Genomic DNA, 57,671 nt, shown 5'->3' with positions numbered 1-57,671 from the left:
ATGACGTTGGTGCGCAGAAACGGTTCGGGGTCGGCGAGGGAATTGTCGTTGTGGCTTTCGGCCGCGAAGTGCACGACTGCGTCGGAGCGCGAGACAAGATCGTCGACCAGCGGCTCGTCGGCCACGTCGCCGTGGACAAACGTGATCCGGTCCTCGACGGACGCCAGGGACTGGCGATTTCCGGCGTAGGTCAGAGCGTCGAGAACCGTGACTTCCACGTCGGGACGCGTCGCCACCGTCTGATGAACGAAATTGGCACCGATGAAGCCGGCACCCCCGGTGACCAGTAGTCGCACGTCATCTCCTCAGGCTCATCGGACGAACCCCACTTTAGCGGCCGGGCGTGTCATGTCCGTTTGCGTCGGCAGGCAGGAGTGCAGGACACTGCACGCATGCGCGGAATCATTCTGGCCGGTGGCACCGGGTCGCGGTTGCACCCGATCACCCTCGGAGTGAGCAAGCAACTCTTGCCTGTCTACGACAAGCCGATGATCTACTACCCGCTCTCCACTCTCATGCTCGCCGACATTCGCGACATCTTGATCATCACGACCCCACACGACGCCGAACAATTCCGCCGGGTTCTCGGCGACGGCTCACAATTCGGCGTCAACCTCACCTATGCAGTGCAACACGAACCGAACGGCCTCGCAACGGCATTCACCCTCGGCGCAGAGCACATCGGATCCGACTCCGTGGCGCTCGTCCTCGGCGACAACATCTTCTACGGCCCCGGCCTCGGAACCCAACTCAGGCGTTTCTCCGACATCGACGGCGGAGCCGTATTCGCTTACTGGGTCTCGAATCCGACCGCCTACGGCGTCGTCGAATTCGACGACTCGGGTCGCGCCGTGTCCATCGAGGAAAAGCCGACGTCGCCGAAATCCAATTACGCAGTCCCCGGCCTCTATTTCTACGACAGCGACGTCGTGGACATCGCACGCACTCTGAAGCCCTCTGCGCGTGGCGAATACGAAATCAGCGACATCAATCAGCACTATCTCGAAGCTGGCAAACTTTCTGTCGATGTCCTCCCCCGCGGAACCGCGTGGCTCGATACCGGCACACCCGATTCCCTGCTCGAGGCAGCGAACTACGTGCGGACCATCGAACACCGCCAAGGCCTCAAGATCGGTTCCCCTGAAGAGGTTGCGTGGCGTCAAGGATTCATCAGCTCCGACCAATTACGCACTCAGGCAGAAGCATTGGGAAAATCCGGGTACGGCAACTACCTACTCGAGCTGCTCGAGCACGGCAAGGAATGGTGACGTGGAAATCCGTCCACTGAAGATCGCCGGAGCTTGGGAAATTACACCGAAGCAGTTCGGCGACAACCGCGGTGTCTTTCTCGAATGGTTCAAAAGCTCCGCCTTCACCGCCGCGACCGGCCGCACTCTCGACCTCGCGCAGGCCAACTGCTCGGTTTCCGAAGCCGGTAGCCTCCGCGGGATCCACTTCACCGACAATCCGCCCGGACAGGCGAAGTACATCACCTGCGTGAAAGGTGCCTTCCTCGACGTTGTCGTAGACCTGCGCGTCGGATCACCGACCTTCGGCGAGTGGGATGCGGTGGTGATCGACGACGTCGATCGACGAGCGGTGTTCCTGGAGGAAGGCCTCGGCCACGCGATCCTTTCACTCGAAGACGGATCGACAGTGATGTACCTGTGCAGCATCGAATACTCGCCCCACCTGGACCGCGACCTCGATCCCTTCGATCCGGAACTCGCGATCGAATGGCCGAGAACAGACCGTAAGGGCAACCCTCTGACCTACGAGCTCTCCGCAAAGGACGCTGCCGCGCCGTCCCTGGCAACGCTCCGCGCGGACGGCATGTTGCCCGGTTTTGTGGCCGAAGATTCGCCGAATCGGTAATCTTCACCTTTCACGACTCGATGGCATGACACCGGCGGGACGGACGGCTGGATGACCAAACGTGCGAGCAGACGCGGCCTGTGGACGGCCGTCGTTCTCGCAGCCGGCCTCGGTGGTCTCGCACTGGTCGCACCGCCCCTGACTCCGGGAACGATCGAGTCCGCACCGGTCACCGTCATCACGACCACCCCACCATCGCCGGTTGTTCCGCTCACCCCGGAGGAGCTCTCGGCCCGGGTGGTCCCCACCATCGTCACCATCACGGCGCCGGCCGGATTCACCACCACTGCTGGGACCGGGATCGTGCTCTCCCCTGACGGAGTGGTGCTCACGAATCACCACGTCATCAGCGGAGCCTCGGACGTCACCGCCGTCAGCATGTCCAACGGGCTGATCTACGACGCCGAGATCCTCGGGTACGACAGCGTCAGCGATCTTGCCGTCCTTCGACTCGCGGGCGCTGACGATCTGCCGGTGGCTGTGGTCGGCAAATCAGCAGAAGCCGCTCGCGGGGACTCCGTCACCGCAATCGGAAATGCGGAAGGCGGCGGAGTACCCGTCCCGGCTCCCGGCGTCATCACCAACCTCGGTGTCACCGTCAACACCCGCAACGTGTCCGACGGATCGCGAAACCAGTTGAAGGGCCTCATCGAGGTGGACGCGGACATCCGGCCTGGCGATTCCGGTGGCCCCCTGGTCAACGCCGTTGGCGAGCTGATCGGCGTCAGCAGCGCGGGCAACGCCGTCACCGACCGCACCGAAACCTCACCGGCGCCTCAGTCCTACGCGATACCGATCGACACCGCACTACCGATCGTCGAGCAGGTACTCGGTGGCCGCTCCTCCGAGACCGTGCGTGTGGGACCGACACCCGTACTCGGTGTCGCGGTGAAGGATCACGCGGACATGCCGGCCGGCGCCGAAGTTGTTGCCGTGAGCTTCGATTCGCCGGCCGAGCGGGTGGGGCTGACCAAAGGTGCGGTCATCACCGAGTTCGGTGGCAGCCGGATCGCGTCGTCCGCTGATCTCAACGCGGCGATGAGCTCGCGCCGCCCCGGCGACACCGTCGCGGTGACGTGGGTGGACGCAAGCGGGCAACCCGGGACCGGTTCGCTGGTCCTCGACGAGGGGCCACCTCGCTAGTCTTACAAGGCGCCAGCCGTGAAAGCATCGTGGCATGACCACGGTTCTCCTGCTCACCTGTGACGGCGCCGCCCGCGAGGCGGATGTCGAAAGCAAACTCGTCATGGAAGCTCTCACCTCCTACGGCATCGCGTCGACGATGGCGCCGTGGTCGAGCCCGTCCCTCCTCGATATCGACGCCGACCTGGTTCTGATCCGGTCGACCTGGGACTACACCCAGCGCCTCGACGAATTTCTTGCCGTTCTCGATCAGCTGACCGCTCCGATCGCCAATCCACTCTCGATCGTGAAGTGGAACGCACACAAGGGATACCTCACCGAACTTGCCGCGGCCGGCGTACCTATCGTCCCAACCGCTGTGATCGCTGCCGGAAAGAGCGAAACACTCACCCTCCCTTCGTTCGAGGGTGCCGACGTCATCGTCAAGCCTGCAGTCTCCGCCGGCGCTGTCGGAGTGGGAAAGTTTGCCGCGGGGTCCGCGCAGGCCCACGCTCACCTCAGCTCGATCCTCGACGGCGGTAACGACGCGTTGGTCCAGCCATTCGCCTCGGACGTCGTCGACGGTGAGCGCTCGATCATCCACATCGGCGGACGCTACTCACACGCTGTCCGGAAGATCCCGGCCGCCCACGACTTCCGCGTGCAGGAATTTCACGGCGGAACCAACCACCTCCACGAACCGTCCGCCGCCGAACTCGCGGTGGCCGACGCAGCACTGGCCGCGACCCCATGCGGCCCCGGCGAATTGCTTTATGCGCGTGTGGACGTCGTGGGTCCGGTGGATCAGCCACTGCTCATGGAAGTGGAACTGATCGAGCCCGAACTCTTTCTGCCATTCGCCCCTGGATCTGCCGACGCCCTCGCACGGGCAGTTGTCGCGTCACTAGGTCGGTGACGCGCCACGGAGTGCCTTCTTGTCGATCTTCCCCAAAGCAGTGAGCGGCAGCGCTTCCAGAATCGAAATCTCCTTGGGCGCCCAGATCGGACCCTTGTGCGATCTCACGTGCGCGATGAGTTGATCGGGTGTGACCGACCATCCCGTCTTCAGTACGACTGCGGCGGTAACAGCTTCTCCCCATTGAGAATCGGGGACACCGAATACCGCACATGCTGCCACCGCGGGATGATGTCCGAGTGAGTCCTCGACTTCGCGCGGGTAGACGTTGAATCCACCACTGATGATCGTGTCTTTGATGCGGTCGACGATCGAGATGAGCCCACTTTCGTCGATTCGAGCAACGTCGCCGGTGTGCAACCACCCATTCGCGAGCGCTGCAGCGGTTTGTTCAGGTTTGTTCCAATAGCCGTCCATCACGAGCGGACCTCGCACACAAAGCTCGCCGGGTACGCCCGTCGCCGTCTCGTTTCCCTGCTCGTCAAGCAACACCACTTCGACACCTGGCATCGCGCGCCCACAACTCCCCAAAACTGCGGGATCGTCCGTGTGCTCACGTGTATCGAGTACCGTCAACGCATTCGGGGCTTCGGCCTGACCGTAATGCTGGCTCAGGATCGGCCCGAACACCGCCCCTGCCTGCTCGAGCCTGGTGGGGTCGATGGGTGCAGCACCGTAAAGCATCCAGTTCAGCCCAGACAGATTCGCATCCGACAGGCGTGGATGGTCGAGTAAGGCATAGAGCATCGTGGGAACCACGAATGTAGCTGTGACTCCGCCATTTTCGATGGCGTCGACAACTCTGTCCGGGTCGAACGACCTGTGCAACTCGAAGCTTGCACCTCGCAGCAGACCGGGTGCGACGAGCAGACCGGCAGCATGAGACATCGGCGTAGTGAGCAGCATGGTGGTTTCAGCCGGCCACTCCCACGTGGTGCAGGCCCAGGCATTGGCGACCAAGGATCGGTCCTTGAGCATGACGCCTTTCGGCTCACCGGTGGTTCCACCGGTGTAGAAGAGATACAAAGCTCGACCCTGACCGCCTAAGCCTGAACCTATTCCCGCCGTACCCAATTCACACGCTGATTCGAGGGCTGACAGTGACATCACTCGAGTCTGTGCCGCTTCGGCGCGTACCTGGAACTGTCCGTCGGCAACCAACAGGAGATCGGTACCACTGTCTTTCAGCACCATCCTGTCGTTCTCTTCGGTCGCGAGCGGATGGAGTGCCGTGTAGCGCACGCCCGCCAGACACGCCGCGGCCATGACCGTGAATGCTTCAGGACACGGCCCCGCAAGCAGGGCGACCCCGGCTCCGTCCGGCAGAGCGAAGCTACTGAGGACACCTGCAATCCGCTCGATCTGTTCCGCAGTCTGCCAATATGTCAGCTCGGCCCGATCACCGTTCCGATCCGTGAATCGAAACGCGATGTGGTCTGGTCGGCGTCGCAGCGCCGACAGAATCAGATCCGCATATCCCGCTTGCACCTGCAAGCCTGGCGCCATCGGTTCATCGTTCATGATGTCCGCGTTCATCGTGGCCCTCCCAAGATCGTGACCGCGGCGACGGCTTCCTCGATGCCGTAGAGACCTCCGCCGTTCTCTGCGACCGCGATTCGAGCACCCGGAACTTGTCGCCGCCCTGCTTGTCCACGCAACTGCGTGACAAGTTCGAAGACCTGCGCCAGTCCCGTTGCCGAGACCGGATGACCACGGGACTCGAGCCCACCTGACGGATTGACCGGACGCACGCCTCCCAACGAACTCGCACCGGACGCCGACCACGCGCCGCCCTCACCGATCGGGCAGAACCCCAGATTCTCGACCTGCTGCACTTCACCGAAGGCCGTGGCGTCGTGGACCTCTGCCACATCCACATCGCCTGGCCCGACTCCGGATTCCTCGTATGCGCTCATTGCTGCACGGCGACCGATGTGACTCTCCACGTCATCTGCGGTCCGATCCGTGCCTGACACCAAGCTGCAACCGAGTACCTGCGCCGCCCGCCGAGAGGAATCGTGCCTTCGAGCAAAGTCCGCACTGGTCACAATGACCGCCGCTGCACCGTCACTGACGGGCGAGCACATCGGAACTGTCAGAGGCCACGCGACTCGCCTTGCGGCAAGCACCTCTTCGACGCTGAAGAGTTTGCGAAAGTGCGACCGCGGATTGTGCACGGAATGCGCATGATTTTTGGCTGCTACGGACGCGAGCTCGAACTCGGTGGTTCCGAATCTCTCCATGTGCGCCCGGGCAAGAGAAGCGTAGATCTCCATGAACACCGACCGCTCACCCTGCGATCCGAGTGCATCCGGCAGCGGAGCGGACAGCGAAGCAAGGCCCGCGAGCGTCTCGTCGCGATGCGCAACGTCGAGTGCACCGTCGAACACCTCCAGACTTCGAGCCGGATCCGAGCACACCAGCTTGTCCACCCCGACCGCCAACGCGACCTCGGACAGACCGGCGCGAACGTGGGCGATCGCCAGCCAGAGTGCAGTCGCGCCGCCGGCGCAGGCATTTTCGACATTGACGACCGGGACTCCCCCGAAACCGTATGGCCTCAAGGCAATCTGGCCTGGGATCATGTGCTGCCGGTCGATCGCCTTCTGGCTGACTGTCGCGTAGAAGACCGCACCGACGTCACCGCGGGTCAGGCCCGCGTCTTCGACGGCATCGATCGCCGCACGCCCCGCCAATTCCGAGGCCGCGGTATCCGCGTGCCGCCCGAAGAGAGTCGCGCCGACACCGAGAACCATGACTTCGCCGCTCACGCCACCACTCGATTCCTCAATACACCGAGGCCGGTGACCTCGAGTTCGACTACGTCTCCCGGTTCCAGGAACCGCCCGTGCTCCAAGCCGCATCCACTCGGCACGGTGCCGGAACAGAAGACTTCACCCGGGTACAGCCGCGTGGAAGTCGAAGCGAACGAAATCACGTCCTCGAAACGATGGTCCATGTCGGCGCTGGTTCCTCGGCTCACCTCGTCTCCGTTGATTCTCGCGGTCATCTCGAGTTGGTAGGGGTCACCGACTTCGTCGGCCGTCACGATCCAGGGCCCGAGGACATTCGCGTTCGAAAAGTCCTTGCTCTTACTGAGACCGAGTCCGGTGGAGATCTCCTCGAGCTGAGTATCGCGGGCGCTGAAATCGTTGAAGATGGTGTAACCGAAGATATGCGCAGGGGCATCCGCGCGTGAGATGTCGGTTCCACCGCGCCCCAGCACACAGGCGAATTCGAGTTCGTAATCGCGCAGGCTCGAGTACTCGGGCCACACGACGTCAGATTTGTGTCCGGTCACCGCCAATCGGTTCGCTATGTAATACAGCGGGCGCTCCAACTGGATCTTCGGCAGTTCGACGTCCTCGAGTGCGACCCCTTGAATTCGGGCGCGAGCGTTGCGGAAGTGATCCATGAAGCAGCCGAAGTCTCGGATCTGGACCGGCTGAGGAAGCGGCGACATCCAGCGCACATCACCTGCGTCGACGATTGCACTTGCCGGCGGCTCGTCTGCGAGCCGATCCAGGGTCTCCCGTGCCGCCGGACCACCTTCGATGATGGTTTGCATGGTTTCCAGTTCTGGAGCCGGTTTTCCCGTCACATCATGATGAGCTCGCTCGAGTAACAACAGTTGCTCGCCGCTGCCCGTCACCAGAGCCGTCTGCTGAGTCTTTTCGTATTCGACGGTCGCAAGTTTCACTGTGAGTCAATACCTTTCACTGAATTGTTCGTTAGGTGAGGCAGGAATTTTGCTCAGACGAACGCGACCACACGAGCCGGGGCAGCGCTGGCTCGCGCAAGCTTGATCGGGAAAAACGCCACGTGAAATCCCGAGGGCGGAAGCGCGGCGAGGTTCGCCAGTTGCTGAACGATGAATACTTCACGTTCGCGTCCGGCCCGGTGCCCGTCCCAGAGAACCGAGTTGTCCCCGGTGTCACGAAATTTCTGCGCCATGACTGCAAAGCTCAAGTCCCAGCCGGCAGCGTCGGTGCCCAGCACCTTCGCGCCTTGCTCGGCGAGAAACAGCGTGCCTTCGCGACTCATCCCTGGATACTGAAAGAACCCTGGATCAGCCAAGGTGAAGCTCTCTTGTCCGGTACGGAGCAACACGGCACCACCCTGGGGAACGGACGCACCGTTTTCCGCCAGGGCAGCTTTCAGCGCGTCCACCGAGATCGGCTGATTCGCCTCGCACCGGCCGCGCAGGTCGAGCACCACTGTCTCGCAGAACAATTCATCCAACGCGATGTCTGTGATCGTGCGAGAAGGCTTACCCTCCGAGGTTGATCCGTAGTGCAACGGCGCGTCGACGTGTGTGCCCAGATGGCTGTTGAACTCACTCAACATCTCCGATCCCCACCCCTCACCGTCCGGAAGATCATGAACTCCGCACTGCAGTGCTGCCGCGAACTCGTCGCGTCCGGCACCTGCGGGGTGCGAGTAGGTCACCGAGGGGGCAACGACGGAAGCCAGTGCCTTCAAACCCTCGGGGAGCAATTCCCGATCGGCCGGATCGAGAGTTCTAGTCAGATCGATGAGTTCCATGTCCGCCCATTCCGTTAAGTTATTGGACGCTCAGCATAGAACTGGACGATCAACATAGGCAAGAGGGTGTCGCGAGAGGAATACGGCCGGCCGATGGCCGGCCTCGTAGCATGAGTGCGGTGCGCAGGTCTCGGCCCCGACGGGCGCGTCGACGTCACCGCGTGCCGGAATTGGCTGCACTCGAGAACGAAAGAAGGCAGGAACATCGAATGGCGTCGACACGCAAGCAGGAGATTTCCGAGGAAACCAGACGGCGACTGGTGAAAGCCGCGGCCGAACTGGCTGCCGAAGGCGGGTCGACCGCGATGTCCGTACAAGCCGTGGCAGAAAGATCCGGTATCAGCAGAGGGTCCGTGGCCTGGCACTTCGGATCGAAGGACGGGCTTCTACGAGCCGTCGTCGAGGACGCATTCCGGTGGGGCATGGAAAAGCTACGCGCAGAGTTGGCATCATCCTCGGCGACTGGAATCGAAGCATTGATCGAAGCCAACTTCGTACTGATGTCATACCCCGAGGCACGAATTTTCTCGACCATCTTGATCGAAGCCGTGATTCCCGGGTCCACCATCCGCGAGACCTACGCAGAGCAGTACGTCGCAATGCGAACGCTGTACGCGGACTACCTGCGTTCGATCGACACCCCGGTCACCAATCCGGAGTTGGTTGCCGTCACCCTTCTGGCCGGCACTCTCGGGATCAACCTCCAACATCGCCTCGATCCCGACAACGTCGATCGACGTTCAGCAGTAACCGAGCTCGAATCGATCTATGCCCGCGCGATGGCACCTACCACAACGTCAGGACACGAGAATCCCTAACCGGACCGGAAGTTCAACTTCCCGAACAACTTTCGCCCGCGACCTGGGGCGGGACCGCATCCAGCCTGGTGCGAATGAACCTGGCAACGTCACGTAGCGCTGCCCGGCTCTCCGGCAGGCCAGGCCAGACGGCGGGAAACGCGTGAACCTGGCCGTTCCAGATCTGCAGCGAGCACGGCACCCCCGCGGCGGCGAGCCGTTGCGCCATCACCTCCGAATCGACTCTGAGCACCTCGGATTCGGCGGCGATCAGCAACGACGGCGGCAGCGCGGCCAGATCGCCGTCGACGGGTGAGTTCGTCTGTCCGCCAAGCTTTCCGATCGCCATCAATGCCGACACCGGGGCGATCACGTCGCGTCGAGCGTTGGCATGGACCGATTTGGTGGTGCAATCGAGATCGAGGAGCGGTGAGAGCCCGACCAGACCGGCCGGAACCTCGATCCCCGCGGAAACAGCTGCAAGTGCCGTCGCGAAAACCAGGAAGCCTCCGGCCGAATCGCCAACGAAGACAACCTTTTCCGGCAAGGCTCCCTGTTCGAGGAGCCACCGGTATGCATCGAGACAGTCGTCGACCGACCCGCTGATGCTCGTGCTCGGCAACTGTCGATATGCGATGTGCAGGACCGGAAGGCCGGTTCGCTTGGCGATGCTTGCAACGACCGGCCGATGCGTGTTGAGCCCGCAGCACATGAACCCGCCGCCGTGCAGGTAGAGAACAACACCGTCGCGCAGATCAGCCGTCGAGCCTGCCGTCCGCACGAGTTCACCGTCGAAACCTGGAAAGCGAATCGCTTCCCGATCGATCCCGGACGGAATGCGTACACCCGCGGCCGAGTCCAGCACTGCGGCGCGGCGCATGGCGCCAGGCGTCAGCGGCGCGATCCCGACCACGGGCCGAAGCATCCATCGGCACGCGTTGTAGAGGACCTGCGATTCGATACTCGGCCTGCCGTATCGAGTTCCGGTCCTACGACTGACTGTCGGCAACAGAGACATCTGTCCAGATTAGAAGCGATCAGGCACCGAAGAGGTCGACTTCGTCGAGATCGTCGACGATCGTGACCTTTCGTTTCCGCCCGCCGATGACCTTGCCCAGACCGCGCAGTCCACCGGACTGAGCTTTCGGGGCGGGTTCGATGCGCTGCGGCGCAACTCTCGTCCGCGCTGCGCGCTGAACAGGCTTGGGGGCGGGGGCTGCTGCAGGTGCCGCGGGTTCGGGAACCTCGGCTGGAACCACCGCTTCCGGCTCCACGAAGCCCTGAGCAACCGGGGCCTCGGGCGCGACCTCAGCGGCTTCCTCGACCTCCGCCACCTGCTCCACCTGCACCGGTCCGTCGATCACCGGGATGTCCGACGCCCAGCGGACCCGATACTCCAGACCGCGCGACGCCAGTTCACGCGCGAGATCGCCGTGCCAGACCCCGTCTTCGCCGTCGCCGTATGCCCGTGCGTCGGAGCTCACCCAGATGACGTCGACGCCCGGGTTGCGGTCGGCGAGATCGAGCACGGTCAGCCAGTTCAGCGTCGCCGGATATCCGTCTCGCTTCTTCTTGTCGGTATAGGGCCGACGCAGCGAGATCGCCCTCTCGGCCACCTCGACATGCGACACGTCGACTGGATCGACCACTTCGACGCCGATCGCCACGAGGTCTTCGATCACGTCGTCGACGTAGCCGTCGGCCTTGTCGTGAGCAGCGTCGACGAACCTCGTAAGGTCGCGCCGCAATCCCAGTCGGTCGTACATGCGCGCCTGGACGCTCAGGGCCGCGATCATCTCCGCCGATTCCTCGCGGTAGCGACTCGCAACCTCGAGGACGACCAATCGCGGCACGACGACGCGGTGTCCGAGTGCGCGAGCATCGGCGATGGCAGTGTCGAACCGTACACCCCTGGTCAGGGCCGAAGAATCGAGAACGATGATCATGCGCTCGATTCTCTCTCGAGAAACCGGACGAATGCGCTAATCCACCCCGAACCGTTACTTGATCTTGAAGATCACTGCCCGCTGAACGATGAAGTTGATGACCGTCGCGGTGCCCTGCGCGATGACGAAGGCCAGCGGCATGCGCCACCACTCGTCGGCGAGCACATGCACCATCAGCGCGTTGAGCCCGACCTGAACCGCAAAAGTGACCGCGTACAGCACGACAACAGCGATGAAGCGGGCGCGAGAAGGCTCGGCCTTGAACGTCCACCGCCGGTTGATCAGATACGCCGTCGTAGTGCCGGCGATAAAGCTGATCGACTTGGCCACGCTCAGATCGAGGCCGACGACCTTGAACAGGAATGCGTACAGCCCGTAGTCCACGACCGCCGACAGCCCACCCGTCGCGACGAACCGGACGATCTGCGTTTTCAGGTCCAACGCGTCGTCGGCGATGTCCGTCGTGACAGGAATCTCGACGGGCAGCGGGACGTGGGGTTCGTGCTGGTGACTTGCAGGTGTTTCGGGCACGACGACGAGAGTAACCACTCGAGTCGGAGCCGTCGGCACTACTCCCAGGTAACCTCTACCTTGATGTCCACGACAGCAGAAGAGACGCCGCAGCCGGCTCTCCACACCCAAGCCCGCACCCTCACCGGTTGGGGACGCACCGCCGCCACCACCGCACAGGTGCTGTCCACCCCCGACGTGGAAGTGATCGCCAACGCGGTCGCCCAGGTTGCGGAACAGAACGATTCCAAGCCATCGCATCTGCGACGCGGCGTCATCGCGCGCGGCCTCGGCCGCTCGTACGGTGACCCGGCGCAGAACGCCGGCGGGCTGGTCATCGACATGAATGCACTCGACCGCATTCACCGCATCGATCGCGACACCGCTCTGGTGGACGTCGACGCCGGCGTGAATCTGGATCAGCTGATGAAGGCTGCTCTGCCGTTCGGCCTGTGGGTTCCGGTCCTGCCGGGTACTCGTCAGGTCACGATCGGCGGCGCCATCGGCTCGGATATCCACGGCAAGAACCACCACAGCGCGGGCAGCTTCGGCAACCACGTCGTGTCGTTGGATCTGCTGACGGCCGACGGCAAGGTTCGCACGCTCACCCCCAAGGGCGGGCGCAACGACCCGAAGGCCGCACTGTTCTGGGCCACGATCGGCGGCATGGGCCTGACGGGCATCATCTTGCGGGCAACCATCAAGATGACACCGACCGAGACGGCGTACTTCATCGCCGACGGCGACGTCACCAACAGCCTCGACGAGACCATCGCGCTGCACAGCGACGGCAGTGAGGCCAACTACGAGTATTCGAGCGCGTGGTTCGACGCGATTTCCGCGCCCCCGAAGCTCGGTCGTGCGGCAGTCTCGCGCGGATCTCTGGCGAAGCTCGACCAGCTTCCGGCCAAGCTGCAGAAGAACCCGCTCGCCTTCGACGCACCGCAGTTGCTGACGTTCCCCGACGTCTTCCCCAACGGGCTGGCCAACAAGTTCAACTTCACCGCGATCGGCGAGGTCTGGTTCCGCAAGTCCGGCAAGTACCGCGGCAAGGTCCAGAATCTGACGCAGTTCTACCACCCGCTCGACATGTTCGGTGAGTGGAACCGGGCGTACGGATCCAACGGATTCCTGCAGTACCAGTTCGTGGTTCCGCCGGAGGCCGTCGACGAGTTCAAGAAGATCATCGTCGACATCCAGCGCAGCGGGCACTACTCGTTCCTCAACGTGTTCAAGCTCTTCGGCGAAGGCAATCAGGCGCCGCTGAGCTTCCCGATCCCGGGCTGGAACATCTGCGTCGACTTCCGCATCAAGCCGGGCCTGAACGAGTTCGTCACCGAACTCGACAAGCGTGTCCTCGAATTCGGCGGACGCCTGTACACGGCCAAGGACTCGCGGACGTCCGCAGAAACCTTCCACGCCATGTACCCGCGTATCGACGAGTGGATCGCGACGCGCCGCAAGTACGACCCCACAGGCGTTTTCGCCTCCGATATGTCCAGAAGGCTGGAACTGTGATCAACGCTGTAGGTAACCCGCAAACCGTTTTGCTTCTCGGTGGAACCTCCGAGATCGGCCTCGCCATCTGTGAGGAGTACCTGAAGAAGGCGCCGCTCCGCGTCGTTCTGGCGGCACTCCCCGGCGATCCGGGACGCGAAGCTGCGGTCAAGCAGCTCGAAGCGAAGGGTGCCACCTCGGTGGAGCTCATCGACTTCGACGCCGTTGATTTCGAGTCGCATCCGAAGGTGATCGACCAGGCGTTCTCGAACGGTGACGTCGATGTCGCGATCGTCGCCTTCGCACTGGACGGTGACTCCGAAGAGCTGTGGCAGAACCAGCGCAAGGCCGTTCTGGTGGCAAACGTCAACTACACCGCTTCCGTCTCGGTCGGTGTTCTTCTCGGCGAGAAGATGAAGGCTCAGGGCTTCGGCAAGATCATCGCGATGTCGTCGGTTGCCGGCGAGCGCGTCAAGCGTGCCAACTTCGTCTACGGCTCCACCAAGGCGGGCCTCGACGGTTTCTACCTCGGACTCGGCGAGGCTCTCGCGGAATTCGGACCGCAGGTCACCGTCGTTCGCCCCGGCATGGTGCGCACGCAGTTCAGTGCCCACGTCAAGGAAGCTCCGCTGACGGTCAACAAGGACATCGTCGCGAAGCTCGCTGTTGCCGCCTCGGACAAGGGCAAGGAAATCGTCTGGACTCCCGGCCCGTGGCGCTTCGTCATGATGGGTCTTCGCCACGTGCCGCGCCCGATCTTCCGGAAGTTGCCGGTTTAAGCTCCTCCCGTGCCAGAAACAACAACTGCTCCGAGTACAGACCTTTCGACCCCGTCGCCGTGGCGTAATGCCGCGGCGACGGTGGTGGAAATGGCCCTCGGAGCGCTGGTCGCCGCTGTTGTAGCCGCTGTCGGGCTCTTTGCTTTCGGCCGAGTGCAGTGGCCGGCGTTCACCTCTTCCAATGTCACGCAGGCAGTCACGACGGTGCTGCAGGTGCTCTGCATCGCAGTGGTCGGTGTTGCGGTTCTGATGTTCCGCGCCCGCAAGGCCGAGCGGGTCGCAAAACTCCTCTCGTGGGCCGGGCTCTCCGGCTTCGTCACCACGACGCTCGGACTTCCCCTGGCCGCGACGAGTCTGTATCTGCACGGCGTCTCGGTCGATCAGCAGTTCCGGACCGAGTACCTGACCCGGCTGACGGATTCTGCTGCGCTGCAGGACATGACGTACGTGGATCTGCCGCCGTTCTACCCGGCCGGCTGGTTCTGGATCGGTGGACGCGTCGCGAACCTGCTGGGAATGGACGGCTGGGAAGCCTTCAAGCCCTACGCGATCGGCTCGTTGGCTGTCGTCGCCGTCGTTGCACTCGTGTTGTGGACCAAGCTGATTCGACGCGATTGGGCCGTCGTCGCGGCATTGGCCGTCACTGCCGTCGTGTTGGCGTACAACTCCCCCGAGGCGTACGGCGCCGTCATCAACCTCCTGATCCCGCCGGTGCTGATCCTCGCGTGGGGCGCATTGGACCGGCCGGGGGCATCTCGATTTGCCGGAGCCGGCGCAATACTCGGGACGGGCCTGTTCCTCGGTCTCGCCGCAACGGTCTACACGCTCTATCTCGGATTCGCCGCGTTCGCAGTGACTCTGATGGCCTTGGTTGCCGCAGTACTTGCCGCACGCGCCCAGAACACGTGGAAAGCCGCACTGGGACCCCTCGTCAGGCTCGCCGTGATCGCGGTGATCTCCGGCCTGGTGGCTCTGACCGTCTGGACGCCGTACCTGCTGAAGGCACTCTCCGGTGCCACCGCAGAGTCCGGCACCGCAATGCACTACCTCCCCGATTCCGGTGCGGTACTGCCCTTCCCGATGCTGAGCTTCACCCTTGTCGGTGGACTGTGCCTACTCGGCACGATCTGGCTGATTTCGCGGTTCCTGTTCTCCCGCCGCGCCCGAGCACTCGGTATCGGTGTCATTGCCGTGTACCTGTGGGCACTGCTGTCCATGACGTTCACCGTTGCCGGCAGTACGCTCCTCGGCTTCCGACTGGAGCCGGTCCTGATCGGACTCCTTGCCGCCGCCGGTGTGTTCGGTTTCTTCGAGTTCGCCGGTTGGATCGTGCTGGCCACCAGCGAAAATCCTCGCGTCAAAGCGGTACTGGTTGCACTCGGCGTCATCGGAGCCATCGCTTTCGCGCAGAACATCCCGCAGGTGCTGGCGCCGGATATCGCTGTGGCATACAGCGATACCGACGGTAACGGCGAGCGCGGCGACAAGCGGCCCCCGGGTGCCGAAGCCAATTACGCCGACATCGACCGGATCATTCGCGAGCAGTTGGGACGCGAACCCCATGACACGGTGGTCCTCACTGCCGACATCGGCTTCCTGAGCTTCTACCCGTACTTCGGCTTTCAAGGACTGACGTCGCACTACGCGAACCCGCTCGCCGATTTCCGTGCGCGCGCTGCGCTGATCGAGCAGTGGTCGGAACTGAAGACGCCTGACGAACTGATAGCTGCGCTGGACTCGGCGCCGTGGCGCAGCCCCGACGCCTTCGTCTTCCGCCAGGGCGCCGACGGGTACACGCTGCGGTTGGCAGAGGACGTCTACCCCAACGACCCGAACGTCCGCCGCTACACGGTCACGTTCCCCAAGGAACTGTTCGACGATCCTCGTTTCACCGTGACCGAGCAGGGGCCGTTTGTGGTCGTTACCCGCTCTGACGCAATCTAACCAGGAGATACGTCACAAAAGGCTTACCGTCGGGGTCGTTGACGCGACCCCGACGCACCCCTAACTTCATACCGTGCCCCGAACCGATGCCCGAGCGGCGATGATCGATGCAGCCGAGCGTCTGGTTGCCGAGCGAGGTCTGGCCGCTCTGACTCTTCGTGATGTTCAGACCGAAGCCGGGCAGGCCAACAAATCGGCTGCGCAGTATCACTTCGGGTCACGTGAAGGTTTGCTGGCGGCCGTCGTCGAGTCCAGAATGCGACCTGCCGGTGAGCGTCGTCGTGAGTTGCTCGACACGATCGATCTCGACGCGAAACCACCGACGATGCGTGCCCTCGTCGAGGCTCTCGTCCTGCCGTTGGCGGAACAGACCATCTACCGCGAGGGCACGTTGTACGCGCGGTTCCTGGTGCAGTCGATCTTCGACCCGGCGATGTCGTCGACTATCCGTGACCACATGCAGGCCGAGAGTTTCCGCGAAGTTCAGCGGCGGATAGTCGCTGCGTCCTCGTTACCGGCAGAGATCGCCGAACTTCGGGCGGGAACTCTGACCGTGCTCACCGTCGTCACTTTTGCCACGTGGGAAGGCCGCGTCGACAGCCGCGAACGTGCTCACGTGATCGTTGCCGACCTGATCGAAAGTTGCCTCGGAGCACTCTCGGCCCCGGCTGCGCAAATCTGACACGCTGTCCGGCGAGTTTGTTTCCGAAACTGCCGGGGTACTCAGCCCCTCCAAGCGCAGTCGAGCAAACGGCCGCATCAACCACCGGCGGGGTAGGTGATGACAGTGAGCGAACTCGTTGCGCAAAGCCGCGAGCTTGTACCGCATCGTGCAGTTCTCGATTCCGCAGAGCATGTTCTGGTCATTGCGCGCGGCAAACCGTTCGGGCGCGAACAGGCTTTCCATGAAGTGTTGAGCGTCGCGATTCGCAATCGCATCGAAGTACTCACTCTGGCAAGGGCTCTCATCGACGTGTCCGAGTCCCGCGACTACCGCGCGATCCCGACCGACACCGCGCACACCGTTGCGGTGCTCGAATGGGGCGAGCTACTCGAGATCCCGACCGAACACCACGAGAAGTCCAGGGCCGAATCATCCGAGGACGTCGATGAATCGAGTGAACCCGACGATCCGATCGAACCCGAGTATCTGGTCGAGACCGACGTGGGTGGACGGGTCGTCTTCGTCGCCCTCGCGTTCACGATCGGCGGGATTGTCGGATTCTTCGCGCACGACTGGGCACTTCTGCTTCTGATCACCGCCGTGTACCTCGTGTGGATCGCGGCACGGTTGGTCGCGAAACTCGTCAGTGTTTCCCGTAGTGCCCACTGGGCGGACGCTTCGCCGATTCGTGGCGCCGATTCGACCACACGGAACGCGGAAAACTCCCACCATCACGCTGTTGCAGCGTGACGGCGGGAGCATCCGCTTTCGCTAAAGCCTCTGCGGTACACCGTAAGTGACGACGGTATCGCCATTCGACGTGACAGCCTTCGCGTACGGCCTGATGGTCACCGGACCGATTGCTCCCTGTACGTAACCGTGAACTCCGGACAGACGGACAGCGGCTTCGGGACCGTCGAACTCCTGATCTTCGAGCAGCGCGACGTCGGTGATACCGCCCGGCGCCAGGTCGACGTCCAGTTCCTGCGACGGAATGATGTCGCCGCCGATGACGAACCCATTGGAAATATCCAGGCCCAGTTCGAAATCCGGAACCAGACCGATCCCGAGGTTCGTTCCGCTCTCGACTGCCCAGTCGAGACCAGGACTGTTGAGAACGACCGTCGCGCCGGTCAGCGCGATCGGGTAACCGATCTGATAGCCGATCGTCAGCTTCGTTCCGGTGAAACTTGCTGCATCCGGGCCGTCGATCTTCACGCCGGCAACCCCGTCGTGGAAGAACTCGACACTCAGCGGTGAGCTGTCGAGAGGTGGAAAGACGTGGATAGCGGTATCAGCCTGGAAGACTTCTATCCGATTTCCTTTGACGTCGGTGATCGAACTGGTGTTGTCGACGCCTGCCGACGCCGTCCCACCCCCCAGGACAACGGCCAACAGGGCCACTGCCCCCACTGCGCTACTGCGAACTGCTGTCTTCGACATGCACAAGCACCATCCCATCCGGTATAGGCCCCGGACGTAGGTTCCAACTCTTCGTCGAGGATGGGATTCGTCGGGGCTGCCTGAACAAACGCGAGCAAGATCCTTGTTGCGATACCCCGGTCACGAACCCGTCAAACGGTGCACGAAAACATTACTTTCCGGACAAGTCGGGCGGACCGGTTTGTCCCGCTGAGTGCGCCCGCTCGCGGACGCGAACCGTTTTGTTCGTTACTCTGACAGAGGAAGTTATCGAATCGAGACCTAAATAGGCCACCCCGAACTTCTGAGAACTGCCACTTCAGGGATGGGCGCCAGAACCGAAAGGCACCGACTGCATGACCGAGACCTTGCCCGACGTCCAACTGCTCGAAGAAGCACGTCCAGGGCGAGTCCGTTCAGCAGTGCGGCGCTCGGTCGTCCAGCGCGGGCGTCTTGTCGACCTCGCGATCATGGCGACGTTCACCGTCGCGGCGATCTACGTGATGTCCAACCTGTGGAGCGATCTGCAGTCCGGCTATCTGTTCAACGCGGGCCGCGACCAGGCCATGTGGGAATGGTTCTTCGCCGATACCGCTCACGCCCTCGCCCAGTTCCGCAGCCCACTGTTCAGTGACCTGCAGAATTATCCACTCGGCGTGAACCTGATGGCCAATACCGCGATGTTCGGCATCAGCATCCCGTTGGCCCCGATCACGCTGATCTTCGGACCGACCGCCACGTATGCGATCGGGCTGACCGCCGGCCTCGGCGGCACCGCCATCGCTTGGTACTGGGCATTCTCGCGGCACGTACTGACCGGAGTCTCCGTCCGCTCCAAGGTCGCCGCCGCCGTCGGAGCGGGGTTCTGCGGATTTGCGCCCGCCATGATCTCGCATGCCAACGGCCACCCGAACTTCGTCGCGTTCTTCGTACTTCCGTTCATATTCTTGCAGGTAGTGCGCATTTCGAACGGCAAGCGTCCGGTTCGCGACGGTGTCGTCCTCGGCCTACTCGTCGCCTGGCAGATCTTCCTCGGCGAAGAACCGCTCCTCATCTTCACGATGTCAGCCATGGTGTTCGGCGCCGCCTATGCACTGCCCGACCTGGCCAAGTCGCGCCAGGCGATCAAGCGCGCGATGCCCGGCCTCGTGATCGGCGGCGCGGTCACACTCCTGATCACCGCGGTGCCGCTGTGGTCGCAGTTCTTCGGCCCAGCGAGCTACGACGGCGTCTCACACGGTCAGGCCGGCAACGACACCGCTGCACTCACCACGTTCCCGACCGAATCGGTTGCGGGCGACCCCGAGGGCGCGGAGTTCCGAATGAACCCGACCGAGGAGAACGCGTACTTCGGATGGCCGCTGGTGCTCCTGCTTCTCGGTGCAACAGTGTGGTTGTGGCGCATCCGCCTGACCCGCGCGGCTGCCGCGGTGATCGTGGTCATGGGTGTGCTCTCACTCGGTTCCGAACTGACCATCGACGGTGACAAGACCGGCATCACCCTGCCGTGGAAACTCCTCGCCGACCTGCCGTTGTTCGAATCGGTGCTCGAATCCCGATTCGCGATGGGCGCGATTCCGGCGATCGGGCTGCTGCTCACCCTCGGCACGTACCGCGCTTTTGTCGAACTTCGTGGACCGCGCCGCACGGCAGCCGGTGTCTGGCTGGTGGCTCTCGCCGTCGCGATGATTCCCCTGATCCCGACCCCCATCGACGCCGATCAGCGATCTGCGACGCCCGAATTCATCACCAGCGGCTCGTGGGAGAACTACGTCAGCGACGGCACCCTGGTGACGGTCCCTGTCGCGAGCGCCGAAGACGCCCGCGCACTGAGCTGGCAGGTCGACGCCGAATTCGGCTTCCCCATCGCCGGCGGGTACTTCGTCGGCCCGGATTCGAAGACCCGCGCCGGAATCTACGGCGCCGAGTCCCGGCCCACCTCGACCCTGCTGGTCAATGCCAAACAAACCGGCAAGGTCCCGTTGATCGACGTGGGCACCAGAGCGAACGCACTGACCGACCTGCGGTACTGGCACGCCGACGTACTGGTGCTTCCCCGATTCTCCGGCGACGACGCCCTGCGCCACACGGTCGACGAGCTGGTCGGCTTCGACGCCAAGCGCGTCGACGACGTGTGGGTGTGGGACGTACGAGACCTCGTGAGCGGCAAGACCTCCAACCAGAGCTGAGCGGGTTGATCAGCGGGTCATGATCACCGGACCGTCTTCGGTGATCGCGACCGTGTGCTCACTGTGCGCAGCCCGGGCGCCCGAAACGGTACGAAGGGTCCACCCGTCGGCGTCGTGCCGGTAGTCGTCGGTTCCGTCGGCGATGAGCATCGGTTCGATGGCGATGGCCAGGCCGGGACGCAGCCGGAAGCCTTTGCCTGCTCGACCTTCGTTGGGCACGTCCGGGCCTTCGTGCATCTCGCGACCGATGCCGTGCCCACCGTGATCGGCCAGCATGCCGTACCCGCGGCCACGCGCGTACTGTCCGATCGCGGCACCGATGTCGCCCAATCGGTTTCCGGGCTGGGCAGCGGCAATGCCACGGGCAAGTGCCTCATCGGTCGCGTCGATCAGTGCCTGATCCTCACTACTCCCCCGCCCGACAGTGAAGCTGATGGCGGAGTCACCACACCAACCGTCGAGTCTCGCGCCGCAGTCGATGCTGACCAAGTCACCGTCGCGAAGCCGGTACTCATTCGGGATACCGTGCACCACAGCATCGTTCACACTCGCACAGATGGCGCCTGGGAACGGCGTCGGTGCCGTTGCCGGCCGGTAGTTCAAGAACAGCGCCGAGGCGCCGGCCGCCGAAATAACCTCCGCGGCAACGGCGTCCAATTCGAGCAACGTCACTCCGACGCTGGCCGCCTCACGCGCCGCAGCCAGAGCCTGCGCCGTGATTCTCCCCGCCGCCGCCATCGCGTCGATTTCCCCTGCGGTCTTGATTTCGACCATTTCGAACACCTTCCTTGTCGAATAACTATACCGGTATTACTATAAGCACATGGTGCGCGTGCCGCTGACGGCGGAAGAACTCGAACGAGGACTACGACTGGGTGAACTCCTGCGATCGGCGCGGGGGGACCGAAGCATGGTTCAGGTAGCGCTCGACGCCGGCATCTCCGTCGAAACGCTGCGCAAGATCGAAACCGGACGCATCGCGACACCCGCCTTCTTCACCATCAGCGCGGTCGCGGAAGTGTTGGGTATTTCACTCGACACCATCGCCCGAACACTTGAAACACCACAATCCGAACAGGAAGTTGCATCCTGAGTAGTTCTCTCAGGATGTGCGGGCCCGCACTCGCCTAACATCGTTCCTTGTGCCGTCTGAAGTAGTAGTGCCCCCGAAACCCGTGCCCACTGGCCCCGAAGCTCCCCGAGAATCGGATTCCCAGCGAGTCCGGACGGCACGACTCATCGCGATAGTCACCGGACTTCTTGGCCTGCTTCTTGCACTCGCGACGCCGTTCCTGCCCGTCAAGCAGGAAGCCGCGAGCATCGACTGGCCGCAGGGTGGGACCGTCAACAGCGTCTCGTCGCCGCTGATCTCCTACTCGCCCACATCGCTCGACATCAGCATCCCCTGTTCCACCCTCGGCCAGTTGGGCGGCAGCGGCGGCACACTGCTCTCGACCATGCCGAACGGGGCGCCGGACCGAAACGCCCGCGGCCTCACCGTCCGCACCACTGCCGACCGCCTCGAAGCACTCACCCGCGATTCGGTACTGATCTCGACCCCGCTCGATCAACTGAGCGGGTGCACGGCGATCACCATCACGACCAACTCCGAGCAGACCGTCGCGGCGGTCACCGGAATCGACGGCGTCGGCACCACCCTGACCGGTGACTACCGCCCACAGGTTGTCGGCATCTTCACCGACCTGCAGGGCGCAGCGCCCGCCGGACTGTCCGCCCACATGGACGTCGACTCCCGGTTCTCGTCCAGCCCCACACTTCTCAAACTGTTCGCGATGATCGTGGCGGCACTCTCGACCATCGTCTCGCTGTACGCACTGCACCGGATCGACGGCGTCGACGGCCGTCGTGCGCGGCGGTTCCTTCCGGCACGGTGGTGGAAGTTCACCGGCATCGACGCCCTGGTGATCGGCACGCTGGCGCTCTGGCATGTGTTCGGCGCCAACACTTCCGACGACGGTTATCTGCTCGGCATGGCCAGAGTCTCGGAGCACTCCGGGTACATGGCCAATTACTTCCGCTGGTTCGGAGTCCCCGAAGCGCCGTTCGGTTGGTACTACGACGTGCTGGCATTGTTCGCGAAGGTCAGCACCGCGAGCATGTGGATGCGCCTGCCCGCGCTGATCGCCGGCATTCTGTGTTGGATGGTGATCAGCCGCGAGGTGATCCCGCGACTCGGTGTTGCGGTGCGCCGCAACAAGGTTGCCATCTGGACCGGCGGGCTCGTGTTCCTCGCCTTCTGGTTGCCGTACAACAACGGCCTGCGCCCCGAGCCCATCATCGCCCTCGGCGCTCTGCTCACGTGGTGCTCCATCGAACGCGCCATCGCTACCGGACGTCTGTTGCCCGCCGCGATGGCCGTGCTGATCGCCGCATTCTCGCTGGCCGCCGGACCTTCCGGGTTGATCGCGATCGGCGCGTTGATCGCCGGCGCCCGGCCGATCCTGCAGATCCTGATCGCCCGCGGCAAACGCGTCGGCTTCCTGTCCCAGATCATGCCGATTCTCGCCGCCGGAACCGTGGTGCTCGTCGCGGTCTTCGCAGATCAAACCCTCGCGACAGTTCTCGAATCGACCAGAGTGCGAACGGCCGTCGGGCCGAACGTTCCGTGGTTCGAGGAACGGTTGCGTTGGGACGCACTGATGACCATCTCCCCCGACGGCTCACTGGCCCGCCGCTTCGGCATGTTCGTCATGATCGTCGGACTCGTCTTCTGCGTCATGATGATCCTGCGCAAGGGCCGGATCCCGGGCACAGCTATCGGGCCCTCGCGCCGAATCCTCGGCATCGTGTTCGCGTCGCTGCTCCTGATGCAGTTCACCCCCACCAAGTGGACTCACCACTTCGGTGTGTACGCCGGTCTGGCCGCCACGGTGGCCGTCCTTGCCGCCGTCGGTGTGAGTGCGTCGAGCATGCGTTCCAAACGAAACCGCGCGCTGTTCGCCGCGGGCATCCTGTTCATCCTCGCTGTGGCGTTCACGAGCTCCAACGGCTGGTGGTACGTCTCGAGTTACGGCGTCCCGTGGTGGGACAAGCCGCCGTCAATCGCCGGCAAGGGATTCTCGACGGCCTTCCTCGGCCTCACGATTCTCGCGCTGCTGCTGGCCGCGTGGTACCACGTCATGGAGCCGCGCCGGCGAAACGGCACAGAGGACAGCGTCAAGAAGACCAGGCGACTTCGCCTTCTCGCCCCGTCACCGTTGACCATCGCGGCCGGAGCGGTCGTGCTGTTCGAGGTGCTGTCCCTGCTCAAGGGCGCGGTCGCGCAGTACCCCGCGTATTCGATCGGCAAGTCCAACATCGAATCCGTCTTCGGCGGAAGCTGCGGTCTCGCGGGTGAGGTACTCGTCGAGTCCGATCCGAACGCCGGCGTTCTGCAATTGACGGATCGGCCCACCGATCTCGCCGGCGCAGGTGCATTCGGTGCGAGCGAATCAACCGGGTTCTCGCCGGACGGGGTTGCAGGCGACCTCACGGCCGACGCAGAAGACTCGACAGCAGGCAGTGCAAACAGCCTCGACACCTCGACCTCGCAGTCCGGCACCACCACGCCGGGAACCGGATCCGGCACCGCCGGCGGCTCGCAGTCGACGGCCGGCGTCAACGGCAGCAACGTCGCGCTCCCGTTCGGGCTCGACCCCGCAAAAACCCCGGTGCTCGGTAGTTACGGAGCACCTCAGAACGCGTCACTGACCACCGGTTGGTATTCACTCCCCGAGCGCAACGACGCCGCACCGCTCCTGACCGTCGCGGCCGCCGGACGCATCCGCTACGTCAACTCCGACGGCATCGTCACCCCCGGCGCAGTGCTGCAGGTCGAGTACGGCAAGAAGCAGGCCGACGGAAGCGTCGACGCGCTGGGACGTGTCGATCCGATCGACATCGGCCCGTCGCCGTCGTGGCGCAACCTGCGCGTTCCGATGGATCAGCTGCCCGCCGACGCCGACACCGTGCGTCTGGTGGCCAGTGACACCGACATCAGCGCCGACCAGTGGCTGGCGGTCACACCGCCACGAGTGCCGACCATGCGCACGCTGCAGGACGTCGTCGGATCCACCGATCCCGTGCTGATGGACTGGGCTGTCGGTCTGGCCTTCCCGTGCCAACGTCCGGTGGATCACCTGTACGGCGTCGCCGAGATCCCGGAGTGGCGCATCCTGCCCGACCGCATCGGCGCGGAGTCCACCAACGCCTGGCAGGACCACTACGGCGGCGGACCGCTCGGCTGGACTACCGAACTGCTCTCGGCCAGGGCATTGCCGACCTATCTGGACAACGACTGGGATCGTGACTGGGGATCGCTCGAGCAGTACACACCGCTCGATTCGGACGCGGTTCCCGCGCAAATGAACGTCACCACCGAGACCCGATCGGGCACCTGGACACCGGGCCCGATTCGTTACCAGTCGTAACTGTTACGCGTGGACCTACCAACCACCCAGGCACGGTAGGTCCACGCTCAGCCCTGACATACCATCGGTAGCCGTGCCCGACGCCGTGACAGCTTCACCTCAGACTTCGAGTTCGCCGCCTCCTGCTGGTCAGGATGCCCGCGAGCGTTTCCATCGCACGCGATGGGTCGCGATCATCGCCGGCTTGCTCGGCTTCGTGCTCGCACTGGCAACTCCGCTGCTTCCCGTCGTGCAGACGACGGCTTCGGTCAACTGGCCGCAGAACGGCGTGATCGGCGACGTCGAGGCACCGCTGATGGCGCAGGTTCCCATCGACGTCAACGCATCGATCCCCTGTTCCGCGGTCAGCTCGTTGCCCGAGGGCGGCGGCATCTTGCTGTCGACGGCACCTGCTCAGGGCGACGGCGCCGCGCTCTCGTCGATGTTCGTCCGCGTGTCCGCTACCAGCGTCGACGTGCTCGATCGCAACGTCGTCGTCGCTTCGGCGGCACGCGAGGACGTCGAGTCCAGTCGCTGTGGCGCCATCGCGTTCAGCTCTGACGTCAACCGAACCACGGCAGAGTTCGTCGGACTGACCTATCCCGACGGCAACCCGATTCGTGGCCAGCTCGACGGTGACTTCCGCCCGCAGGTGGTCGGCGTCTTCAGCGACCTGCCCGACGGCGCTGCCCCCGAGGGCCTCGGCTTCTCGATGACGATCGACTCACGTTTCTCCTCGAGCCCCAGCGTCTTGAAGCTGGTCGCGATGATCGTGGCCGTCCTCTCGACCATCGTCGCGCTGGTCGCCCTGGCTCGCCTCGACGGCACCGACGGCCGCAAGCACCGACGCTTCCTGCCCGCACGCTGGTGGAAGTTCTCCGGTATCGACGGAGTGGTGGTCGGCACGCTCGTCGTGTGGCACTTCATCGGCGCGAACACCGCCGACGACGGTTACCTCCTCACCATGGCCCGAGTCTCACCGGACGCGGGATACATGGCCAACTACTTCCGTTGGTTCGGCGTTCCCGAGGCCCCGTTCGGTTGGTATTACGAAGTGCTGGCCGTGATGGCGAAGATCTCGACGGCGAGCCCGTTCATGCGTCTGCCCGCTCTGCTCGCCGGAATCCTCTGCTGGATGGTCATCAGCCGCGAGGTCGTCCCGCGTCTCGGCCGGGCGGTTCGCCGGAGCAACGTCGCCCTCTGGACCGGCGGGCTGGTGTTCCTGTCCTTCTGGCTGGCGTACAACAACGGTCTTCGCCCCGAGCCCATCGTGGCTCTCGGCGCACTGCTCACCTGGTGCTCCATCGAGCGCGCCATCGCCACCGGACGTCTGCTGCCCGCGGCCACGGCAATCTTGATCGGCGCCTTCACTCTTGCCGCCGCACCCACCGGATTGATGTGTATCGCAGCCCTTCTCGCCGGTGTGCGCCCGTTGGTGCGCATCGTCGTCAAGCGTCACCGACTGGTCGGCACACTGCCGCTTCTCGCTCCGATCGCCGCTGCGGGAACCATCGTGCTGGTCGTCATCTTCGCCGACCAGACCTTTGCCGGTGTCATGGAGGCCACGCGCGTCCGAACGATCATCGGCCCCAATCTCGAGTGGTACCAGGACTTCCTGCGCTACTACTACCTCTTCGTCCAGACGGTCGACGGCTCGGTTGCCCGACGCTTCGCGTTCTTGACGATGATCCTGTGCCTCTTCACGACGCTCTTCGTGTTGCTGCGCCGCGGCCGCGTCCCCGGCGCCGCAACCGGTCCGTCGTGGCGCCTGGTCGGCGTCGTCTTCGGCACGATGTTCCTGATGATGTTCAACCCCACCAAGTGGACTCACCACTTCGGTGCGTACGCGGGCATCGCCGGTTCTCTCGCCGCGCTGACCGCCGTCGCCGTGTCCGCGTCGGCCCTACGCTCGCGTCGTAACCGTTCGGTGTTCGTGGCCGGACTGCTCCTGATGCTGGCGTTGACGTTCGCCGGCATCAACGGCTACTGGTACGTCTCGAGTTACGGCGTGCCGTGGTTCGACAAGACCATCTCCTACGACGGCCGTGAATCCAACACCCTGTTCCTCGCGCTCTTTGCTCTCGCCTTGGCCTTTGCCGCCTGGCAGTACCTTCGTGAGGGATTTGCCGCCCCGCCCGAGAAGCCGAACACGGCCAAGGGCAGACGAATTCGCAAGTTCGCGGCCGCTCCCCTCACCGTGATTGCCGGTCTGATGGTCCTGTTCGAGGTGCTCTCGCTACTCAAGGGTGCAGTGTCGCAGTACCCGGCGTACTCGCTGGGCCGAAGCAACATCGAGGCACTCGCGGGCAAGACCTGCGGCATGGCCGAGGACGTTCTGGTCGAGACCGACGTCAATTCCGGGAATCTGCGGCCTCTGACCGCTCCCGGATTCAACGCCGAGGATCCGTTGTCCGGAGTTGATTCGAAGGGCTTCTCCCCCAATGGGGTTCCCAGCGATCTGACTGCGGATTACATCGAAGTCAAGCAGGGCATGGGCAATACCGACAGCCAGAGCGTCGGTCCCACCTTCGCCACCGGTTCCGGCGCCGGAACCAGCGGCGGCACCGGCAACGTCGGCGTCAACGGCAGCACGGCCAAGCTCCCCTTCGGCCTCGATCCGTCGAAAACGCCGGTCATGGGCAGCTACCAGCCCGGCGTGCAGGAACCTGCTTCCCTCATCTCGAGTTGGTACGGATTGCCCACTCGCAGTGAAGAATCACCGCTGGTGGTCATGTCCGTCGCCGGGCGTGTGTGGTCCGTCGACAACACCGGTGCGATCACGTACGGCCAGTCACTGCTGGTCGAGTACGGCAAGACTCAGCCCGACGGAACCGTGCAGGTTCAGGGTTCGTACATGCCGCGAGACATCGGACCCGCGCCGTCGTGGCGCAACGTCCGTATCCCGATCGACGAACTCGCGCCGGACGCCGACGCCGTTCGGGTGGTCGCGTTCGATCCCAACCTCACGGGCGATCAGTGGATGGCATTCACGCCGCCGCGCGTGCCCAAGCTCGAGTCCCTGAACTCGTACATCGGCAACGAGCAGCCGGTCCTCCTGGACTGGGCTGTCGGCCTTCAGTTCCCGTGCCAACGTCCGTTCACACATCAGAACGGCGTGGCCGAGATGCCGAACTTCCGCATCCTCCCGGACCGTCCTCTTGCGGTCAGTTCCACCGACACCTGGCAGTCCGCGGACAACGGTGGCCCGCTCGGATTCACCGAGGTTCTTGCCGGTGCGACGACGGTTCCTACATATCTGAAGGACGACTGGGCGCGGGACTGGGGATCACTCGAGCGGTACGACCGGTACTTCCCCAATGCGGTTCCGGCAGAGGTGGAGACGGGCACCGCAACCCGCTCGGGCATGTGGATGCCCGGCGAGATGCGAGTGCACTAGCCTGCGCTACCTACTCGGGTGACTGCTCGGGTGCGACGTACGGAGACGGCCGAGACCGCTCCGACAACGACGACGCACCCGAGTAGTTGCCCAACGCCTGGCCGTTCGCCGAGCAGCACAACCGCCAGCAGTACGGCGAGTACCGGTTGCATGAGCAGGAGCGTCGCGCCCACCTCGGCGGGAAGCCGAGGGAGCGAGTGCCCCATCAGCATCCAGCCGAACACCTGGCCGACCAGCGCCAGTGCCGCGAGCCAGCCGAAGGCTTCCCAGCCCGGGACGAAATCGATCCGGCCCCACAGTGATCCGATGACGGACCCGGCGATGCCCGCGGACGTCGTCGAGATCAACACCTGGCTCGCGGCCCGATCCGCCTCGCCCGTCCGGCCGACCACGAAGATGTAGCCGCCGTAGGCGATTCCGGAGACGAGCGAGAGCGCCGTTCCCCACAGCAAGTCGTCGCCGGTTCCCCCACCTCCGAACACGCCGCCCGCCAAGGCGATTCCCGTGAACATGAACGGCAGGGCGAAGACGAACCGCATCGGCACCCGATTGCCGAACACCAACCAGGACAGTGCGGGCACCACGACCACCTGCACGTTCACGACGACGCTCGCCATCCCCGCGCCGATCATCAGAATCGACTGCGACCACAACGCGAAATCCAGTCCGAGCAACAGACCGCCGAGCACCTGCAGAACGACTGCCCGCCGGCTCGGCTTGCCCACCCGGCGGTACTCCCGCCACGCCAACCACAACAGCGGCGGCAGGGCCAGGAAGCAACGGAAGAAGACGGCCGTCGAGGGCCCGACATCAGCCAACTTGATGAGGAGCGAACTGATCGAGATCGCAGCTGCGCCTCCGACGACGAGCAATCGAGGGTCGATGCGCCCCCGAGGAGTTCGGGTGGGTGTCGGTGTCTGCGCGGTCGCGGAGGTCAGTGTGGTCACTCGACAATGTTCCTGCCGCTAACTATTCAGCACAAGCAAATGTTCAGACCGTATATTCGGTAGCATTGCTACTGTGTTGAATCTCGAAAGACTCCGCGCCCTGCACGCCGTCGCCGAGAACGGATCAGTGGCGGCTGCCGCCCGCACCTTGCATGTCACACCGTCCGGGATTTCGCAGCAGTTGAACAAACTCGAGCGCGAGGTCGGTGTTCCGCTCCTCGAACCGCAGGGCCGCGGTGTGCGACTCACAGAAGCGGGCCGAATCCTCGCGCGCCGAACCGCAGAGGTTCTCTCGACGCTCGCCCAGGCCGAGGCGGAAATCGCGTCGCTGCAGAGCGAGGTGACGGGCCGCGTACGTATCGGCGCCCTGGTCTCCCCCAGCAGGACGGTGCTGCCGCGAGCCATCGCCGAAATCAGGCATGCGCACCCGCAGCTCGAAATCACCTTCAACGAAGGCGAATCCGAAGAGCTGCTCCCCGCACTGATTCGCCGCGACCTCGACGTCGTGGTGGTCGACAGTTGGAGCACTCTGCCCGTCGAACTTCCCGACGGACTCTCCTTCACGCCCGTGTACGACGACGTGGCGCTGCTCGCTCTCCCGGCGTCACATCCGCTGGCGGAGAACAAGGTCGTCGCGCTCAGCGAGCTGTCCGAGCATGCCTGGGCGACGTGGACCCGGGGAACGGACTTTCACACCTTCACCGTCAGGACCCTGCGCGCGCAGGGGTTCGACCCACGAATCGAGTACGAGGTCGCCGAGTTTCCCACCCAGGTCGAATTCGTCGCTCAGGGCCTCGCCGTCGCATTGATTCCACGTCTGGCGAGAGTTGTACCGCCGGAAGGTGTTCGAATGCTCGACACGGTTCCGCCGCTCGGCCGAGACATTTACCTCGCCTGGCGGACAGACAGCGAAAGGCCGGCCGTCCTGGCGGCGATAGAAGCGCTACGCCGCCAGTTCGACGCCCTCGGTGACAAAAAGAACTAGAGCGGCATCAAGTTGTGCTTGCGCGGGTTCTTGAAGATCGTCTTGTCCGCGAGCAACTTCAGAGCCTTGCGGATTTCGAGACGCGTCTGCGAAGGCTCGATCACCGCGTCGATGTATCCGCGCTCGGCCGCGATGTACGGCGTCGCGACGAACTCGTTGTAGAAGTTGATCAGCTGAGCACGCACCGCGGGTGCATTCTCACCGGCCTCGGCGAGCTGACGCCGCCCCATGATGTTGACGGCACCCTCGGCGCCCATCACGGCGATACGAGCGGTCGGCCACGCGAGGTTGATGTCGGCACCGAGCTGCTTGCAGCCCATGACGGCATAACCGCCGCCGTACGCCTTACGAACCACCACAGTCACCTTCGGCACAGTGGCTTCGATGTACGAGAACAGGAAACGCCCGCCGCGCTTGATGACGCCGACCTTTTCCTGATCGACGCCGGGAAGGAAGCCCGGTGTGTCGACGACGAAGACGAGCGGGATGTTGAAAGCGTCGCACAGACGCACGAAGTGGGCGGCCTTGTCGGAGCTGTCCGCGTCGAGGGCGCCGCTGAGGTACGTGGGCTGGTTGGCCACGACACCGACGGGCAGGCCGTCGACGCGGGAGAACCCGGTGATCACGTTGTGCGCGACCTGGGCTCCGATTTCGTGGAAAGTGCCGTCGTCGAAGATCCGCAGAATGATGTCGTGCATGTCGTAGCCGGCGTTGTCGGCATCCGGCATGAACGCATTGAGTTCGAGATCCGACTCGGTGATCTCGGGTTCGAGGCCCGGGTTGATCAGCGGCGCCTTCTCCTGGCACGACGACGGCATGAAGCTCAGGTACTCACGCACCCAGTCGAAGGCAGCCTTCTCGTCGGGAGCGACGTGATGGATGTTTCCGTACTCCGCCTGCTTGCGGGCTCCACCCAAGTCCTCGAGGCTGACCTCTTCGCCGGTGACCGACTTGATGACGTCGGGTCCGGTGACGAACATGTACGACTCTTCGGTCGCGACCACGACGTCCGTGTTGATCGGGGCGTACACGGCACCGCCGGCGCATTTACCGAGGATGACCGAGATCTGCGGGCACAGGCCGGACAACGGCTCCTGACGTGAACCCATGTTGGCGTACCAGGCCAACGAGGAAACGGCGTCCTGGATGCGAGCTCCACCGGAATCGTTGATACCGACGACCGGGCAGCCCACCTTCAGCGCAAAATCGTTGACAGCTGCGACCTTACGGCCGAACATCTCTCCGGCGGCACCGCCGAACACCGTCTGATCGTGCGCGAACACGGCTACCGGACGCCCGTCGACGGTTCCGTGACCGGTCATGACGCCGTCGCTGTACGGGTTGCCCTCGCCCGCCATCTTCACCAGGGCACCGATCTCGATGAAGCTACCGGGGTCGAGCAACATGTCGATGCGCTGGCGCGGCGTGCTGTGCCCTGCTGCATCGCGCTTGGCAATGGCCCGAGCCGAGCCGGGTTCCTTTGCCTTCTCCAACTTTTCGCGGAGTTCAGCGAGCTTCTCCGCGGTGGTTGTCGTCACTTCTGAACTCCGGTTTCCGCTGCTTTGGTCTGAGCTGTCTCGATCTGGGCCAGCTTGGTGGTGAGGTCTGCCGCAACCTTCGCGATGTACGGCTCGTCGACGATCTGCAGGTGGTCCCCGCCGATGTAGACGACCTCGAGGTTCTTCACGTAGTCACCCCAGCCACCATCCGCCTTGCGGGTCTTGAATGCAGGCTCGAGCGTCATCAGCTCGTCGTGGTACTTGTCAGCCATGTAGAGCACGACGTCGCCGTCGTAACTGCTGAACTCGGCCGTCTGGATGGCGCGATTGTCCAACCACGACGTCCGCTGATGCTCGATGATGCCGCCGGGAATCTTGGCGCCGCTCATCTTGATCATGTCCATCAAGATCTGAATCTGATCCTCGTCGGCTTCGGTGGAAGCCAGAACGTCAAGCGGCAGCGGCACATCCAGGTTGTAGGTGCGCTTGGCGAACTTGCCGTAGCGCTCCCAGCGCTTGCGTCGTTCCGCCTCGGTGTCCGGCACGACCTCGCCGGCCATGACGGTGTCGAGCAGCCCGACCACACGCACGTCGGCGCCCTGCTCGCGCAGCAACTTCGCGACCGCATACGACATCACGCCACCGAACGACCAGCCACACAGCACGTACGGCCCGTCGCCCTGGATCTCACGCAGCAGCGGAACGTAAGCAGCAGCGCGGGTTTCGATCGAGCCCTCGACCCGCTCGAATCCGTACATCGGCGTGCCGGCGGGCAGGCGCTTGAGCAGAGGCTCGTACGTCACCGTCGAACCACCGGCAGCATGGAAGACGAATACCGGTACGGCAGTGGAACCTTCGGGACGGGCACGCAGAGTACGTACGAGTCCGTCGATCTTGCCGTCGTCCTCGAGGTACTGGCGAACGACGTCCGCAAGCTCTTCGATGGTGGTGGAGTCGAGAACGTCGTCGAGAGTGATCTCGCCACCGGCACGCTCGGAAAGCCGAGCAGCAAGCTTCTCGGCGACCTCGTCACCGACGATCGGCAGATCGTTGAAGATGCCCTTGGCCGACTTCCCGGTGACAACCGCCCACGTCGCAAACGTCAAGCGCTCGGCCGCATCTCGCGGCGGAACGTCCGAGCCTGCGTCGTCGGCAGTTCCGGCTCGAGAAGGATCGGAAGGCGCAGCTGCAACCGGAGCAGTGGTAGGTAGTTCCACTGCCACCTCGGCGGGAGCAACGTCCTCGTCAGCAGCGTCGGCCGCCAACTTCTCCGCGGCCTGCTTGTCGGCCATCGCCTGAACCTCTTCGCGATTGTCGATCGCGTAGCGCAGGTACTTGTTGACCTCGTTGAGGCTCGCATCCTTGACTGCCTGGAGCTGGAGCTGCGGAATGTCGAACTCGTACTCGACGCGGTTCTTGATACGCATCGCCATGAGCGAGTCGAGACCCAGTTCGATGAGCGGAACCTCGGCCGGCAGATCCTCCGGCGAGTACCCCATCGACTCGGCTACCACGATCTTGAGGCGGTCGTCGAGGCTCTGCGAACCGTTCGGATCCCACTTGTCTCCGGCGTCTTCGACGACCTCGGCCAGGGATTCCATCGGCGCACTGGTCTTGACCGGCGCGCTGACAACCAGCTCGGGCAGCGGCTCACCCGACGTGACGACGGCGTCGAAGAGCAGACGGAACGTAGCGCCCTCACGGGCGTGCACCTGCACCGACGCTCCACCCGGATGCGGGTTGAGTGTCGTGGTCAGGGTCGCAGCGCCGGCCAGCTCACCATGGGGAACGGCAGCGGTGAGAGCGACATCCGAGAGCACCTGTCCGGCAGCAGCGCTCACGAGCACAGCCAGATCGGTGACGGCGGATGCGTCGACCTCCCACACGTGGCGGCCGTCGGGCAGAGCGACGTGCGAACCGGGTACGCGAGCCGAACCGCCGGCACTGACGCGAATGTCGAGCCAGTACGGCTTACGCAGGAATGCGGTACGCGGAACCAAGGCGAAATCGCCTGCGGGAAGCAAGGACTCGAGGTTCACGGCATGGCCGTGCACGTACAGCTGCGCGAGAGCGGCAAGCACACCCGCGGACTCGTCTTCCTTACGCTTGAGCGTCTGGATGAGTTCCATGTCGTGCAGGCCCGAATCGAACGCGGTAGCCGCCACCGACATCAGCGTCACCGGGTTGGGTGCAAGCTCGACAAAAGTGGTGTGGCCGTGGGCAACTGCACCGCGTACCGCATTGGTGAAGTACACGCTGTGGCGAAGACCCTTGACCCAGTACGCCTCTTGATGGATCGGCTCGTGACCGGGACGGTAGAAGGTGTCCTTGTCGACGGACGAGTAGACGCCGAGCTTCAACGTGGTCGGCTCGATACCGGCCAACTCCGCGGCAAGCTCGCCGAGCAACGGATCGACCTGTGAGGTGTGGCTGGCGCCCTTGGTCTGCAGGACACGCGCCATCTTGCCGTCGGCCTCGGCGGCCGCGACGATCGCCTCGATGTCCGGCTGCGGTCCACCGATCACCGTGTGCGTCGGAGCTGCGTAAACGCAGACCTCGAGCTTGGGGTACGTGGGCAGCAGCGCCTCGATCTCGGATGCGCTGTACTCGAGCAGTGCCATCAGACGGATGTCGTCACCGACGAGTGCGCCCTCGGCCTCACCCATCAGCCGTGATCGTGAACAGATCACGCGCACAGCGTCTTCCAGGTTCAGACCACCGGACACGTATGCGGCAGCGGCCTCACCCATCGAGTGCGGAACCACGGCTTCGGCCTCAGCGCCGTGGTGACGCAGCAATGCGGCCAGACCGACCTGGATGGTGAAGATTCCCACCTGTGCGGTCTCGACGTTGTACTCGATCGAATCGTCGAGGAACATCTCGACCATCGAGTAGCCGGCCTCGTCCTGGATCAGCGCGTCGACCTCGTCGACGGCTGCCTTGAAGGCCGAGTTCTCCGTGTAGAGCTGCTTGGCCATCTTGCGGTGCTGCGAGCCGAAGCCCGAGAACACCCACACCGCGCCCTTGGGCGACGGCGAGTCGGCCGAGAAGACTCCTTGAGCCGGCTTGCCGGCGGCGACGGCGCGCAGCGAGCTGATGGCCTCGGACCGCGTCTTCGCCAGAACAGCGGCGCGCGAGCGTCCGTGGTTGCGACGCGCGAGTGTGCGGGCGACGTCGGCGAGGGGCGTCTTGCTTCCCTCTTCGGTTTCGAGCCAGTCGGCCAGGTCAGCGGCTGCGCGGCGACGACGCGACGGCAGCGCGCCGGACACAGCCAGCACAACGGTGCTCTCGTCTTCCACAGGTGCATCGGCGACAGGGGCATCCACTACCGTCTCGGCAGGCACGTACTCCTTGACCACGACGTGCGCGTTGGTTCCACCGAAACCGAAACCGGAGACACCGGCGACAGCCTTGCCGGTGTAACGCGGCCAGTCGGTGGCCTCGGGCGTCACCTGCAGGTGCGACTTCTCGAAGTCGATGTGCGGGTTCGGGCCCAGGTAGTTGATCGTCGCGGGAATCTTGTTTTCCTGCATCGCCAGAACGACCTTGATCAGGCCGGCGGCACCTGCAGCTGCTTCCAGGTGCCCGAAGTTGGTCTTCGCGCTACCGAGCAGTGCCGGCTTGTCTTCGTCACGACCACGACCGACGACACGACTGAGCGCGTCGGCCTCGATGGGATCACCGAGATCGGTACCCGTTCCGTGCGCCTCGATGTAGTCGACGGTGGTCGGCAAGATTCCGGCGTCGCGGTACGCGAAACGCAACACGTCGGCCTGGGCATCGGGATTGGGGGCGAGCAGACCGTTGGAACGGCCGTCCTGGTTGACCGCGGATCCGGCGATCACCGCGAGGATGGAATCTCCGTCACGCTCGGCGTCTTCGAGGCGCTTGAGCACGACGAGTCCGCCGCCCTCACTGCGAACGATTCCCTGAGCCTGAGCGGAGAAGGCACGCAGTTTTCCGTCGGGAGCGAGCATCCCGGTCTGATCGAAACCGAGGGTTCCGGGAGGGGCCAGCAGCATGTTGACGCCACCGGCCAGCGCGATGTTGGAGTCACCGCTGCGCAGCGAGCGCACAGCCTCGTGAACGGCAACCAGCGAAGACGAACACGCGGTGTCCAGAGCGATGGACGGTCCACGGAAGTCGAAGAAGTACGAGACCCGGTTCGCGACGATCGCCGTCGACGTTCCGGTCAACGCGTACGGATGCGCCGTCGTCGGATCACTGACCGCGAGCAACTGGTAGTCGTTGGCGGAACTGCCGATGAAAACACCGACCTGCTTGCCCTTGAGCCCACTCGCCGGAATGCGAGCGTGCTCGAGTGCTTCCCACGCGAGTTCGAGTGCGAGGCGCTGCTGCGGATCGACGTTGACGACCTCGAGCGGAGACATCGCGAAGAACTCGGCGTCGAAGCCCTTGACGTCGTCGAGGTACCCGCCTTTGGTGTTCGCGTTCTCGACCGCGGCCTTGATGGCGGGATCCGACATGAACTCGGCCCAGCGGTCCTCGGGGAGGTCGCTGATGCCGTCGCGTCCGGCCGCCAGCATTTCCCACATGTCCGAAGGCGTGTGCCCGGCACCGGGGAATCGTGTGGACAGTCCGACGATGGCGATGTCGTGAGCGTCCGTCGTGCCGCCTGAGACGTAATACGAGGCGTCGACGGTCTCCTCCGGCGCCTCGGGCTCACCTTCGATGATCCGAGTAGCCAGCGAAGCGATGGTGGGGTGTTGATAGGCAACCGTGGCGGTCAGCGTGACGCCGAGCAGATCCTCGATGTCTCCGCTCAGAGCAACTGCGTCCCGCGAGGCGAGCCCGAACTCTTCCATCGGGCGATCGTCCGTGATCGACCCCGCCGGCTGACCGGTCGCGTTGGCGATCCAATTGCGAAGCCACTCACGCAGCTGCGCGACACTCATTTCGCTCACAACGTCTTTGCTCTGCGCACCATCTTGTTCAACCATCAACTCACCAAGCCACCGATCATGAAGGGACTGCTCCTCAAACGCTATCGGGGAATGCGGTCTGCTGATAGCCGCCTCGCAACGTTCCCTCGATATAGCTCGCCTTACACGCGCGGCGAGCGATCTTGCCGCTGGACGTACGCGGAATCGAACCCGCGGGGACGAGCAGGATGTCTCGGGCCGTAACACCGTGACGGGACGAAATCGCCGCACGCACGGTGTCCGCGATCGGCTGCGGATCGGCCTTGCCTGCGCCGGGAGCACGCTCGGCCACGATGACCAACTGCTCCGAGGAATCGTCGTCGTCGAACTTCAGACCCGAGTGCGTGTTGGAGAACACGACGGACGGCAGCTGGTTGGCCGGTACGGCAAACGCAGCGATGAAGCCGGGGCGCAGAGCCGGGCTGGCTTCCTGAGCCGAAGCCTCGAGGTCCTGCGGGTAATGATTGCGACCGTCGACGATCACGAGGTCCTTGACGCGCCCGGTGATGTACAGCTCGCCGTCGACGTAGACGCCGAAGTCGCCGGTACGCATCCAGTTGGCATCCGCCGGCGTGCCCTCGGTGTGGCTGTCTTCGCTCAACCGATTGTCCAGCTTGTTGTGGAAGGTCTCCGCCGTCTCGTCGGGGCGACCCCAGTAGCCGATACCGATGTTCTCGCCGTGCAACCAGATCTCGCCGACGTGATTGTCGGGGACCTCGGTCAGCGTCTCGGGATCGACGATCGCCGCCCACTGACTGCGCGAGACGTACCCACAGGAGACCTGCGCGATTGCGTTCTCGGAGTACTGGTCGACGATGACCATGCGTCCCTTGTTGAGTTCCGTGCGGTCGACGTAGATGACCTTGGCCTCGTCGGAATGCTTGGTCGAGGAGACGAAGAGCGTCGCCTCGGCCATGCCGTACGACGGCTTGATCGCAGTCTTGGGCAGACCGTACTGAGCAAAAGCGTCGTTGAACTTGCGCATCGACGACGTCGTGACCGGCTCACTGCCGTTGATCAGACCGATGACGTTGCTCAGGTCCAGGGTCTCGCCGTCCTTCGGCAGGCCACGCGCGGCAGCGTGCTCGAAAGCGAAGTTGGGAGCGGCAGCAAAGGTGCCGGCGCCGTCGGAAACCGCAGCAAGTTCCTTGATCCACCGGTACGGCCGCTGCACGAAAGCACGCGGGCTCATGATGGTGATGTACTTGCCGCCCAGAGCAGGCAGGATGACCGTCAGCAGGCCCATGTCGTGGAACAGCGGCAGCCACGTGACGCCCCGAGAGTCCTCGTTGAGTTCGATGGAGTCGACCATCTGGAGCGCGTTCGTTCCGACAGCACGATGGGTGATCTCCACGCCGGCGGGAACTCGGGTCGAACCCGAGGTGTACTGCAGGTACGCGATGTCGTCGAGTTCGATGTCGGGGCGAACCCACGTTTCACCGACGGTGTCGGGAATCGCGTCGACGGCGATGATGCGCGGACGCTCGGCAGCGGGAAGCGAGCGGAACAACTGGCGAACACCGGCCGCCGACGATGCGGCAGTCAGAATCGCAGTCGGCTTGCAGTCACCGAGAACAGCGTGAAGACGGTCGGTGTGACCGGGCTCGTCCGGATCGAAGAGCGGCACCGCGATGGAACCGGCCTGAATGGCCGCGAAGAACGAAATGACGTAGTCGAGTCCCTGCGGAGCAAGAATCGCGACACGGTCGCCACGCTTGGTGACCTGCTGCAGACGGGCTGCAACAGCGCGCAGACGCACACCGAACTGCTCCCAGGTCAGCTCCAGGGCTTCACCGTCACGCTCGCGTGAGTAGTCGATGTACCGATACGCGAGCTCGTCCGCGTTGACACGCGAGTGTTGCTCGACGTAGTCGACCAGCGTGAAGCCTGGTTGCAGGCGGATCTGGCCCTTCTCGTCGAGAAAGCCATCGAACAGCGCGTTCATTCCATCTCCTCCGAAGCGATCACACAAGCACTGTCTTTCATGCCTGCGCCCCAGACTTCCTTCGCTCTCTCGGGTCCATCTTCGATCAATCGAATCGCACTTTGTGCGCAACTCACCTGAATCACTTCATCGATCCCAAACCATCGATATGTTACAGATTCGCATCGTCCGTATTCTCCGGCCTACTCGCCCGCCAGTAACGGGATGATCGGGGCGAACGCTTCCATCTGCGTCGGGAAGACCCCGACGTACGACATCGACGTCTTCTCGCGGACCAGTCGAATCTGGTCTGCGATTTCCTCGAAAGTGCCCACAGCCAGGTATGGAGAGTTCAACAGCTCCTCCACGCTCAGCTTACGATCCACTTCGATGTTCGGCGGAAAACCTTGGTCCAGAGCGGCGATTGCCATTTCGGCAGCCTGCTCTCGATCGTCGGTGATCATGATCATGGTGATGGTCCAGTTGAGTTCGATCTCATCGAAACGCTCGCCGGCAGCTTCGCGGATCCGCTCGACACGTTCGATGGTCTTTTCCATCGTGATTCCGGAGAGCAGAAGCCGCCCGTCACGGTTCGTCGGTGTGGCGACCGAGATGATGTCCGCGTACTTCGCCGCGAGAGCAAGCATCTTCGGGCCTCCGCCGCCCACGATGATCGGTGGCCGCGGGCCCTGCCGCGGTCGCGGGCTGCCCTTGAGGCCGCGCACCTGATAGTGCTTGCCTTCGAAAGTGCATTCCTGCCCGCGCAGAAGAACGTCGAGAATCTGCAGAGACTCCTCGAGCTTCTCGATGCGAACGCCCGGACTTTCGTAGGCGATGCCGCCCTTGTCGAACTCTTCCTTCATCCAGCCCGCACCGATACCGAGTTCGAGTCGACCACCGGACAGCACGTCGATAGTCGCCGCGTCCTTCGCGAGCACAGCAGGATGACGGAAGCCGTTGGCCAACACGGCGGTGCCGAGACGAATCTTGTCGGTGGCCACCGCGAGCGCTCCGAGAGCGGCGATCGGGCCGACCTGATTACCCAGGTGATCCGGAATCATGAACGAGTCGTAGCCGAGTTCCTCGGCCTTCTGCGCGAGCTTGACGAAGCGTCGCGCACCACCCTCTTCGGCGTTGCCCTCGCCACCGGCCGCAAACCGAAATTTGCGTAGGGCATCGCTGCCGTGGGTGGAACTCATATATCGATCTCCTGTGATGGACACGTACGTCGTACTCGAACTACAAACTCGGACAAATCGAACCTACTCGCCAGTCACTTACGTGACAGCACTGTAGAGGAAGCCCCCGGACCGTGCAGCACTCTACCGGGACCAAACGAGCAGATTACCCGCGAGCGAACTCCCGAGACGCCCGATTGTGACGAATCAACAGTGCGGCGGTGACTCAACTGTGGGGCGGCGTCGGTGCAGCGTCGATCTTCTCCGCAGCCCACTGTGCCATCCATTGGGTGGCCGTCGTGCCGTTCGGATCGACTTGGAAGGAGTTGTACATCGCGTGCACAGGGTTGTTGTAGTACTCGAGCAGTCGCGGCGCCGAACTCAGCCAGTTGGTCGGGTTGAGAGCGGCTGCCGGCGCGTCGCAGATACCGTCGCTCGGCGCGCAGATCTGATAGGTCCGATCGTTGAGGTCACCGAACCCGCCGGGCCTCGGGCCGGTCATCGTGAGACCGGGCAGCTTCAGCCCGTTCAGCGACAGCTCGGCGCCGACACCGGCAACGCTCGGGCCAACGGTGTTCCCGAACGCCGGATCGCGCCGACCGTCGGCGATCAAGCCGACGCCCAGAACCAGATCGGCAGGCACCGCGCCGGTACCGTCGCCGATACTCGCGGCGACGTCACCCGCGATCACCGCGCCCTGGGAAAATCCAGTCAGGACGTAACTCGTGAGCGGGCACTCGGCGTGCCGCTTCATCAGAAAGTCGTTAGTGGCAGCAGTTCCCGCAGCCCGACTGTTGTTGTAGGACTGCTGTCCGTCCGGCGGGATCGCCACCGGATTCGAAAACTGTGCGACATACGGAACGGTGTAGACGTCGGCCCGTGAAGTATCGAACTTCTCCTGCAGAGGACGGGTCACGTTCAGCATCAACGACGCCGGATTGGCCGTCGGGTTGTACGGGTCGTCGGTAGCGCTCGACTCCCACGTACCCGGTATGGCTACTACCTGGACATCGGGGCAACTGGCCGGCTGAGACACCGGAGGCTCCGGGCTCGGCGGGATCGGAGTCGGCGAAGGCACCCGCCCGGCCAGGATGTACCAACCGCCGATCACGACCGCTGCGACCACAAGAATGATCAGCAGCGGGATCAGGCACCCACGACGCTTTCCAGACCTCGCCATGACCCACGCCTACTTGCAGTAGGTGGCGTTGGCGACGTCGATGTAGATCTGAGCGTTCGCACCTGCCTGCTCGGGAGTGATCTGCTTGCCTTCCGCCGACGCTTCCTGGCCGACGAAGGCGGTCACGAAGGTCAGGACCTCGTCGTCGGTCTGAGGACCGGCAGCGCAGATGTAATTGGCCGTGTTGACGGCGATGCTTCCGTCACCGGCTGGGGTGATGCCCTTCGCCTTCAGTCCGTCGAGGAACTTCTGTGCCTCGGGACTGACCTCGACGACTGTGGGACCCGGGAAGCCCTCGATGCTCTGCGGCTGCTCCGGCGGCGCGGTGGCCGCGGCTCCCGGACTGGTGGGCGCAGCCGACGCCGTCGTGGTCGCGGAGGCTGACGCAGATGCCGAACCGCTCGAGGACGAAGCCGCCGCGGACGTCGTGGTGACCGGATTGGAGGTTGCAGTGGAGTCGTCACTACCGCACGCGACAAGCGCGCCACCGGTGGCGAGCGCCAGGGCGCCGACCGCGATCGCGCGTGCACAAGTGTTTCGGTTACCCGAGAAAAGCGACATCAATGTCCGTCCTTGCCTTCAGTCGAAAGTCCATCAACAGGTTACGCAACGCACGCGGGCGGGCACCGATCCGTGATCGGGCCCGCCCGTCGTGCACCACTGTGAGTTAGTGAACTTCTGTCTTGTCACCGATCACCGTGATGTAGCCGAACTGGAAGTTCTGCTGGACACCACCGGGAATGTCGAACTTGTCACTGATCGGGAATCCGAGTCGTCCACCTTCGTATCCGACGCTCTTCCAACCGTCGAACAGCGGACCGTTCTCGACGGACCATGCACCGGTGCCGGGGCTCCAGTAGATGTTGCCGCCCTCGAACTCGGTGAAGCGTCCGTTGTCCTTGATCGGAACCTCGTTCGACTTCGGGAATCCGAGCCAGCCGTTTTCCCAGCCGAGTTCGCCGTACTTGCCCATGATCATTCCGAGAACCGCGTGAGTTCCGTTGGCGCTGCTGTACATTGCGCCGATCTCGAATCCCTGGACCTTGCCCGGCTTGCCGGGGGTCGCGATCTCGTCGGCAGTCGGGTAGCCGAGCGGGCCACCTTCCCAACCCTGTGCGGACCACTCGGCGAGGATGTCACCGCTGACGGGATGAGCGCCGGTCTGCGGGGTCCAGTAGATGGAGCCGTTCTGGAAGTGGTTGAAGCGTCCGCGTCCGTCGGGGGTACCGAGTTCGGGGGTACGCGGGAAGCCGAGCGGGCCGGCTGCTGCTCCGGTGTTCATGTACGCGCCGGCGATACGACCGGCGACGGGCTGGGCGCCCGTTCCACTGGTGAAGTAGATGCGACCGTTGCGGAAGTCCTGTGCCAGGCCACCCGCGACGCTGTACTCGGGGGTGATGCAGTCACCGATCCAGCCGTTGGCTGCGGCCGTCGCACCGATCTCACCCGAAGTGCCGCAAGCCGGCTTCTCGACCTCGACGCCGATGGCGTTGGCCAACTGCGGCCACAGCTGATGAAGCTCGAACTGCCAGTACGGCCACGAGTGGGTTCCGGACGGGCGGTAGTTGACCTGCGCGGGGATGCCGAGCTGGTTGAGCTTGGTCGCGAAGGTCTGCGAGGTCAGGCGAGCGAGGATCTCGAGGCCCATGCCTGCGTAGTTGGTGCTTACGCCGGGAATTCCCGACGGCTGGTCGTACGGGCCGGTCGTACCGCTACCACTCGAGACGTACAGGCTGACGCCCTTGAGCTTCTCGGCGAGCGCGTACGGATCGTGTGCAGCCCACTGCGGGTTGGACGGCGGTCCCCACATCGCGGCGGAGTTGTATCCACCGGCGTCGGTCATCGCGAACTGGATTGCCTGAGGCATGCCGAGCGAGGTGGTGGTGAGGATGCCGGAGAGCGAAGCGGCGAACTTGAAGAAGCCGGGGTTGCGCGCCGTGAGGAACATGGCGGACGTGCCGCCCATCGACAGTCCGACGACACCGCGTGTCTGCGTGGTCCGCCAGTCCTTTTCGAGGATGGGGGGCAGTTCCTTGGTCAGGAACGTCTCCCACTGGTAGTTCTTGCCGTTGTCGGGCTGGAGCCAGTCGGAGTAGAAGCTGGACTGACCGCCGACCGGGAGGATGACGTTGACGTTCTTGTCCGCGTAGAAGGACTCGGCGTCGGTCTCGTAGGTCCAGGCGTTCTCGTTGTCGGTCGCGCGAAGACCGTCGAGCATCCAGACCGAGGGGAAGCTGGCCGACGGATTGACGTTCCAATCGCGGGCCAAGAGGATCTGCACCTGAATCGGGGTGCCCATCGCGGGAGAGTTCACCCACAGCGCGACGCGACGCTCGCTGAGCCAGTCGACCTTCGTGACCGCTGCTCCGGTGGGGTTCTGGGTGGCGGCCGGTGCGGCCTGAGCAGGTGCCGGCGCGGCTGCCGCGGTTCCGGCCGTCGTCAAGCCCGCGGCGATCGGCAGAACCAGCATCGCTGCCAGTGCGCCGACGACCTTTGTCCGGAAGGTTGCCCGGGACCGGCGACGGTCCTCCGTGGCAAGGCCTACTCGCATGAGCTCACTCTCTTTCCTTACGTTCGGTCCGCGCGTCGATCGTGTGGCCGCCTGAGCAGCCAGACCCCCGTTGAAACTATTTCTACACGCAAACGATCCCCGCTTGGGGTAGCCGCGCTGTTACTGGTGGTGCAATTGTTACTGACATCGGGCGCTTGTGCAGCACCTGAATACACAAGTGCCGTCCCGGTTCTCCTTCGAGGAGTCCGGAACGGCACTGGTGAAGTGACTAGGTCACGGGATCGCGCACGATCACCAAGCGTTCATGGTGTCGAGGATCTGGCCGCGAGCCTTCCACAGCTCTGCCGACCAGTACGGCCACGAGTGCGTGCCGTTGGACGGGAAGCTGTAGGTGGCCGGGATACCCAGCGAGTTCATGCGGATCTGGAATGCACGGGTGTTGACCAGGGCGAGAGCCTCGAGGCCCATGCCGTTAGCCGTGTTGTAGTAGTCGATCGGTGCGCGCGGGTGGTCGTATTCACCGGGCAGGCCGCTTGCCGACGAGATGTACATCGACAGGCCCTGCAGACGCGGTGCGAAGACGAACGGGTCGTTGCGCAGCCAGGACGGGCTCCACGGCGGTCCCCACATGGAGTCGACGTTGAAGCGACCGGCATCGAGCATTGCGACGCGGATTGCCTCGCGCATGCCCGGAGCCGAGATGTTCAGGTAGCCCGACAGCGAGCCGGCGAACTTGAACTGGTCACGGTGGTAAGCAGCCAGCGTCAGAGCAGCGCTGCCACCCATCGAGAGGCCGAGGACCGCGTTGTTGGTGGGCGAGACGCCGTAGTTCGCGAGGAAGTTGGGCAGTTCTTCGGTGAGGAAGGTTTCCCACTTGTACGTGATCTGCTGGCCGTTGAAGTTCGACGGTGCATACCAGTCGCTGTAGAAGCTGGACTCGCCGCCGACGGGCATCACGAGGGTGATGTTGTCGTTGCGGTACTGGTCCATCGCATTGGTCTCGAAGCTCCACGCGTTGGCGTCGTTACGCGCACGCAGGCCGTCGAGGAGGTAAAGGGCAGCGTTTCCGCCGCGAGCGGCCCACTGGACCTGGACCTTGATGTTGCCCATCGAGGAGGGCACCCACAGCTCGTCGTATCCGCCGGAGGGGGCGGTGTGGCTGGGAGCAGTGTGCGCAGGCGCAGCAGAGGCGACAGCACTACCGGCAACTCCTGCAGCAAGGGGGAGCACAAGTGCTGCGGCACCGATGGCCAACGCTCGGTGCTTGAGGCGCTGGGTCAGCCTCTTTCTGGCAAAACGCATGGATACTGCTCTCTCTCTTCGTCTGCGGAACCCACTCGGTGGAGTGGTTCCGGCGGATTCCGTCGGGGAACAGGCTTTTCTGCCAGCCCGAACGAGTTCGGGTCGGCAGCGGACCTCTTCCAAGTCACACTGCGCTCGCTGGACTTTATGTCACAGGTTCAGCTGTGACAAATAGGTGGACCGTTACGTCCCAGTCCGCGAGCAACACCGTCATCACCCCTCGGGGGTGATTCAGGTTAGGTGAATCGTCTTCGAGTACATCGTGGCCAATCAATTCGGTGTTACTGAATCGAAATATTCAAACCCTCTACAGTCGGTGATGCTGATCACATCACCTGGGTGAATCCGGTGGAACGAGACCGCAGCGTTCCAATTCGTAGGCCGGAACCCGGTCGAATCGGTACTTCGCGAAGTCGAATGCCTGCTGGAAGTTCTGTTTGAATCTGGCCCAGGTCAGCTCGGAGCGGTACGACGTGAGCAACTCCTGCGTTTCCGGGCAGGTGATGGCCAGCTTTGCGTCCGCAACCCAGTCTTCGTCGAGGAAGAACGGCAGCCACGGTCGAACGTCGATCATTCCCGTGTCCGCGACCACCCAGTCCGGATAGAGATTCTTGTCGTGCCCGATCCGGCCGTCCTCGAGTCGCTCGGTGTGAGCTGCCAGGGGATACGCCAGCCCCATCTGATCGAGCACCCGAACGTCGAGGCCGACGTTCATGCTCGTCATTCCGAGGTTGAGGAAGAAGACGACGTGCTCGGCCGGCTCGTCGATCGGTCCGGGTGGTGGGACGACGAACCAGGAGTCGTAGCTCGCGGACGGCAGCAGCAGCCCACCCTCCGGAGTCCGCGCGATGGTCTCGACCATGGCACGCATTCGCGGATAGTCGAGGTAGTCCTCGGCCAGGATCGGATGCTTGTGACCGGTGTTGAGTGCGTAGAACGCTCGCTCGTCGACGATTCCCGAGCGACCCACCACGGATCCTTCCGGCATACCCGTCGTGTTCGCGGCGAAGAAGGCCCAGATGATCGTGCCGATCCACAGCACCGCCGAGACTCCGAAGATCGCGGTGTCGCGATTACTTCCGAACGCTGCCCGCGCCGGCACCCGCAACGGAATGACCGCCACCGGGATGAGCAGGCAGAACAGCACCGGCAACAGGACGCGGCCGTGCATGAAGTCGCCGCCGACGCGCAGAGAGTAGATCCCGAGGATCAGCCCACTGCCGAGAATGAAGGTGACAATCGCCCGCGGCGTGCGCAGAAACTGCTGAAAGCGCTGCCACAGCGGGCGTGCGGGTTGATCTGCGGTAGCGGTAGGTGTGTCCGCTCGGCTTCGCCACACGAGCAGCAGCGCACCGATGAGCAGGAACAGCAACGGCAACCAGAGCAGGTACGGCCCGACCAGGTTCCACAGGTACGCAAATCCCTGCGCCCACTTCGCGCCACCGGCGTCCTTCGACACCGCGGTGTTCGGGTACGGCAAGGCGTAATAGCCCATTCGCCAGACCTGATAGGCCACCGGGACAAGTCCGGCGACGACGACGATCAGTGTGCGAATCTTCCAGGTCAGGCCTGCGGAGAGAACGATCATTATCAACGCGGCAGCACCGGGAATCGCCATCTCGGGTCGAACCAATGGTCCGAGTCCGGCCACGAACGAGAGAGTCAGGATCGACGCCGTGGACGGCGTCGACGCCTGCGCCCACCGAACGAGCAGTAGCCACAGGAGCGCGATCCAGAAGATCACCAAGCAAGTCTCGAGCCCGGAAGTGGCGAAATCTCGCGCAGGCGGAACCGCGATGTAGACGAGAACACCCGCCGGTACCAGCAGGATCGTTCCGCCCGCCGACGGCCGAACGCCGCGGTACAGACGACCGGTGCCGAGCATCGCCAACACGACGGCAGCAGTCGAGAGTACGAGCGCGATCGTCAGAACAACGTATTCGAGACGGATCTGCGTGAGCCAACTGAACGCGTAGACGATGTACGTCCACGCGGTACTCGTGTTCGCCTCGACACGCTCACCCGCGTTGAAGACCGGGCCGTTCCCCGCGAGCAGGTTGCGGACGGTTCGCAAGACGATGAGTCCGTCGTCGGCGATCCAGCGACGCTCCCACGCACCCCAGAACATGAGGGCAGCAGCAAGCACCACCCCGCCGAGAAAAACTCCTCGACTGAGGGTGGTGCGATTCGCCGCAGTGTCGACGTGCGGGTCGGCCTCGGTGCGTGGCTCAGACGAGGTAGACAGCGACACCCACTACTCCGATCCACGCAATCGCGAGGAGTTGCAGCACCCGGTCACCGAGCGCGATCTCCTCAGGCTCTCCGGCTTCGCCGCCGTCGACGTCCACCGCGTATCGCAGCACCGCGATGGTGAACGGCACCATCGAGATGGCGTACCAGTTGGTGCCCTTGATGGCGTCCTGTTGGAACGCCCACAGTCCGTAGCAGAGGACCAGCGTCGTCGCTGCCATCGTCCACACGAAACGCAGGTACGTCATCGTGTAGCTCTCGAGGGACTTACGGATCTTGGCGCCGGTCTTCTCGGCCAACTGCAGTTCGGCGTAGCGCTTGCCTGCCGCCATGAAGAGTGAGCCGAACGCCATCATCAGCAGGAACCACTGCGAGAGATCGATCTCGGCGGCAACGCCACCGGCGATCGCTCGAAGCAGGAAGCCGGACGAGACGATGCAGATGTCGATGACGGCCTGATGCTTGAGACCGAAGCAGTAGGCGAGCTGGATGACGATGTACACGCCCATGACCACGGCGAGTTGCCAGTTGGCCAGGAAGGACAGCCCGATCGCACCGGCAAGCAGCACGACTGCCATGCCGTAGGCGATGTTGACGGGTAGAACGCCGGCCGCGATGGGACGGAATCGCTTCGTGGGGTGAGCACGGTCGGCTTCGACATCCATCGCGTCGTTGACGAGATAGATGCCTGATGCCGCCATACAGAACACGACGAACGCCAGCGCGACGGGCAACAGCACGTCGGCTTCGGTGGCGGTTCCGGCCGCGATGGGCGCTGCCAGCACAAGGACGTTCTTGACCCACTGACGTGGGCGAAGCGCCTTGACGATGCCGGCGGGCAGGGACTTCGGGGGTCCGCTGACCGTAGCCGGTTCCTCGCTCATTTATCTCCACATTTCTGTTCGGCTCTGGCTTCTTCGACCCGGCGAACTACCGCCGCGGATGCGGCTCCCAGTGCCGCTCCGGCGAGTACGTCGGTCGGGTAGTGAACTCCCAGGACCAGACGCGAGAGCATCATCGGGGGCACCAGCAACGCCGGTAAGGGTAGCCCGGTGAGCCGACCGATCAGCACAGCCGCCGCCGTCGTCGACGTCGCGTGTGATGACGGGAAGCTGAGCTTGCTCGGTGTCGAGACGTTGACCTGCACCGAAGGATCGGAAGGTCGCTTGCGCCTGACCACTCGTTTGATCACCACGGAGGCGGCGTGTGCACCGAATGCTCCGACGGCTGCTCCGGCCCATTCCCGTCGACGCGGCTTGTCCACAGCAGCTCCGACGGCAGCGATCGCGATCCACCCGAGGGAGTGCTCACCGAAGTGAGACATACCGCGGGCGACCTTGACGGCTCCCGGCAGCTGCCCGACGGTCGACTGAATCCCGGCCAGAATCTGTACTTCAGGAGATGCCGAAGACACGTTCCCACCTTTCCGTGCTGGTCAGTGAAGGAACGGCGTCCTGGTACTGCTTCTTGAGCTCGGGGAAACGTGCGGCGAGTTCGCGGCGCAAACGCATGGCTTCCTTGAGCAGTTCAAGTGCCTGCTTGGGGTTGCGCTTGCGGTAGACGACGCCACGACCGTCGGCGGTGGTGACGGTGACCCCGTCGACCTGCGAGAGCAGATACCACCTGGCGTCGATGGTCGGCACGTTGAGCTGAGGACGCTCGTGATGCTCGGGGTGCGCGGGCTTGAGGTTGTGTACCACGGCCTTGCCGACGCGGACGATCTTCGCGACGGGGTTGGTCGGCGCGCTGACGTCCCCGACTTCGGCGCCGGAGGGCAGCGGTAGTGCGGTTGCCGAGGGCACCACGACGGCGTCGGGGTACTCCTTGCGCTGGGCGTGAACCTCACCGAGTGCGGTGGGCAGCATGTTCGCGACGTGTTCCGGTCCGGCGAGGAAGTCCGCGATGGCCTTGTTCTGGATCGCGACGGTGGAGTACTCGAGGCACAGCAGGTGCTTGAGAGTCGCCTTCACCGTGTTGACGACAAGGCCGCGGCCGTTGCCCGGCATGTGGAGCGCGGCCACCACCAGACGGTTACGGAGGTGGAAATACGCCTGCCAGTCGATGGCGTCGTCCTTGTCGCTCCACGCCATGTGCCAGATCGCGGCACCAGGCAACGTGACGGTCGGGTATCCGGCTTCCTTTGCGCGCAAACCGTATTCGCAGTCGTCCCACTTGATGAACAGTGGCAGCGGCTGCTTGAGCTCTTCCGCGACCTGGCGCGGGATCATGCACATCCACCAACCGTTGAAGTCGACGTCGATGCGACGGTGCAGCAGTTTCGAATCTCGCAGCGAATTCTTGGAGAAGTCGTGGTCGTATTCGACGTTCGGCGCGGCAGACCACATGAAGATCCCGCGGTTGACCACTTCACCCATCACGTGAAGGTGGCTACGTTCCTGAAGGTTGAGCATCTGCCCACCCACCAGCATCGGCGACTTCGCGAAGCGCGAGAAAGCAAGCGCACGAAGGATCGAGTCGGGTTCGATCTCGATGTCGTCGTCCATGAACAGGATGTGCTGGCACTGCGTGGTCTTGAGCGCCTCGTACATGATTCGGCTGTATCCGCCGGAGCCACCGAGGTTGCCCTGATCGTGAATGGCGAGCCGATCACCAAGTGCTGCAGCAGCTTCGGCGAACCCGGGCTCGTCACGCACCTTGCGGGTGCCCTGATCCGGCATGATGACGGCCTTGATCACGTCCGACACCAGCGGATCCGAGGACAACGCAGCCAGCGCCTTGACAGCGTCGGTCGGGCGATTGAACGTCGGAATACCAACGGCGACCGTCGCTTCGCCGGGAGCCTCGACGGGCGCGTACCAGCCGCCGCTCTCGACGACTACGGCCGTATCGGTGGTGATGTCGAACCAGATCCAGCCGCCGTCCTCGAACGGTGCCAGCTCCACCTCGAGTTCGACCGCGGCATCACCGTCGGCAAATTCCTTGCCTTCCACGTGAATTCGCGAGGAGTCCGCCTTGGAACGGTAGACATCCACGCGGCCGTGTCCGGACAGTTCGAGTCGAAGGACCACAGATTTCAGGATGGACCATCGACGCCAGTAGCTGGCGGGGAACGCGTTGAAGTACGTGGCGAACGAGACCTCGGTCTCGGCACCGAGCGCGACGGACGTCCTCGAGGTGGAGTGAGCCCGACGACTGTTGGTCGAAGCTTCCTCCAAGTACAGCGTGCGGACGTCGAGAGGTTCGCCGGCGCGGGGAAGGATGATCCGAGAGAGCAGGGACTTGCCGAGGTAGGTCACCTCGTCGCCGGTGACGGCATCTTCGCCTTCGAGTAGATGACGTGCGTTCATTCGCTCTCCCCTGCCAATTCCGCACCCGTTTCGAGATGCGGGCGCAGGGTGTTCTCGAACATCGTCAGCGCGCTGGCGATCGCCATGTGCATGTCCAGGTACTGGTAGGTGCCGAGACGCCCACCGAAGAGGACCTTGTTCTCCGCGGTCTCCTTCTTGGCGCGTGAGCGGTACGCGGAGAGCTTCTCACGATCCTCCGGAGTGTTGATCGGGTAGTACGGCTCGTCCTTCGCCTCCGCTGCACGTGAGAACTCACGCATGATGACGGTCTTGTCGGTCGGGTACTCGCGCTCCGGATGGAAGTGACGGAACTCGTGGATTCGGGTGAACGGCACGTCGGCGTCGTTGTAGTTCATGACCGGGGTGCCCTGGAAGTCTCCGGTGGGCAGAACCTCGGTCTCGAAATCGAGGGTGCGCCATCCCAGTGCACCTTCGGAGTAGTCGAAGTAGCGGTCGAGCGGGCCCGTGTAGATGACGGGTGCGTCGGGGCTGGCGGTACGCAGTTCGTCGCGGACGTCGAAGTAATCGGTGTCGAGGCGGACCTCGATCTTCGGATCCTTCGCCATGTTCTCGAGCCACGCCGTATATCCGTCGACGGGCAGGCCCTCGTACGTGTCGTTGAAGTAGCGATTGTCGAAGTTGTAGCGGACCGGCAGGCGGCTGATGTTCGCGGCGGGCAACTCGGTGGGGTCGGTCTGCCACTGCTTAGCTGTGTAGTCACGCACGAACGCTTCGTAGAGCGGGCGCCCGATCAGGGAGATCGCCTTCTCTTCGAGGTTGGAGGCGTCCTTCGAATCGATCTCGCTGGACTGTTCGGCGATGAGGGCGCGTGCTTCTTCGGGAGTGAAGTACCGACCGAAGAACTGCGACACGAGACCGAGTCCCATCGGGAACTGATACGCCTGCCCCTTGTGCAGCGCAAAGACGCGGTGCTGGTAGTTCGTGAACTCCGTGAACTGAGTGACGTAGTCCCAGACCTTCTTGTTGGAGGTGTGGAACAGGTGGGCACCGTACTTGTGGACCTCGATGCCGGTCTCCGGCTCAGCCTCCGAGTATGCGTTCCCCCCAAGGTGGTGACGGCGATCCAACACCAGCACGCGCTTACCCAGCTGGGTAGCGGCACGCTCGGCGATGGTCAGCCCGAAGAATCCCGAACCGACGACGATCAGGTCGTACTGGGCACGGACGGTCTCTGAATTTGCAGCGGTCACGATGAACCAGGGTATCGGACCTGTTCGGAAGCCGAGGGTTGGATGCGTCACCAGGGCCGATGCGGCAAGTCAGGACGCTGCGAGACCGATCAGACCGGAAGCACTCGGTGCACCGCTCGAATCGAATCCGATCACGATCGGTTCGTCGACCGGAAAGTGCGCGGGAAGTAGAAGCAGTCCCTCCGACGCGCAGCGTTCGAGAAGTTCGCGGCGGGTGACCCTCGCGATCTCCGGATCCGCGTCGCCGCCCTGACTGAGGTCCGGGTACAGAAACTGGATCGGATGGTGGATCACATCGCCGGAGATGACGGCGCCGCCGTCGGCAGTGCGGATCTCGATCACGATGTGACCCGGCGTGTGGCCGGGCGCGCTGCGCACGACGACGCGTGTGCCTTCGGACTCGGCCAGGACGTGGCCGTCGTCGACCGCCTCCCACTTCGCCCCGTCCAGAACGGGACGGACGCTGTCCTCGAAGGTCTGCGCCAGATCCGAGACCACTCCTTCGTGTGGACCGTCGGCGGCGAGTTGTTGGAGCGCGGCCAGTTCGGTGCGATCGAAAATGTAGGTCGCGCGGGGGAAGGTAGGCCGCCAGGTTTCGGCGTCGAGGGCGGTGTTCCAGCCACAGTGGTCAGGGTGCAGATGTGTGCTGACCACCAGATCGACGTCGTCGACGGACACACCGGTGGCTGCGAAGCGTGAGAGGTAGTCGGTACCGAACATGTGATGCGGCAAGAGGTTCGGCCGGTGCTTGCTGTTGCCGTTACCGGTGTCGACGACGACGGCCTTGCCGCCGATCTCCACCAGGTAGGTGTGGATGGCAAGCACGAGGTCACCACTACCCTCGTCGAAGAACTCCGGTGCCAGCCGCGCCGACGCTTCACTGATCTCGGCCTCACTCGCCTGGGGAAAGAGCTCTCGCGGCGGAAACGGCCAGTGCGCCAGCTCTGTCAGTTGGGTGACGCGTGCCGACCCGACGTCGATGGTGAAGCTCATCAGTGTTTGCCTTCCGAACAGCTCGATACCGCTTGTGGGCACACACAAAGGCACCCACCGAAATGCTCGGTGGGTGCCTGGTCGGTGTCAATGGTTTTCGACGCCGGTGATCAAAGACTCTTCGCGATGATGCCCTTCATCACTTCGTTGGCGCCGGCGTAGATCTTCTGGACGCGGGAGTCCTCGTACATGCGCGCGATCGGGTATTCACGCATGTAGCCGTATCCGCCGTAGAGCTGCACGCACCGGTCGACGACGGCGCATTGCTGCTCGGTGAGCCAGTACTTGACCATCGCGGCGTCTGCGCCGTCCAGCTCGCCGTTGAGGTGATCCTCGATGCAGTTGTCGAGGAAGACACGGCAGGTGCGTGCGATCGTCTGGCACTCGGCCAGCTCGAAGGCGGTGTTCTGGAACTCGAAGAGGCTGTGCCCGAACGCTTGACGCGCCTTGGTGTATGCGACGGTCTCCTCGACTGCACGCTCGATGGTGCCGATGGCCTGCGCGCCGATGATGAGGCGTTCCTGCACCAGCTGCGCCATCAACTGACCGAAGCCGAGCCCCTCGGACTCACCGAGGAGGTTCGAGACGGGAACGCGAACGTCGGTGAAGGACAGCTCCGACGTATCGGCGCCATGCTGACCGACCTTGTCGAGCACGCGGCCGACCGCAAAGCCTTCGCAGTCACGAAGATCCACGATCAGGAGCGAGACACCCTTGGCGCCCGCCTTGGGGTCGGTCTTGACGGCAAGCACGATCATGTCTGCGCTGCCACCATTGGTGATGAAGGTCTTCGACCCGTTCACGACGTAGTGGTCACCGTCACGGATCGCGGAGGTGGTGATTGCCTTGAGGTCGGAACCTGTTCCGGGCTCGGTCATTCCGATGGCGCCGAGGATTTCGCCCGTCGCCATACCTGGCAGCCAGGCCTTCTTCTGCTCTTCGCTTCCGTATTCGAGCACGTAGTGGGCGACGATGCCACTGTGCACGGAGTTACCGAGCGCATAGTCACCGCAGTAGCCCTGCGCCTCGAAGACAGCGAGATCATGCGCGAAAGTTCCACCGCCCCCGCCGTATTCCTCGGGAATCGAGCAGCACAGCAGGCCGAGCTTGCCGGCTTCGAGCCACACGGACCGGTCGACGCGATGCTGAGCGTCCCACTGCTCACGCTTGGCGATCAGTTCACGATCGAAGAAACCACGGGCCAGTTCGGCTACTGCGGTGATCTCGTCGTCGTGCCACGACGGCTTGCGCTTGGTCGCCATGATCAGACCCGCTTCAGCAGGGCAGCGAGTGCCTGACCGCCGCCGATGCACATGGTGACGATGCCGAATTCGAGGTCGCGGCGGACCACGTCGCGGGCCGCACGCAGGGTCAGGATGGCTCCGGTGGCGCCGACCGGGTGTCCGAGGGCGATCGCTCCGCCGTACGGGTTGGTCTTCTCCGGATCCAGGCCACTGTCACGGATGACGGCGATGGCCTGCGAAGCGAACGCCTCGTTGACCTCGGCGGTGCCGATGTCGGAAGGCTTCAATCCTGTTTGTGCAAAGAGCTTTTCGAGAGCGAGCACGGGAGCGTAGCCCATCAGGCCGGGCTCCATGGCTGCCGTCGTGACGGTTTCGAGCGTGACCAGTCCGGTGAGACCGCGCTTGGCTGCCTCGGTGCCCGTCGCGAGGACGAGTGCGCCGGCGCCGTCGTTGATGCCCGACGCGTTACCGGCGGTGACGGATCCGCCCTCTTCGAATGCGGGGCGCAGCTTGGCGAGGGTTTCGACGGTGGTTCCGGGCTTGGGATGCTCGTCCTCGGTGACGGTGACGGAGCGCCGACCACCGGTCTCGACGGGAGTGATTTCCTCGGCGAATGCCGCCTTCGCTGCGTCGGTAGCGGCACGGCGCTGAGATTCGACGGCGAACTCGTCCTGCTGCTCGCGACTGACGCCGTACTTACGGGCGACGGCTTCGGCAGTGCGGCCCATGTGAGCCTTGCTGAACGGGTCGGTGAGCATCGCGACGGTGCCGTCGACGAGGCTGCGATCGCCGAGCTTGTAGCCCGAGCGGGCGGCGAAGTCGTAGAAGGGCATGCGAGACATGCTCTCGTCACCGCCGGCGAGCGTGATGGCAGCTGCGCCCCATCGCATCTGCATCGCCGCAGACCACACAGCCTGCAGACCGCTGCCACAGAGGCGGTTGACGGTGTAGGCGGGGACGTTCTCGGGCAGTCCGGCGGCGATGCCGACGCGGCGTGCGTTGTAGGCGTCCGGGCCGACCTGGCCGATGCAGCCCATGACGACCTCGTCGATGTCTTCGGGCGCAACGCCGGCGCGGCTCAGCGCGGCCTTGGCTGCTGCGGCGCCCAGCTCGTGCGCGGGTACGTCCTTGAAGACGCCGCCGAAGCTACCGACGGGGGTCCTGGCCCCGTCGACGATGACGATCGGTTCGGGTGTGGTCATGATTGTCCCCATCTGCTGTGCTCACGTCGATTTCTCTGTCCGTGGCCGATACTAGGACATCGAAGTATCTCGCAGATGGGGACGTTGGTGTCAGGGTGTGGGAGCGCTCTCGGCGACGGGCGCGACCTCGGCGTCGGCGTCGGTGTCTTTGTGGTTCCGGTAGCGGTAGAGCCCGATACCCACGAGGATCGCTGCAAGTCCCAGGGACACGATCATCTGGCTGCGCGTCGAGTCCAGGGTGAGCATGCCGATGCAGAGCGCGATGATGGCGGCGATCGTGGCGTAGGTCAGGTACGGGAAGAACCACATCTTGAGTTCCAGCTCCTGGCCCGAAGCTTCGAGCTTGCGGCGGGTGCGCAGCTGGGACACCGAGATGACCAGCCAGACGAACAGCGCGATCGCACCGGAGGAGTTGACCAGGAACAGGAAGACCTTGTCCGGGGAGAGGTAGTTCATGCCGACGGTCAGGAAGCCGACGATCGTCGAGACCAGGACAGCGCGCATCGGGACGCCGGTCTTCTCGATACGTGAGAGCGACTTGGGGGCGTCGCCGCGGCCGGCGAGGGAGAAGATCATGCGGCTCGCGGTGTAGAGACCGGAGTTGAGGCAGGACAGAACCGACGTGAGGACGACGACGTCCATGATGTTGCCCGCGGCCGGAATGCCGTAGGAGTCCATGACGGCGACGTACGGGCTGAGTGCAACCGACGCGCTGTCCCAGGGAAGCAGGGTGACGACCACTGCGATCGAGCCGATGTAGAAGATGAGAATTCGCCAGACGACGGATTTGACGGCTGCGCGAACAGCTTCGAGCGGGTTGGCCGATTCACCGGCGGCGATGGTGGCGATTTCGGCCCCGAAGAACGAGAACACGACCACAAGGACTGCGGCGAGCATCGCTCCTGTTCCGTTCGGCAGGAAGCCGCCGTGACCGGTCAGGTTTGTCATTCCGGGTGCTTCGACGCCGGGCATCCATCCGCAGATCGCCACGATGCCCATGCCGAGGAACGCGATGATGGCGACGACCTTGATGGAGGCGAACCAGAACTCGAACTCGCCGAACGACTTGACCGAGATGATGTTGGTCAGCGTCAGCACGATCATCAGAATCAATGCCCAGGTCCACTGGGGAACGCCGGGGACCCAGCGATTCATGATGAGGGCACCGGCGGTGGCCTCGATCCCGAGCACGATGATCCAGAACCAGGCGTACAGCCAGCCGATCGAGAAGCCCGCCCAGCGGCCGATGGCCTTGTCGGCGTACGAGGAGAACGAGCCGGTTTCCGGCGACGCTGCCGACATCTCACCGAGCATGCGCATCACGAGGATGACGACTACGCCGGCAAGCGCGTAGGAAATCAGGACACCGGGTCCCGTCTCCTGGATCGCCACACCGGAGCCGACGAACAGTCCGGCGCCGATGACGCCTGCGATCGCAATCATCGACAGATGCCGCTTCTTCAGCGTGTGCTGAAGTGCCGGCTGGTCTGTACTGGACATCAGTACTCCTTGTGGGCTGTTCGGGACGTGGATCTCGGTGGCGCTCTATCCGGAGCGCATTTTCGATAGCGCCAGTGTCGGACCTTCGGCAAGCTCGCGTCAGGCTCCACTTTGTACAAACGTGACCGCAGGCACTACAAAGTGGCGAGTTCGAGGTGTCAGACTGGACTCATGCCCATCACGCTCCGCCAGCTTTGTGCGACCGAACAGTTCGGCCTTCGCGTCCTGGCTGGGCACGACCAGCTCGATCGCACCCTGACCTGGGCACATGTCTCCGAACTTCCCGACCCGACGCCCTTCCTCGACGGCGGTGAACTACTACTCATCACCGGGGTGTCACTACCGACGACGGCCGCGGAAACGACCCGATTCGTACGGACCCTGGTGGCGGCCGGAATTGCCGGAATCGGTTTCGGAACCGGCCTCGGATACGAGCAGGCGCCACAGACTCTGGTGGATGCGGCCACCCGTTTCAGTGTGCCCCTTCTCGACGTCCCATTGCGAACACCTTTCATCGCCCTGACCAAAGCGGTGTCGAAGGCGCAATCCGACGACGACATGAAAGCGCTGCGCAGCAATTACCAGAGCCTGCGGCGACTGCTTCAAGCTGCGGTGACGGTCAACGGCACCCGGGCAGTCGTACGACGGGTGGCGGAATTGATCGGCGGATGGGCGGCTCTGCTGGACTCGGCCGGACATACCGTCGAGATCTCACACACCGCCGCGGCCGCCGGAATCGAGCGAACTGCCCCCGAGCGCGACGCCCGCCCGATGGAAGTCAGTTTCCTCACGAGTGAGAACGAGGACGTCATCTCCCATCCGCTGCTGACGTCGAGGGGAAAGCTGATGGGGTACCTCGTCGCCGGCTGCCCCGGCGCCGTCGGTTCACTGAATCAGGGCATCGTCATCGCAGCCGCGTCTCTGCTCACGTTGATGACGGCTCGAACCCGAGACGCACAGCTGACGATGAACCACCTTCGTACCGTTGCGATGCATCAGCTGTTCGAGGGACAGAATGCGCTCGCCCGCAACATCTCCGGGGAACTGTGGGGAGGATTTCCGGTCGAGCCTTTCCAGGTCTTCCACGTAGCGGGCCCGAGTGGCCTGCTCGAGAGCGTGTCCGTCTCACTGCTCGATGGTCTCAGCCGCGATCTGGCGTTCGGCATCACCGACGGTGCACTGATTGCCGTCGTCTCGGCTACCGACAGCGGGCGAATCCTCGCCCGTGTCAACGAAATCGACGTCACCGTCGGCGTGTCGGACATGCTGTGGTGGGACGATCTCTCGCGCGCCAGACGCCAAGCCGCGCAAGCAGCAGCCGAGGCGGGTGCCCGCAACCTGCCTTCGATGCGGTTCGCCGAACTCTCGGAGAGCGGATTGTCCGCATTTCTCGACCAGGATCGCTCGACGGCATTCGCGGCGGCACACTTGCGCCCGCTTCTGGAAGCGAAGGGCGGTAGCGATCTCTACCGGACCTTGGC

General features: G+C 63.8%; 44 protein-coding genes (2 of these 44 running past the window's edge). 16 read left to right on the top strand and 28 right to left on the bottom strand.

From position 1 onward, the window contains the following. On the bottom strand, nucleotides 1–296 hold the 5' end (the start) of the coding sequence (gene rfbB, locus ATN38_RS22730; protein WP_042447638.1) for a dTDP-glucose 4,6-dehydratase. The gene continues 709 nt to the left of window position 1, outside the view; the window shows 296 of its 1,005 coding nt (coding positions 1–296); the start codon lies at nucleotides 294–296; its stop codon lies off the left edge, out of view. 96 nt (nucleotides 297–392) lie between these two features. Here rfbB and rfbA point away from each other — a divergent pair, with 96 nt between their 5' ends. From rfbA to ATN38_RS22710, 4 genes are read left to right on the top strand one after another with little or no spacing between them, the layout of a single operon-like run. Beyond that, the gene (gene rfbA, locus ATN38_RS22725) at nucleotides 393–1,268 is read left to right on the top strand and encodes a glucose-1-phosphate thymidylyltransferase RfbA (protein WP_003943968.1); all 876 of its coding nucleotides are present in this window, start codon (nucleotides 393–395) and stop codon (nucleotides 1,266–1,268) included. A gap of 1 nt (nucleotide 1,269) precedes the next feature. After that, the gene (locus ATN38_RS22720; RefSeq protein ID WP_042921219.1) at nucleotides 1,270–1,875 is read left to right on the top strand and encodes a dTDP-4-dehydrorhamnose 3,5-epimerase family protein; all 606 of its coding nucleotides are present in this window, start codon (nucleotides 1,270–1,272) and stop codon (nucleotides 1,873–1,875) included. 51 nt (nucleotides 1,876–1,926) lie between these two features. Next, the gene (locus tag ATN38_RS22715) at nucleotides 1,927–3,018 is read left to right on the top strand and encodes a S1C family serine protease (protein WP_218748718.1); all 1,092 of its coding nucleotides are present in this window, start codon (nucleotides 1,927–1,929) and stop codon (nucleotides 3,016–3,018) included. 34 nt (nucleotides 3,019–3,052) lie between these two features. Further along, nucleotides 3,053–3,913 carry a RimK family alpha-L-glutamate ligase gene (locus ATN38_RS22710; protein ID WP_218748716.1) on the top strand — a complete coding sequence of 287 codons (861 nt, stop codon included), beginning with the start codon at nucleotides 3,053–3,055 and terminating at the stop codon, nucleotides 3,911–3,913. Here ATN38_RS22710 and ATN38_RS22705 read toward each other — a convergent pair. The 4 genes from ATN38_RS22705 to ATN38_RS22690 are packed head-to-tail and all read right to left on the bottom strand — an operon-like array spanning nucleotide 3,902 to nucleotide 8,458. After that, nucleotides 3,902–5,449, bottom strand: coding sequence for an AMP-binding protein (locus ATN38_RS22705; protein ID WP_218748715.1), 1,548 nt, complete (start codon nucleotides 5,447–5,449; stop codon nucleotides 3,902–3,904). The genes ATN38_RS22710 and ATN38_RS22705 overlap by 12 nt on opposite strands. Next, nucleotides 5,446–6,684 carry a thiolase family protein gene (locus ATN38_RS22700; protein ID WP_209910883.1) on the bottom strand — a complete coding sequence of 413 codons (1,239 nt, stop codon included), beginning with the start codon at nucleotides 6,682–6,684 and terminating at the stop codon, nucleotides 5,446–5,448. Before ATN38_RS22700 ends, ATN38_RS22705 begins: the two co-directional genes overlap by 4 nt. Continuing rightward, nucleotides 6,681–7,613 (bottom strand): fumarylacetoacetate hydrolase family protein, encoded by a 933-nt coding sequence (locus tag ATN38_RS22695; protein WP_030535808.1) that lies wholly within the window; start codon nucleotides 7,611–7,613, stop codon nucleotides 6,681–6,683. Before ATN38_RS22695 ends, ATN38_RS22700 begins: the two co-directional genes overlap by 4 nt. Before the next feature lie 53 nt (nucleotides 7,614–7,666). Continuing rightward, a complete protein-coding gene (locus ATN38_RS22690; RefSeq protein ID WP_051649531.1) occupies nucleotides 7,667–8,458 on the bottom strand; it encodes a cyclase family protein in 792 nt (263 codons plus the stop codon). A 209-nt stretch (nucleotides 8,459–8,667) separates the two neighbouring features. Between ATN38_RS22690 and ATN38_RS22685 the strand changes: the two genes are divergently transcribed. Continuing rightward, complete coding sequence (locus tag ATN38_RS22685) at nucleotides 8,668–9,276, top strand: TetR/AcrR family transcriptional regulator (RefSeq protein WP_158170230.1); 609 nt, start codon at nucleotides 8,668–8,670, stop codon at nucleotides 9,274–9,276. A gap of 13 nt (nucleotides 9,277–9,289) precedes the next feature. On the opposite strand, the gene ATN38_RS22680 is transcribed toward ATN38_RS22685, so the two are convergent. From ATN38_RS22680 to ATN38_RS22670, 3 genes are read right to left on the bottom strand one after another with little or no spacing between them, the layout of a single operon-like run. After that, nucleotides 9,290–10,273: an alpha/beta hydrolase gene (locus ATN38_RS22680; protein WP_218748714.1), complete on the bottom strand. Its 984-nt coding sequence runs from the start codon at nucleotides 10,271–10,273 to the stop codon at nucleotides 9,290–9,292. Nucleotides 10,274–10,292: 19 nt separating this feature from the next. Then, complete coding sequence (locus ATN38_RS22675) at nucleotides 10,293–11,201, bottom strand: PIN domain-containing protein (protein ID WP_218748713.1); 909 nt, start codon at nucleotides 11,199–11,201, stop codon at nucleotides 10,293–10,295. A gap of 54 nt (nucleotides 11,202–11,255) precedes the next feature. Then, complete coding sequence (locus ATN38_RS22670; RefSeq protein WP_073513418.1) at nucleotides 11,256–11,732, bottom strand: GtrA family protein; 477 nt, start codon at nucleotides 11,730–11,732, stop codon at nucleotides 11,256–11,258. A 63-nt stretch (nucleotides 11,733–11,795) separates the two neighbouring features. On the opposite strand from ATN38_RS22670, the gene ATN38_RS22665 reads away from it, so the two are divergent. The 5 genes from ATN38_RS22665 to ATN38_RS22645 all read left to right on the top strand — a co-directional run bounded on the left by ATN38_RS22665 (nucleotide 11,796) and on the right by ATN38_RS22645 (nucleotide 17,345). Beyond that, nucleotides 11,796–13,229: an FAD-binding oxidoreductase gene (locus ATN38_RS22665; RefSeq protein ID WP_064073587.1), complete on the top strand. Its 1,434-nt coding sequence runs from the start codon at nucleotides 11,796–11,798 to the stop codon at nucleotides 13,227–13,229. Continuing rightward, nucleotides 13,226–13,987, top strand: coding sequence for a decaprenylphospho-beta-D-erythro-pentofuranosid-2-ulose 2-reductase (locus ATN38_RS22660; RefSeq protein ID WP_007731800.1), 762 nt, complete (start codon nucleotides 13,226–13,228; stop codon nucleotides 13,985–13,987). The genes ATN38_RS22665 and ATN38_RS22660 overlap by 4 nt, the downstream gene beginning before the upstream one ends. A gap of 90 nt (nucleotides 13,988–14,077) precedes the next feature. Then, nucleotides 14,078–15,931, top strand: coding sequence for a galactan 5-O-arabinofuranosyltransferase (locus ATN38_RS22655; RefSeq protein ID WP_054188738.1), 1,854 nt, complete (start codon nucleotides 14,078–14,080; stop codon nucleotides 15,929–15,931). A 73-nt stretch (nucleotides 15,932–16,004) separates the two neighbouring features. Further along, on the top strand, nucleotides 16,005–16,613 hold the full coding sequence (locus ATN38_RS22650) for a TetR/AcrR family transcriptional regulator (protein ID WP_287978284.1): 609 nt from the start codon (nucleotides 16,005–16,007) through the stop codon (nucleotides 16,611–16,613). Nucleotides 16,614–16,712: 99 nt separating this feature from the next. Then, entirely contained in the window at nucleotides 16,713–17,345 is a 633-nt protein-coding gene (locus tag ATN38_RS22645) for a hypothetical protein (protein ID WP_202022615.1), read from the top strand. A gap of 21 nt (nucleotides 17,346–17,366) precedes the next feature. Here the strand turns inward: ATN38_RS22645 and ATN38_RS22640 are convergent, their stop codons facing one another. Beyond that, on the bottom strand, nucleotides 17,367–18,056 hold the full coding sequence (locus ATN38_RS22640; protein WP_037126068.1) for an MspA family porin: 690 nt from the start codon (nucleotides 18,054–18,056) through the stop codon (nucleotides 17,367–17,369). A 317-nt stretch (nucleotides 18,057–18,373) separates the two neighbouring features. Between ATN38_RS22640 and ATN38_RS22635 the strand changes: the two genes are divergently transcribed. Then, complete coding sequence (locus ATN38_RS22635; RefSeq protein WP_218748712.1) at nucleotides 18,374–20,206, top strand: glycosyl transferase; 1,833 nt, start codon at nucleotides 18,374–18,376, stop codon at nucleotides 20,204–20,206. A 9-nt stretch (nucleotides 20,207–20,215) separates the two neighbouring features. Here the strand turns inward: ATN38_RS22635 and map are convergent, their stop codons facing one another. Beyond that, nucleotides 20,216–20,980, bottom strand: a complete 765-nt coding sequence (gene map, locus ATN38_RS22630; protein WP_218748711.1) for a type I methionyl aminopeptidase — start codon at nucleotides 20,978–20,980, stop codon at nucleotides 20,216–20,218. Nucleotides 20,981–21,029: 49 nt separating this feature from the next. Between map and ATN38_RS22625 the strand changes: the two genes are divergently transcribed. The 3 genes from ATN38_RS22625 to ATN38_RS22615 all read left to right on the top strand — a co-directional run bounded on the left by ATN38_RS22625 (nucleotide 21,030) and on the right by ATN38_RS22615 (nucleotide 28,012). Next, entirely contained in the window at nucleotides 21,030–21,299 is a 270-nt protein-coding gene (locus ATN38_RS22625) for a helix-turn-helix domain-containing protein (protein ID WP_003943854.1), read from the top strand. A gap of 82 nt (nucleotides 21,300–21,381) precedes the next feature. Then, a complete protein-coding gene (locus ATN38_RS22620) occupies nucleotides 21,382–24,636 on the top strand; it encodes an arabinosyltransferase domain-containing protein (protein ID WP_218748777.1) in 3,255 nt (1,084 codons plus the stop codon). Between the two features lie 73 nt (nucleotides 24,637–24,709). Next, nucleotides 24,710–28,012, top strand: coding sequence for an arabinosyltransferase domain-containing protein (locus ATN38_RS22615; RefSeq protein ID WP_003943795.1), 3,303 nt, complete (start codon nucleotides 24,710–24,712; stop codon nucleotides 28,010–28,012). On the opposite strand, the gene ATN38_RS22610 is transcribed toward ATN38_RS22615, so the two are convergent. Further along, nucleotides 28,009–28,959, bottom strand: a complete 951-nt coding sequence (locus ATN38_RS22610; protein ID WP_003943901.1) for a DMT family transporter — start codon at nucleotides 28,957–28,959, stop codon at nucleotides 28,009–28,011. The two genes, ATN38_RS22615 and ATN38_RS22610, sit on opposite strands and share 4 nt — an antisense overlap. Nucleotides 28,960–29,032: 73 nt before the next feature. Here ATN38_RS22610 and ATN38_RS22605 point away from each other — a divergent pair, with 73 nt between their 5' ends. Then, complete coding sequence (locus ATN38_RS22605; RefSeq protein WP_007731813.1) at nucleotides 29,033–29,944, top strand: LysR family transcriptional regulator; 912 nt, start codon at nucleotides 29,033–29,035, stop codon at nucleotides 29,942–29,944. Here ATN38_RS22605 and ATN38_RS22600 read toward each other — a convergent pair. The 17 genes from ATN38_RS22600 to ATN38_RS22520 form a co-directional block, all read right to left on the bottom strand. Beyond that, nucleotides 29,941–31,482 carry an acyl-CoA carboxylase subunit beta gene (locus tag ATN38_RS22600; protein WP_003943957.1) on the bottom strand — a complete coding sequence of 514 codons (1,542 nt, stop codon included), beginning with the start codon at nucleotides 31,480–31,482 and terminating at the stop codon, nucleotides 29,941–29,943. The two genes, ATN38_RS22605 and ATN38_RS22600, sit on opposite strands and share 4 nt — an antisense overlap. Further along, nucleotides 31,479–36,404 carry a polyketide synthase Pks13 gene (gene pks13, locus ATN38_RS22595; RefSeq protein WP_218748710.1) on the bottom strand — a complete coding sequence of 1,642 codons (4,926 nt, stop codon included), beginning with the start codon at nucleotides 36,402–36,404 and terminating at the stop codon, nucleotides 31,479–31,481. The genes ATN38_RS22600 and pks13 overlap by 4 nt, the downstream gene beginning before the upstream one ends. 37 nt (nucleotides 36,405–36,441) lie before the next feature. Continuing rightward, nucleotides 36,442–38,331 (bottom strand): long-chain-fatty-acid--AMP ligase FadD32, encoded by a 1,890-nt coding sequence (gene fadD32 / locus ATN38_RS22590; RefSeq protein ID WP_003943899.1) that lies wholly within the window; start codon nucleotides 38,329–38,331, stop codon nucleotides 36,442–36,444. Between the two features lie 182 nt (nucleotides 38,332–38,513). Further along, on the bottom strand, nucleotides 38,514–39,509 hold the full coding sequence (locus ATN38_RS22585) for an LLM class F420-dependent oxidoreductase (RefSeq protein WP_007731815.1): 996 nt from the start codon (nucleotides 39,507–39,509) through the stop codon (nucleotides 38,514–38,516). A 205-nt stretch (nucleotides 39,510–39,714) separates the two neighbouring features. After that, nucleotides 39,715–40,668: a cutinase family protein gene (locus ATN38_RS22580; protein ID WP_003943848.1), complete on the bottom strand. Its 954-nt coding sequence runs from the start codon at nucleotides 40,666–40,668 to the stop codon at nucleotides 39,715–39,717. Between the two features lie 9 nt (nucleotides 40,669–40,677). After that, a complete protein-coding gene (locus ATN38_RS22575; RefSeq protein WP_003943980.1) occupies nucleotides 40,678–41,229 on the bottom strand; it encodes a DUF732 domain-containing protein in 552 nt (183 codons plus the stop codon). Between the two features lie 106 nt (nucleotides 41,230–41,335). Beyond that, the gene (locus ATN38_RS22570; RefSeq protein WP_003943922.1) at nucleotides 41,336–43,219 is read right to left on the bottom strand and encodes an alpha/beta hydrolase-fold protein; all 1,884 of its coding nucleotides are present in this window, start codon (nucleotides 43,217–43,219) and stop codon (nucleotides 41,336–41,338) included. 252 nt (nucleotides 43,220–43,471) lie between these two features. Beyond that, nucleotides 43,472–44,482 carry an alpha/beta hydrolase family protein gene (locus ATN38_RS22565; RefSeq protein ID WP_007731818.1) on the bottom strand — a complete coding sequence of 337 codons (1,011 nt, stop codon included), beginning with the start codon at nucleotides 44,480–44,482 and terminating at the stop codon, nucleotides 43,472–43,474. Nucleotides 44,483–44,813: 331 nt separating this feature from the next. After that, a complete protein-coding gene (gene zomB, locus ATN38_RS22560) occupies nucleotides 44,814–46,733 on the bottom strand; it encodes a flagellar motor control protein ZomB (protein WP_308256460.1) in 1,920 nt (639 codons plus the stop codon). Further along, complete coding sequence (locus ATN38_RS22555) at nucleotides 46,711–47,616, bottom strand: decaprenyl-phosphate phosphoribosyltransferase (protein ID WP_003943808.1); 906 nt, start codon at nucleotides 47,614–47,616, stop codon at nucleotides 46,711–46,713. Before ATN38_RS22555 ends, zomB begins: the two co-directional genes overlap by 23 nt. Next, complete coding sequence (locus ATN38_RS22550) at nucleotides 47,613–48,146, bottom strand: phosphatase PAP2 family protein (RefSeq protein WP_003943893.1); 534 nt, start codon at nucleotides 48,144–48,146, stop codon at nucleotides 47,613–47,615. Before ATN38_RS22550 ends, ATN38_RS22555 begins: the two co-directional genes overlap by 4 nt. Then, entirely contained in the window at nucleotides 48,127–50,040 is a 1,914-nt protein-coding gene (locus ATN38_RS22545; protein WP_003943981.1) for a glycosyltransferase, read from the bottom strand. Before ATN38_RS22545 ends, ATN38_RS22550 begins: the two co-directional genes overlap by 20 nt. Then, nucleotides 50,037–51,251: a UDP-galactopyranose mutase gene (glf, locus tag ATN38_RS22540; RefSeq protein WP_003943925.1), complete on the bottom strand. Its 1,215-nt coding sequence runs from the start codon at nucleotides 51,249–51,251 to the stop codon at nucleotides 50,037–50,039. The genes ATN38_RS22545 and glf overlap by 4 nt, the downstream gene beginning before the upstream one ends. A gap of 69 nt (nucleotides 51,252–51,320) precedes the next feature. Next, nucleotides 51,321–52,244: an MBL fold metallo-hydrolase gene (locus tag ATN38_RS22535; protein ID WP_218748709.1), complete on the bottom strand. Its 924-nt coding sequence runs from the start codon at nucleotides 52,242–52,244 to the stop codon at nucleotides 51,321–51,323. Nucleotides 52,245–52,354: 110 nt separating this feature from the next. Beyond that, the gene (locus ATN38_RS22530) at nucleotides 52,355–53,506 is read right to left on the bottom strand and encodes an acyl-CoA dehydrogenase family protein (RefSeq protein ID WP_007731824.1); all 1,152 of its coding nucleotides are present in this window, start codon (nucleotides 53,504–53,506) and stop codon (nucleotides 52,355–52,357) included. Between the two features lie 2 nt (nucleotides 53,507–53,508). After that, entirely contained in the window at nucleotides 53,509–54,690 is a 1,182-nt protein-coding gene (locus ATN38_RS22525; RefSeq protein ID WP_218748708.1) for a thiolase family protein, read from the bottom strand. A gap of 90 nt (nucleotides 54,691–54,780) precedes the next feature. Next, nucleotides 54,781–56,190, bottom strand: coding sequence for an amino acid permease (locus ATN38_RS22520; protein ID WP_042447605.1), 1,410 nt, complete (start codon nucleotides 56,188–56,190; stop codon nucleotides 54,781–54,783). Between the two features lie 171 nt (nucleotides 56,191–56,361). Here ATN38_RS22520 and ATN38_RS22515 point away from each other — a divergent pair, with 171 nt between their 5' ends. Beyond that, nucleotides 56,362–57,671: the 5' portion of a PucR family transcriptional regulator gene (locus ATN38_RS22515; protein ID WP_003943944.1), read on the top strand. It continues 184 nt past the right edge of the window; only the first 1,310 of its 1,494 coding nucleotides appear in the window; the start codon lies at nucleotides 56,362–56,364; its stop codon lies off the right edge, out of view.

The sequence above is a fragment of the Rhodococcus sp. FH8 genome (assembly GCF_019266085.1).
In the GTDB taxonomy this organism is placed as follows: domain Bacteria; phylum Actinomycetota; class Actinomycetes; order Mycobacteriales; family Mycobacteriaceae; genus Rhodococcus_F; species Rhodococcus_F qingshengii.
This window is presented reverse-complemented; position numbering and strand designations above follow the sequence as displayed.

Excerpts from the sequence above, each read along its gene's own strand:
- ATN38_RS22675 (WP_218748713.1), bottom strand. The coding sequence starts at position 11,201 with ATGATCATCGTTCTCGATTCTTCGGCCCTGACCAGGGGTGTACGGTTC.
- ATN38_RS22665 (WP_064073587.1), top strand. The coding sequence starts at position 11,796 with ATGTCCACGACAGCAGAAGAGACGCCGCAGCCGGCTCTCCACACCCAA.
- ATN38_RS22625 (WP_003943854.1), top strand. The coding sequence starts at position 21,030 with ATGGTGCGCGTGCCGCTGACGGCGGAAGAACTCGAACGAGGACTACGA.
- rfbA (WP_003943968.1), top strand. The coding sequence starts at position 393 with ATGCGCGGAATCATTCTGGCCGGTGGCACCGGGTCGCGGTTGCACCCG.
- ATN38_RS22685 (WP_158170230.1), top strand. The coding sequence starts at position 8,668 with ATGGCGTCGACACGCAAGCAGGAGATTTCCGAGGAAACCAGACGGCGA.
- ATN38_RS22575 (WP_003943980.1), bottom strand. The coding sequence starts at position 41,229 with ATGTCGCTTTTCTCGGGTAACCGAAACACTTGTGCACGCGCGATCGCG.
- ATN38_RS22580 (WP_003943848.1), bottom strand. The coding sequence starts at position 40,668 with ATGGCGAGGTCTGGAAAGCGTCGTGGGTGCCTGATCCCGCTGCTGATC.
- ATN38_RS22535 (WP_218748709.1), bottom strand. The coding sequence starts at position 52,244 with ATGAGCTTCACCATCGACGTCGGGTCGGCACGCGTCACCCAACTGACA.
- ATN38_RS22530 (WP_007731824.1), bottom strand. The coding sequence starts at position 53,506 with ATGGCGACCAAGCGCAAGCCGTCGTGGCACGACGACGAGATCACCGCA.
- ATN38_RS22705 (WP_218748715.1), bottom strand. The coding sequence starts at position 5,449 with ATGAACGCGGACATCATGAACGATGAACCGATGGCGCCAGGCTTGCAG.
- ATN38_RS22645 (WP_202022615.1), top strand. The coding sequence starts at position 16,713 with ATGACAGTGAGCGAACTCGTTGCGCAAAGCCGCGAGCTTGTACCGCAT.
- ATN38_RS22640 (WP_037126068.1), bottom strand. The coding sequence starts at position 18,056 with ATGGGATGGTGCTTGTGCATGTCGAAGACAGCAGTTCGCAGTAGCGCA.
- ATN38_RS22555 (WP_003943808.1), bottom strand. The coding sequence starts at position 47,616 with ATGAGCGAGGAACCGGCTACGGTCAGCGGACCCCCGAAGTCCCTGCCC.
- map (WP_218748711.1), bottom strand. The coding sequence starts at position 20,980 with ATGGTCGAAATCAAGACCGCAGGGGAAATCGACGCGATGGCGGCGGCG.
- ATN38_RS22690 (WP_051649531.1), bottom strand. The coding sequence starts at position 8,458 with ATGGAACTCATCGATCTGACTAGAACTCTCGATCCGGCCGATCGGGAA.
- ATN38_RS22570 (WP_003943922.1), bottom strand. The coding sequence starts at position 43,219 with ATGCGAGTAGGCCTTGCCACGGAGGACCGTCGCCGGTCCCGGGCAACC.
- ATN38_RS22520 (WP_042447605.1), bottom strand. The coding sequence starts at position 56,190 with ATGTCCAGTACAGACCAGCCGGCACTTCAGCACACGCTGAAGAAGCGG.
- ATN38_RS22565 (WP_007731818.1), bottom strand. The coding sequence starts at position 44,482 with ATGCGTTTTGCCAGAAAGAGGCTGACCCAGCGCCTCAAGCACCGAGCG.
- fadD32 (WP_003943899.1), bottom strand. The coding sequence starts at position 38,331 with ATGAACGCGCTGTTCGATGGCTTTCTCGACGAGAAGGGCCAGATCCGC.
- ATN38_RS22655 (WP_054188738.1), top strand. The coding sequence starts at position 14,078 with ATGGCCCTCGGAGCGCTGGTCGCCGCTGTTGTAGCCGCTGTCGGGCTC.
- ATN38_RS22710 (WP_218748716.1), top strand. The coding sequence starts at position 3,053 with ATGACCACGGTTCTCCTGCTCACCTGTGACGGCGCCGCCCGCGAGGCG.
- ATN38_RS22525 (WP_218748708.1), bottom strand. The coding sequence starts at position 54,690 with ATGACCACACCCGAACCGATCGTCATCGTCGACGGGGCCAGGACCCCC.
- ATN38_RS22585 (WP_007731815.1), bottom strand. The coding sequence starts at position 39,509 with ATGAGTTCCACCCACGGCAGCGATGCCCTACGCAAATTTCGGTTTGCG.
- ATN38_RS22715 (WP_218748718.1), top strand. The coding sequence starts at position 1,927 with ATGACCAAACGTGCGAGCAGACGCGGCCTGTGGACGGCCGTCGTTCTC.
- ATN38_RS22680 (WP_218748714.1), bottom strand. The coding sequence starts at position 10,273 with ATGTCTCTGTTGCCGACAGTCAGTCGTAGGACCGGAACTCGATACGGC.
- ATN38_RS22635 (WP_218748712.1), top strand. The coding sequence starts at position 18,374 with ATGACCGAGACCTTGCCCGACGTCCAACTGCTCGAAGAAGCACGTCCA.
- pks13 (WP_218748710.1), bottom strand. The coding sequence starts at position 36,404 with ATGGTTGAACAAGATGGTGCGCAGAGCAAAGACGTTGTGAGCGAAATG.
- ATN38_RS22545 (WP_003943981.1), bottom strand. The coding sequence starts at position 50,040 with ATGAACGCACGTCATCTACTCGAAGGCGAAGATGCCGTCACCGGCGAC.